Annotated in this window: 50 protein-coding genes and 1 pseudogene (2 of these 51 running past the window's edge); 24 read left to right on the forward strand and 27 right to left on the reverse strand. The window is 68.2% G+C overall.

Annotation, left to right across the window (positions count from 1 at the left end):
• Positions 1-787 carry the 3' portion of a D-2-hydroxyacid dehydrogenase gene (locus tag JCR33_RS12120; protein ID WP_198882349.1) on the forward strand. 224 nt of this gene lie to the left of the window's left edge, so 787 of the gene's 1,011 nt are visible here — the last part of the coding sequence; its start codon lies off the left edge, out of view; it ends in the stop codon at positions 785-787.
• 2 nt (positions 788-789) lie between these two features.
• Here the strand turns inward: JCR33_RS12120 and glnT are convergent, their stop codons facing one another.
• The 4 genes from glnT to JCR33_RS12140 all read right to left on the reverse strand — a co-directional run bounded on the left by glnT (position 790) and on the right by JCR33_RS12140 (position 5,113).
• A complete protein-coding gene (glnT, locus tag JCR33_RS12125) occupies positions 790-2,205 on the reverse strand; it encodes a type III glutamate--ammonia ligase (protein WP_198882350.1) in 1,416 nt (471 codons plus the stop codon).
• A 143-nt stretch (positions 2,206-2,348) separates the two neighbouring features.
• Positions 2,349-2,951, reverse strand: a complete 603-nt coding sequence (locus JCR33_RS12130; RefSeq protein WP_198882351.1) for a TetR/AcrR family transcriptional regulator — start codon at positions 2,949-2,951, stop codon at positions 2,349-2,351.
• 248 nt (positions 2,952-3,199) lie between these two features.
• Positions 3,200-3,985, reverse strand: a complete 786-nt coding sequence (locus JCR33_RS12135) for a 3-deoxy-manno-octulosonate cytidylyltransferase (protein ID WP_198882352.1) — start codon at positions 3,983-3,985, stop codon at positions 3,200-3,202.
• Between the two features lie 129 nt (positions 3,986-4,114).
• Complete coding sequence (locus JCR33_RS12140) at positions 4,115-5,113, reverse strand: KpsF/GutQ family sugar-phosphate isomerase (protein WP_198882353.1); 999 nt, start codon at positions 5,111-5,113, stop codon at positions 4,115-4,117.
• Positions 5,114-5,733: 620 nt separating this feature from the next.
• On the opposite strand from JCR33_RS12140, the gene kdsA reads away from it, so the two are divergent.
• Positions 5,734-6,573, forward strand: a complete 840-nt coding sequence (gene kdsA, locus JCR33_RS12145; protein ID WP_198882354.1) for a 3-deoxy-8-phosphooctulonate synthase — start codon at positions 5,734-5,736, stop codon at positions 6,571-6,573.
• 24 nt (positions 6,574-6,597) lie between these two features.
• Here kdsA and JCR33_RS12150 read toward each other — a convergent pair whose 3' ends face one another.
• The 4 genes from JCR33_RS12150 to JCR33_RS12165 all read right to left on the reverse strand — a co-directional run bounded on the left by JCR33_RS12150 (position 6,598) and on the right by JCR33_RS12165 (position 10,376).
• Entirely contained in the window at positions 6,598-7,428 is an 831-nt protein-coding gene (locus JCR33_RS12150; protein WP_198882355.1) for a sulfotransferase family protein, read from the reverse strand.
• A gap of 26 nt (positions 7,429-7,454) precedes the next feature.
• Entirely contained in the window at positions 7,455-8,756 is a 1,302-nt protein-coding gene (locus JCR33_RS12155) for a TRAP transporter large permease (protein ID WP_408628755.1), read from the reverse strand.
• Between the two features lie 82 nt (positions 8,757-8,838).
• Positions 8,839-9,342 (reverse strand): TRAP transporter small permease, encoded by a 504-nt coding sequence (locus tag JCR33_RS12160; RefSeq protein WP_198882356.1) that lies wholly within the window; start codon positions 9,340-9,342, stop codon positions 8,839-8,841.
• Positions 9,343-9,362: 20 nt separating this feature from the next.
• Entirely contained in the window at positions 9,363-10,376 is a 1,014-nt protein-coding gene (locus JCR33_RS12165; protein WP_198882357.1) for a TRAP transporter substrate-binding protein, read from the reverse strand.
• Positions 10,377-10,548: 172 nt separating this feature from the next.
• Here JCR33_RS12165 and hemH point away from each other — a divergent pair, with 172 nt between their 5' ends.
• Both hemH and JCR33_RS12175 read left to right on the forward strand, forming a co-directional pair.
• Positions 10,549-11,652, forward strand: coding sequence for a ferrochelatase (hemH, locus tag JCR33_RS12170; RefSeq protein ID WP_198882358.1), 1,104 nt, complete (start codon positions 10,549-10,551; stop codon positions 11,650-11,652).
• Positions 11,653-11,735: 83 nt separating this feature from the next.
• On the forward strand, positions 11,736-12,116 hold the full coding sequence (locus JCR33_RS12175) for a RidA family protein (RefSeq protein WP_332461179.1): 381 nt from the start codon (positions 11,736-11,738) through the stop codon (positions 12,114-12,116).
• A gap of 29 nt (positions 12,117-12,145) precedes the next feature.
• Here JCR33_RS12175 and JCR33_RS12180 read toward each other — a convergent pair whose 3' ends face one another.
• Entirely contained in the window at positions 12,146-13,093 is a 948-nt protein-coding gene (locus tag JCR33_RS12180) for an aminotransferase class IV (protein ID WP_198882359.1), read from the reverse strand.
• A 212-nt stretch (positions 13,094-13,305) separates the two neighbouring features.
• Here JCR33_RS12180 and JCR33_RS12185 point away from each other — a divergent pair, with 212 nt between their 5' ends.
• Positions 13,306-14,697: an aminotransferase gene (locus JCR33_RS12185; RefSeq protein ID WP_232372536.1), complete on the forward strand. Its 1,392-nt coding sequence runs from the start codon at positions 13,306-13,308 to the stop codon at positions 14,695-14,697.
• Between the two features lie 65 nt (positions 14,698-14,762).
• Here the strand turns inward: JCR33_RS12185 and JCR33_RS12190 are convergent, their stop codons facing one another.
• From JCR33_RS12190 to JCR33_RS12200, 3 genes are all read right to left on the reverse strand, one after another.
• Entirely contained in the window at positions 14,763-15,764 is a 1,002-nt protein-coding gene (locus JCR33_RS12190) for a D-2-hydroxyacid dehydrogenase family protein (RefSeq protein ID WP_198882361.1), read from the reverse strand.
• Positions 15,764-16,849 (reverse strand): AbrB family transcriptional regulator, encoded by a 1,086-nt coding sequence (locus tag JCR33_RS12195; RefSeq protein ID WP_198882362.1) that lies wholly within the window; start codon positions 16,847-16,849, stop codon positions 15,764-15,766. The genes JCR33_RS12190 and JCR33_RS12195 overlap by 1 nt, the downstream gene beginning before the upstream one ends.
• Positions 16,850-17,568: 719 nt before the next feature.
• Positions 17,569-18,486 carry a LysR substrate-binding domain-containing protein gene (locus JCR33_RS12200; RefSeq protein ID WP_198882363.1) on the reverse strand — a complete coding sequence of 306 codons (918 nt, stop codon included), beginning with the start codon at positions 18,484-18,486 and terminating at the stop codon, positions 17,569-17,571.
• Positions 18,487-18,597: 111 nt separating this feature from the next.
• On the opposite strand from JCR33_RS12200, the gene JCR33_RS12205 reads away from it, so the two are divergent.
• The 5 genes from JCR33_RS12205 (at position 18,598) to JCR33_RS12225 (ending at position 24,486) form a co-directional block, all read left to right on the forward strand.
• Positions 18,598-19,764 carry an acyl-CoA dehydrogenase family protein gene (locus JCR33_RS12205; protein WP_198882364.1) on the forward strand — a complete coding sequence of 389 codons (1,167 nt, stop codon included), beginning with the start codon at positions 18,598-18,600 and terminating at the stop codon, positions 19,762-19,764.
• Complete coding sequence (locus JCR33_RS12210; protein ID WP_198882365.1) at positions 19,761-21,845, forward strand: acetate--CoA ligase family protein; 2,085 nt, start codon at positions 19,761-19,763, stop codon at positions 21,843-21,845. The genes JCR33_RS12205 and JCR33_RS12210 overlap by 4 nt, the downstream gene beginning before the upstream one ends.
• Before the next feature lie 83 nt (positions 21,846-21,928).
• Positions 21,929-22,864 (forward strand): glycosyltransferase family 2 protein, encoded by a 936-nt coding sequence (locus JCR33_RS12215; RefSeq protein ID WP_198882366.1) that lies wholly within the window; start codon positions 21,929-21,931, stop codon positions 22,862-22,864.
• A 57-nt stretch (positions 22,865-22,921) separates the two neighbouring features.
• Positions 22,922-23,650, forward strand: coding sequence for a VWA domain-containing protein (locus tag JCR33_RS12220; protein ID WP_198882367.1), 729 nt, complete (start codon positions 22,922-22,924; stop codon positions 23,648-23,650).
• Complete coding sequence (locus JCR33_RS12225; protein ID WP_332461173.1) at positions 23,647-24,486, forward strand: DnaJ domain-containing protein; 840 nt, start codon at positions 23,647-23,649, stop codon at positions 24,484-24,486. Before JCR33_RS12220 ends, JCR33_RS12225 begins: the two co-directional genes overlap by 4 nt.
• 70 nt (positions 24,487-24,556) lie before the next feature.
• On the opposite strand, the gene JCR33_RS12230 is transcribed toward JCR33_RS12225, so the two are convergent.
• Positions 24,557-26,137 carry a D-alanyl-D-alanine carboxypeptidase gene (locus JCR33_RS12230; RefSeq protein ID WP_198882368.1) on the reverse strand — a complete coding sequence of 527 codons (1,581 nt, stop codon included), beginning with the start codon at positions 26,135-26,137 and terminating at the stop codon, positions 24,557-24,559.
• Positions 26,138-27,052: 915 nt separating this feature from the next.
• On the opposite strand from JCR33_RS12230, the pseudogene clpS reads away from it, so the two are divergent.
• The 3 genes and pseudogenes from clpS to JCR33_RS12245 all read left to right on the forward strand — a co-directional run.
• Positions 27,053-27,349: pseudogene (clpS, locus tag JCR33_RS24985) on the forward strand (ATP-dependent Clp protease adapter ClpS); the annotation flags it as partial.
• Positions 27,350-27,358: 9 nt separating this feature from the next.
• Entirely contained in the window at positions 27,359-29,761 is a 2,403-nt protein-coding gene (gene clpA, locus JCR33_RS12240) for an ATP-dependent Clp protease ATP-binding subunit ClpA (protein ID WP_198882369.1), read from the forward strand.
• A 155-nt stretch (positions 29,762-29,916) separates the two neighbouring features.
• Positions 29,917-30,669 carry a calcium-binding protein gene (locus JCR33_RS12245; RefSeq protein ID WP_198882370.1) on the forward strand — a complete coding sequence of 251 codons (753 nt, stop codon included), beginning with the start codon at positions 29,917-29,919 and terminating at the stop codon, positions 30,667-30,669.
• Positions 30,670-30,738: 69 nt separating this feature from the next.
• On the opposite strand, the gene JCR33_RS12250 is transcribed toward JCR33_RS12245, so the two are convergent.
• The 7 genes from JCR33_RS12250 to JCR33_RS12280 form a co-directional block, all read right to left on the reverse strand.
• Positions 30,739-31,545 carry an amino acid ABC transporter ATP-binding protein gene (locus JCR33_RS12250; protein WP_269751183.1) on the reverse strand — a complete coding sequence of 269 codons (807 nt, stop codon included), beginning with the start codon at positions 31,543-31,545 and terminating at the stop codon, positions 30,739-30,741.
• Positions 31,542-32,204, reverse strand: a complete 663-nt coding sequence (locus tag JCR33_RS12255; RefSeq protein WP_198882371.1) for an amino acid ABC transporter permease — start codon at positions 32,202-32,204, stop codon at positions 31,542-31,544. Before JCR33_RS12255 ends, JCR33_RS12250 begins: the two co-directional genes overlap by 4 nt.
• A 42-nt stretch (positions 32,205-32,246) precedes the next feature.
• Positions 32,247-33,050, reverse strand: a complete 804-nt coding sequence (locus JCR33_RS12260) for a substrate-binding periplasmic protein (RefSeq protein ID WP_198882372.1) — start codon at positions 33,048-33,050, stop codon at positions 32,247-32,249.
• A 68-nt stretch (positions 33,051-33,118) separates the two neighbouring features.
• Complete coding sequence (locus JCR33_RS12265) at positions 33,119-34,123, reverse strand: D-2-hydroxyacid dehydrogenase (RefSeq protein WP_198882373.1); 1,005 nt, start codon at positions 34,121-34,123, stop codon at positions 33,119-33,121.
• Positions 34,120-35,295: an aromatic ring-hydroxylating oxygenase subunit alpha gene (locus JCR33_RS12270; protein ID WP_198882374.1), complete on the reverse strand. Its 1,176-nt coding sequence runs from the start codon at positions 35,293-35,295 to the stop codon at positions 34,120-34,122. Before JCR33_RS12270 ends, JCR33_RS12265 begins: the two co-directional genes overlap by 4 nt.
• 103 nt (positions 35,296-35,398) lie before the next feature.
• A complete protein-coding gene (locus tag JCR33_RS12275; protein ID WP_198882375.1) occupies positions 35,399-36,436 on the reverse strand; it encodes a 2Fe-2S iron-sulfur cluster-binding protein in 1,038 nt (345 codons plus the stop codon).
• A gap of 111 nt (positions 36,437-36,547) precedes the next feature.
• Positions 36,548-37,339, reverse strand: a complete 792-nt coding sequence (locus tag JCR33_RS12280) for a GntR family transcriptional regulator (RefSeq protein WP_198882376.1) — start codon at positions 37,337-37,339, stop codon at positions 36,548-36,550.
• Positions 37,340-37,673: 334 nt separating this feature from the next.
• Here JCR33_RS12280 and JCR33_RS12285 point away from each other — a divergent pair, with 334 nt between their 5' ends.
• Entirely contained in the window at positions 37,674-38,594 is a 921-nt protein-coding gene (locus tag JCR33_RS12285) for a hypothetical protein (RefSeq protein ID WP_198882377.1), read from the forward strand.
• A gap of 70 nt (positions 38,595-38,664) precedes the next feature.
• Here JCR33_RS12285 and JCR33_RS12290 read toward each other — a convergent pair whose 3' ends face one another.
• The 6 genes from JCR33_RS12290 to JCR33_RS12315 form a co-directional block, all read right to left on the reverse strand.
• Complete coding sequence (locus JCR33_RS12290; protein ID WP_198882378.1) at positions 38,665-40,503, reverse strand: ABC transporter ATP-binding protein; 1,839 nt, start codon at positions 40,501-40,503, stop codon at positions 38,665-38,667.
• On the reverse strand, positions 40,500-41,321 hold the full coding sequence (locus JCR33_RS12295) for an ABC transporter permease (protein WP_198882379.1): 822 nt from the start codon (positions 41,319-41,321) through the stop codon (positions 40,500-40,502). The genes JCR33_RS12290 and JCR33_RS12295 overlap by 4 nt, the downstream gene beginning before the upstream one ends.
• Positions 41,322-41,344: 23 nt before the next feature.
• Positions 41,345-42,286 (reverse strand): ABC transporter permease, encoded by a 942-nt coding sequence (locus JCR33_RS12300; RefSeq protein ID WP_198882380.1) that lies wholly within the window; start codon positions 42,284-42,286, stop codon positions 41,345-41,347.
• Between the two features lie 32 nt (positions 42,287-42,318).
• Complete coding sequence (locus tag JCR33_RS12305; RefSeq protein ID WP_198882381.1) at positions 42,319-43,899, reverse strand: ABC transporter substrate-binding protein; 1,581 nt, start codon at positions 43,897-43,899, stop codon at positions 42,319-42,321.
• A gap of 480 nt (positions 43,900-44,379) precedes the next feature.
• Complete coding sequence (locus JCR33_RS12310; protein ID WP_198882382.1) at positions 44,380-45,531, reverse strand: M20 aminoacylase family protein; 1,152 nt, start codon at positions 45,529-45,531, stop codon at positions 44,380-44,382.
• A 156-nt stretch (positions 45,532-45,687) separates the two neighbouring features.
• A complete protein-coding gene (locus JCR33_RS12315; RefSeq protein ID WP_198882383.1) occupies positions 45,688-46,629 on the reverse strand; it encodes a LysR family transcriptional regulator in 942 nt (313 codons plus the stop codon).
• A gap of 432 nt (positions 46,630-47,061) precedes the next feature.
• Between JCR33_RS12315 and JCR33_RS12320 the strand changes: the two genes are divergently transcribed.
• The 7 genes from JCR33_RS12320 (at position 47,062) to JCR33_RS12350 (ending at position 54,899) form a co-directional block, all read left to right on the forward strand.
• Positions 47,062-48,663, forward strand: coding sequence for a GMC family oxidoreductase (locus tag JCR33_RS12320; protein WP_198882384.1), 1,602 nt, complete (start codon positions 47,062-47,064; stop codon positions 48,661-48,663).
• 62 nt (positions 48,664-48,725) lie between these two features.
• Complete coding sequence (locus JCR33_RS12325; protein ID WP_211110256.1) at positions 48,726-49,718, forward strand: ABC transporter ATP-binding protein; 993 nt, start codon at positions 48,726-48,728, stop codon at positions 49,716-49,718.
• Entirely contained in the window at positions 49,711-50,691 is a 981-nt protein-coding gene (locus tag JCR33_RS12330) for an ABC transporter ATP-binding protein (protein ID WP_198882385.1), read from the forward strand. Before JCR33_RS12325 ends, JCR33_RS12330 begins: the two co-directional genes overlap by 8 nt.
• Positions 50,692-50,707: 16 nt before the next feature.
• The gene (locus tag JCR33_RS12335; RefSeq protein WP_198882386.1) at positions 50,708-51,475 is read left to right on the forward strand and encodes a DUF1028 domain-containing protein; all 768 of its coding nucleotides are present in this window, start codon (positions 50,708-50,710) and stop codon (positions 51,473-51,475) included.
• Positions 51,476-51,506: 31 nt separating this feature from the next.
• On the forward strand, positions 51,507-53,060 hold the full coding sequence (locus JCR33_RS12340) for an ABC transporter substrate-binding protein (protein ID WP_198882387.1): 1,554 nt from the start codon (positions 51,507-51,509) through the stop codon (positions 53,058-53,060).
• A 7-nt stretch (positions 53,061-53,067) separates the two neighbouring features.
• Positions 53,068-54,048, forward strand: a complete 981-nt coding sequence (locus JCR33_RS12345) for an ABC transporter permease (RefSeq protein WP_198882388.1) — start codon at positions 53,068-53,070, stop codon at positions 54,046-54,048.
• On the forward strand, positions 54,045-54,899 hold the full coding sequence (locus tag JCR33_RS12350) for an ABC transporter permease (RefSeq protein WP_198882389.1): 855 nt from the start codon (positions 54,045-54,047) through the stop codon (positions 54,897-54,899). Before JCR33_RS12345 ends, JCR33_RS12350 begins: the two co-directional genes overlap by 4 nt.
• A gap of 149 nt (positions 54,900-55,048) precedes the next feature.
• Here JCR33_RS12350 and JCR33_RS12355 read toward each other — a convergent pair whose 3' ends face one another.
• Complete coding sequence (locus JCR33_RS12355; RefSeq protein ID WP_198882390.1) at positions 55,049-55,474, reverse strand: outer membrane protein assembly factor BamE; 426 nt, start codon at positions 55,472-55,474, stop codon at positions 55,049-55,051.
• Positions 55,475-55,526: 52 nt separating this feature from the next.
• On the opposite strand from JCR33_RS12355, the gene JCR33_RS12360 reads away from it, so the two are divergent.
• The 3 genes from JCR33_RS12360 to plsX form a co-directional block, all read left to right on the forward strand.
• On the forward strand, positions 55,527-56,111 hold the full coding sequence (locus tag JCR33_RS12360) for a ubiquinol-cytochrome C chaperone family protein (RefSeq protein WP_198882391.1): 585 nt from the start codon (positions 55,527-55,529) through the stop codon (positions 56,109-56,111).
• Positions 56,108-56,617: a YceD family protein gene (locus JCR33_RS12365; RefSeq protein ID WP_198882392.1), complete on the forward strand. Its 510-nt coding sequence runs from the start codon at positions 56,108-56,110 to the stop codon at positions 56,615-56,617. The genes JCR33_RS12360 and JCR33_RS12365 overlap by 4 nt, the downstream gene beginning before the upstream one ends.
• Positions 56,618-56,708: 91 nt before the next feature.
• Positions 56,709-57,671: the 5' portion of a phosphate acyltransferase PlsX gene (gene plsX / locus JCR33_RS12370; RefSeq protein WP_198882393.1), read on the forward strand. The gene runs 87 nt beyond the window's last position; 963 of the gene's 1,050 nt are visible here — the first part of the coding sequence; its start codon is at positions 56,709-56,711; its stop codon lies off the right edge, out of view.

Raw genomic sequence — 57,671 nt, forward strand, 5'->3', positions numbered from 1 at the left:
CGAGAATATGGCAAGCCGCGCCCCGCGCCTGAAGTTCGTCCACGTGCACGGCGCCGGGGTGAGCCATTTGCGGCCGTTCGACTGGCTGCCCGCCGGGGTGAGCCTCATCAACAGCCGCGGCGTCCACGGCAGCCGCGCCGCCGAGTACGCCATGATGGCCGTGCTGATGATCAACAATCGCGTGCCCGAGATGGTGACGAACCAACGGGCCGGCCGCTGGCAGCAGCTCTTCAACACCGCCATCGAGGGCAAGACCCTGCTGATCATCGGCGTCGGATCGGTAGGGGGGTCGGTGGCGGGCCTCGCGAAGGCGTTCGGCATGCACGTGATCGGCGTGCGGCGCACGGGCGCCCCGCGTGAGCATATCGACGAGATGCACACGCCCGACGCGATCCCCGCCCTGGTGCCGCGGGCCGACGTGATCCTGATGACGGCGCCGCACACCGAGGCCTCGCACCATCTCCTCGGCGCCGCCGAGCTCGATCTCATGAAGGAGGGCGCGGGTCTCGTGAACTACAGCCGCGCCGGGCTGGTGGACTATGCCGCGCTCGAGGCGAAGCTGCGCCGCGGCGAGGCGAGCGCCGTCCTCGACGTGTTCGACCCGGAGCCGCTGCCGGCCTCCTCGAGCCTGTGGACGGCGCCGAACCTCATCATCACGCCGCATTCCTCCTCCGACGACGCCGACGCCTACACCCCCCGCACCCTCGACCTGTTGATGCGCAACCTCGCCAACGTCGCCGCAGGGCGGGCGCTGGAGAACGAGGTGGACCTCGCCCTCCAATACTGACCTCAGAACTTCGTCAGATAGGTCTCGACCTCCCAGGCCGAGACCTGGTTGTGATAGTCCCACCATTCCTTCTTCTTGAGCTCGACGTAGGAGGCGAAGAGGGCGTCGCCCATCACGGCGCGCCCGAGCGGATCGCGCTCGAAAGCCTCGATGGATTCAAGAAGGGTGCGCGGCAGCAGCGTCACGCCGAGCGTATCGAGTGCGGCGTCGTCGAGCTCGTACATGTTGACCGGGATCGGATCGCCGGGGTCGAGATCCTGCTCGATGCCGTCGAGACCCGCGGCGAGCATCATGGCGGCGGCGAGGTAGGGGTTCAGCGAGGTGTCGACCGCGCGGCACTCCCAGCGCGCGCCCGAGGTGGACTTCGAGGCCTGCGACAGCATCGGCACGCGCAACATGTGGGTGCGGTTGTTGCCGCCGTAGGAAACGAAGATCGGCGCCCAGGTGTAGCCCGTCATCGAGCCCGTCTTGATGAGGCGCTTGTAGGAATTCACCGTGGGGCAGGTGGTGGCGACGATCGCCGGCGCGTGCCGCTTCACCCCGGCGATGAACTGGTAGGCACGCTTGGAGAGGCCGCAGCCGCGCGGATCGGCGGCGTCGCCCGACACGTTGCGGCCGCTCTCGATGTCGGCGAGGGACATGTTGAAGTGCGCCCCGCTGCCGGTCCGATCGGCGTAGGGCTTCGGCATCATGGTCGCCTCCCAGCCATATTTGCGGGCGATCTCCTTCATCATCAGCCGCCAGATCACGAAGCGGTCCGCCATGGTCACGGCGTCGGCGTAAGCGAAGTCGAACTCGAACTGGCCGTTGGCGTCCTCGTGGTCGAACGAGTAGACGTCCCAGCCCATCGCGTTCATGTGGCCGACCACCTCGTCGAGGAACTCGTAGTTGAGGAGGGTCGAGGACAGGTCGTAGGCGGCACGGGCCATATCGTCGGCAGCGTGGTTGGGGGCGATGCCGTTGAGCGCGGCCGGGTCGCGCCGTACGATGTAAACCTCGCACTCGATCCCGAGATTGAACACGAGCCCCATGTCGGCGGCCCGCTTCATCTGCTGCTGCAAGATGGTGCGCGAGCACATCGGCCACGGCTCGCCGTGATAGCGCAGCTCGCCCGGGATCAGCGCCACTTCCGGGCGCCAGGGCAGCTGCACCACGTGGGACGGGTCGGGGTGAAGGGCGAGCTCGTCGTCCTGCGGGCCCTGGCCGAGGCCGTCGAGGGCGGCGCCGGTGAAGAGCTCCGAGCCCGACATCATGCGCCCGAAGTGGGAGAGCGGCACCGACTTGGTCTTCGGCACGCCGTGCACGTCGACATAGAACGGCAGGCAATATTTCACGCCAGCCTTCGCCAGCGCCGACTTGGTGTCGGCCACCTGATGGGGCAGGGAGGGGTCGGCGGTGGTGACGTCGAGTGCGCTCATGAACGGCTCCGCGTTTGGCTCGCAAGGATGGGCAAGATCGGGCGCGAGACGCCGCGATCATCCGAGCGAGCGAAGCGTGGGCCATATTAATTAATTAGTCAATTAGTGCTCGCGACGGCGGCCATTCTCTCCGTCGTCTCCTGCTATTGGGTGGCGTCGCGCTCCTCCGGGGTGTGTCCCAGAAGCTGCCAGATCACGTTGCGGAAGCCGCCGATCCCGGCCTTGAGATCGTAGCCCGGAAGGATGACGGCCCGCACCATGATGCCGTCGAGGTGGGTGGAGATGTGGTCGGCGAGCTCGTTGGGATCGACCTCGCGGAAGAGGCCGGCCGCGATCCCGTCGCGGACCGCGTCGGCGAGGAGCTGGCGCTCCTTGTCGTAGAAGGACTCGATCGACGCGTCGATCACGGGATCGGTCTCCGCCGCGCCTTTGTAGTCGAGGCAGATCTTGACGAACTTCTGAACCCGCTCGAAGTAGTCGAGGTGAATGGTCAGCCACTCGTCGATGACGATCGGTGGGTTCGTCGCATTCGCCTCGAGGGTTTCGAAGTCCTTGAAGATTTGGTCGATGGCGCTCTCGAGCGTGGCGCGGAAGAGGCCTTCCTTGTTGCTGAAGTAGTAGTAGATCAGCGCGGTGTTGACGCCGGCGGCGTTGGCGATGTCCTTGATCGTCACCGAGGCGAAGTTGCGCTGGGCGAACAGATCGAAGGCGACGTTCATGAGCATTTCGGCCCGCTTGGCGCTCATCGCCTCGCCGCCGCGTGCCGCGCGCGACCGGGTGCGTTTCTCGGATGAGGGAATTGCGCTCACTCGCCTACTCATGTCCGCGCCGCGAAAAAGGGTGCCCGGACGCTTCGCCGGGGGCAGGGGGCGAGCCGGATGGTCCGCCCCGCTTGCCGCACTCATTTGGACCAGCACCCCTTGCAAAGGCAAGTTGCGCCGCCGGCGCGCACAAAGGGGCGGCGTGCCGCCCCGCAACGGGTCTTCGACGCGGCCTACTCGATGCCGCGCTTGGCGAGCGCCTGCTCGACGCGCTCCACGTCGATCGGGTTGTTGACCTCCCAGAAGAGCTGGTTGTCGTCCTTCACCTCGACGCAGCGCACGGGAATGCCGTTTTCGAGGAAACGCAGCTGCTCCAGGCCCTCGTGGGTCTCCAGCGTGCCGACGTCGAAGCTGGTGTAGCGGCCGATCGCGGCCGCCGTGTAGGCGTAGAGGCCGACGTGGTGGTAGATCGGCGGCAGATCGGCGGCCGCCTTGTCGGAATAGGGGATCACTTCCTTGGAGAAGTAGAGCGCGCGCATGTCGTTCGCCATCACCGCGGTGGTGCCGCCGACAGTGCCGTTGGCGCGATCCTCGCGGAAGCGCCCGATGGTCTCCTCGTCGCACCGCAGCACCGGGGTCGCCACCGCCATGTCGCCGATCTCGTCGATCAGCGCCGTCACGAAATGGGGCGGGGTGAGGGGCGCGTCGCCCTGGAGGTTCACGAGGAGGTCGGGCGCGGCGGGGAGCTTCGCAAGCACCTCCGCGCAGCGCTCGGTGCCGTTGCGGCACTCGCGCGACGTCATCACCACCTTGCCGCCGAAGGCGCGGGCGTGGTCGGCGATGCGCTCGTCGTCGGTGGCGACGATCACGTCGTCGACGCCGCCGACCTGCACGCCGACGTCGTAGGTGCGCTGCAGCAGCGTCCGCGCCTTGCCGGAGGCGCCTTTCAACTCCACGAGCGGCTTGCCGGGAAAGCGGCGGGACTCGTAGCGGGCCGGGATGACGATGATAACGCCCACGGGAACCTTGTCTGTGTGCGCCGCCGCCCGAGGGCGGCCGGCTGGCGGGAAGGATGGCCCCCGCATGATGCGGATGCCGGGAGGAAGGGGCGCCGAAGCGACGTCCCGAGCGTCAAACGATGCCGGCCGTCACACGATGCCGAGCGACAGAAGGTCCTGCAGATGGACGAGGCCGACGACCTCTTCCGGCCTGTCGACGCCCATGACGAAGAGGGCGGCGACCTTGTGGCGCTCGCACATCGACAGGGCGTCGACGGCGAGATGGTCGGCACCGATGCGCAGCGGGTTGCCGCCCATGATCTCCGTCGCCGTCTTGTGGAAGATGTCGCCTTGGAGGAGCGCCCGGCGCAGGTCGCCGTCGGTGACGACGCCGACGAGGCGGCCATCGGCGTTCACCGCCGTCACCCCGCGCCGTCCCTCGGTGATGGTGGCGATGACCTCGCTCAGCGGCGCGTCGTGGTTGACGTGCGGCACGCTGCGCAGGTGCGGGCGCATGTCGAGCAGGTCCGTCATCCGCAGGAGCTGCGCGCCGAGCTTGCCGGCAGGGTGGAACTTGGCGAAGTCGGTGCGCTTGAAGCCGCGGGCCCTGATGAGGGCGGCGGCGAGGGCGTCGCCATAGACCAGGGAGAGCGTGGTCGACGTCATCGGCGCCAGCGAGAGCGGACACGCTTCGGGCGCGCGGGGCAGCTCCAGGATGATGTCGGCGTAGCGGCCGAGCGAGGAGTCGGGCCGCGCCGTCATGGCGATCAGCGTTACTCCGAAGCGGCGGCAATATTGTAGGAAAGGCTGGAATTCGATGCTCTCGCCGGAGTTCGAGATGGCGAGGACGATGTCGTCGTCGGTTACCATGCCGAGGTCGCCGTGCGCCGCTTCAGTGGCGTGGACGAAGAGGGCGGGGGTGCCGGTGGAGGCGAGCGTCGCGGCGATCTTGCGCCCGATGTGCCCCGACTTGCCGATCCCGGTGACGACGACCCGTCCCTTGCGCGCGAGGATGGCGTCGATGGCTTCCGTGAAGCTCGGTCCGACCGAAGCCTGCAGAGCCTTGAGACCGTTGATCTCGATCTCGATCGCGTTGCACGCTTCCTGAACGTAGTCGTCGGACCTGCCGATTGCGACCGCCTGGTCCATCACACTCTCCATTCTGCGGCGCCCCGGAGTGCCGCAGTGCAGCAACCTGGGGCGAACGGGCCGCATCTGCGAGCGAAACCCACACTTGGAATCGCCCGCGAGGCTGCTCTTACACCAATATGATACGGTTGAAATTGATGAATTTTTGACATTGTCGGCTTCGAATGATCTGGCCGCTCGCTGCGGCTCGGTCCCGTCGTCGGCGTCTGCAAGGTTCGGCGCCGTTCGCGACTGCAACACGAGATGTCGCCTTCGAGTTCCTCCTCCACACCGTCGGCACATCCGGTCGGCATCGCAGCGCGGATTGTCGGGGCGGCGTTTTTCCCATACCTGACATTTGGTGGCAACATGCTGCAATGCGCCGGGGCTGCGCGGACCCGTGCAAATCGGTTATCCGGCGTCGAGGCTCGACCGTCGGCGGCAGATTTGCTCTGAAGCCTCGCTTGGTGCAGGGAGCCGTCCGGGACGAGGCGGGGCCGCATGCTCGACAGAGACGACGGCGTCCCGACGGTGCCACCGCTTGCCGCGCCCCATGGGGCGCACGATCTCTGGGGTCGCGTCACAGCGGCGCCCAATCGACCCGCCTGCGGCCCAGCCGCCTTTTGCGACCGAGGAACACGATGAGCGTGCCCCATTCCACCGTCAGCGCCAACGGCGTTGCCTTCTCCAATCACGGCCCGCTGACGCTGATCGCCGGTCCCTGCCAGATGGAGACCCGCCAGCACGCCTTCGACATGGCGGGCGCGTTGAAGGACATCACCTCCCGGCTCGGCATCGGCTTCGTCTACAAGTCGAGCTTCGACAAGGCGAACCGGACGTCGCTGTCGGGCAAGCGCGGGATGGGTCTCGACGCGGCCCTGCCGGTGTTCGCCGACATCAAGAAAGAGTTCGGCGTGCCGGTGCTCACCGACATCCACAATGAAGAGCAGTGCCCGATCGTGGCGGAGGTCTGCGACATCCTCCAGATCCCGGCCTTCCTCTGCCGCCAGACCGACCTTCTGGTCGCCGCCGCCAAGACCGGTGCGATCATCAACGTCAAGAAGGGCCAGTTCCTCGCCCCCTGGGACATGAAGAACGTGGTCAACAAGATCACCGAGAGCGGCAATCTCGACGTGCTCGTGACCGAGCGCGGCGCCTCCTTCGGCTACAACACGCTGGTGTCCGACATGCGCTCGTTGCCGGTGCTTGCCGAGACCGGCGCGCCGGTGATCTTCGACGCCACCCACTCGGTGCAGCAGCCGGGTGGTCTCGGCGGCGCCTCGGGCGGTCAGCGCCAGTTCGTGCCGACGCTGGCACGGGCGGCCGTGGCGGTGGGCGTCGCCGGGGTGTTCGTGGAGACCCATCAGGACCCCGACAACGCCCCCTCCGACGGCCCCAACATGCTGCCCCTCGACGCCATGGAGGCGTTTCTCGGGACGCTCATGGAGATCGACGCGATCGCCAAGAAGGCCGCGGCCTGAGGCTGTCGCGCGGCCCGGTCGGGGCTAGGTCCCGACCGGCTCGTAGCCGTAGCGCTCCATGCCCGCGCGGCAGAGGAACTCGATCTCGGCGACGGCGTCGGGTTCGAGCGACGTCTTCCAGCTGTCGATCTCGCCCTTGCGGAAGAAGTTGGGGCGAACGTCGAAGCTCGGGCTCGCTGGATCGGCGGACTTCTGGCGAGAGGCGAGCTGCTTGGCGCTTGCCGACGATGACTTGCGGCGTGGCGAGGTGATGCCGAGCCAGGCGTGGATGCCGGCGAGCACGGCGTCCTTGTCGGCGTGGAGATCCTCGTAGCGCACGACGCGGAGGGCGGGTCCGATGGTCGTTTCGAGGTGGTGGGTGCGCAAGAGGTTCAGCATCCACTCGCGGGCGATCTCGGGGATCGGGCGATCGGCCCAGCTGCCCCAGTCCTCCTGCGCGGCGGCGAGCATGGAGGCGCAGACCGCCCGCGGATCGCGCACGATCACGAGGAAGTGGGCCTCGGGAAAGAGCCGCAGGATCGTCGACGCCATCCGCAGGTTGGCGGGCGTCTTCTCCAGGACGACCTCGCACTTCGGCTTGGTGGCGGCGATGCGGTCGAGCACCACGTGGGCGAGGGGGCGCAGGACCTCCGCATCCAAGGTGTCGGCGTCGATGTAGGCCTTGAGCCCGTCGGGGCCCGACGTCACGCTCTCTTCACCGAGATAGCGCCGCTCGATCTCGCCGACGTAGCGGTCGAACACGTGGCTTTCGCGCAAGGTTGCGACCTTCGGATGGGCGCCGAGCAGGATCTGCAGCCACGTCGTTCCGCTGCGGGTCGAGCCCCCGAGGAAGGCGTAGCGCTTGACGTTGGTCATCTGTCGGCTCCGTTGATCGGATGAGGTCAGCCCATCAGGCTCGGCAGCCACAGGGCGAGGCCGGGGATCGCGAGGATCAGGGCGACGCGCACCACGTCGGCGAGAATGAAGGGGATCACGCCCTTGAAGATGGTGCCGACCGAGACGTCGGGAAGGACGGTCTTGAGGACGAACACGTTGAGCCCGACCGGCGGGGTGATGAGGCTGATTTCCGTCATCACCACCACGAGAATGCCGAACCACACGAGATCGTAGCCGAGGCCCTCGACCATCGGGGCGAAGATCGGCACCGTCAGAAGCACCATCGACAGGCTCTCGAGCACCATGCCGAGCACCAGATAGACGCCGAGGATGGCGACGAGGACGCCGAAGGGGGGCCAGTCCGCGGCGTCGGCGAGGCCGGTGAGGGCGGCCGGCAGGCCGGCGACGTTCACGTAGCTCGCGAACACCAGCGCGCCCGTCAGCACCGCGAACATCATGGTGGTGGTGGCGGCCGTCTCGGCGAGCGCCTCGGCGAAGCTGCGCAGCGTGAGGCGCCCCATCACGAGGGCGATGAGGAAGGCACCGAACGCGCCGACGCCGGCCGCCTCGGTGGCGGTGAACACGCCGGCATAGATCCCGCCGATCACCAGGACGAAGAGGGCGAGCACGCCGCCGACGCCGCGCGTCGCGACGAGCTTCTGCCGCAGCGTGGTCTGCGGTCCGCGGGGGCCGGCGTCGGGGTCGATCATGCAGGTCACGCGCACCGCGGCCATGTAGCCGAGGACGCCGATGAGGCCGGGGATCACGCCGGCGATGAAGAGGGCGCCGATGTCCTGGCTGGTGGTGACGCCATACATCACGAGGATCACCGACGGCGGGATCAGGATGCCGAGCGTGCCGCCCGCCGCGATGACGCCGGCGGCGAGGCTGTCGGAGGTGCCGTAGCGGCGCATCGACGGCAGGGCGACCTTGCCCATCGTCGCCGCCGTCGCGAGCGAGGAGCCGCAGACGGCGGAGAAGCCGCCGCAGGCGACCGCCGTCGCCATGGCGAGCCCGCCCCGCCGCGCCCCGAGCCAGGCGTGGCAGGCGCCGTAGAGCTTGTCGGAAAGGCCGGCGCGGGTCACGAGATTGCCCATCAGGATGAAGAGGGGCACCACCGAGAGGGTGTAGGAAAGGCCGGTGTCGAACAGCGTCTGGCCGACAATCGACATCGCCCCGCGCGGGCCGAGGAGGAGCACCAGCCCGACGGTGCCCACGAGCCCCATCCCGAACGCGATCGGCAGCCCCAACAGGATGAGGACGACGAGCGCGACGAGCCCCGGCACCCACGGCTCAAGACCCATCATCGGCGACCCTTTCGCGCGGGGTGGCGAGAGCGTGCGTCGGTCGCGCCGGCGCGACGTCGCGTGGCGTAAGCGAGGAAAGCCGTCATATGTCGTCGTGCGGGATCTCGGGGGTCGGGGAGAGGGCGCCCCGACATCCCTGCACCAGACGCGCCACCGCGACGATCGAGGAGACGGCCGAGAGCGCGGCGAGGGCGAAGGCGACCGGCGCCAGCGGAATGCCGAGGAGCACGGTGGCATCACCGTAGCGGGAGAGAGCCGCGCCGCGCTGATAGAGGAGCCAAGCCGCCCCGGCGAGGAGGAGGGTGACGAGCACCTCCGCCGCGCGCTCCAGGACGAAGCGCATCCCGCCCGGCATCCCGTCGAGGGCGAGGCGCACCTGGACGTGCTCGCCCCGCCCGGTGACGAGCGGCAGTCCGGCGAACACCACCAGAGCCAGCATGATCTCCGTCGCCTCGAATGCCCCCGGCACCGGCGCGGAGAACACGTAGCGGCCGATCACGTCGACGACGGTGAGGAGCATCATCGCCATGAGGAGCGCCCCCGCGATGGCGGTCAACAGCGCGGAGGCGAGGGTGGCGGGTCGCATGGCGGCGGGACGACGTCGGCTCAGTTGCCGGCTTCGTCGTGCAGCATCTTCAGCGCGGCGACGCCGTCGACGCCCTTCGCCGCCGCGGCGTCGATGAACACCGCCTCGATCCCGGCGAGCGCGCCGTGGAGCTCCTCCACCATCGCCTCGTCGGCCGCGGTGACCGTCATGCCGGCCTCGGCCATCGTCTTGCGGCCGGCCGCGTCGGCGGCGTCCCACGCCTTGCCCGCCCGCTCGGCGAGGGCGACGCCGGACACGCCGTCGATCGCCTTCTTGTCCTCGTCGGAGAGGCCATTCCAGGTGTCCTCGTTCATGATCATGAAGAACGAGGTGTTATAGAGCCCGCCCGGCACCTCGGTGCCGTACTTCAGCACCGTGTCGATCTTGAAGAAGGGCACCGACTCGGGCGGAAACAGGATGCCGTCGGCGACGCCGTTCGACAGGATCTCGTAGACCTGCGGCGAGGGCGCCGACACCGGCACGATGCCGAGCTTGTCCGCCACCATGTTGGCGAGGCCGCCGCCGACGCGCATCTTCTTGCCGGAGAGGTCGGCGACGTCCTTGACGGGGTCCTTCACGGTGTAGATCTCGCCGGGCCCGTGGGTCCACACGGCGAGCAGCTTCACCCCCTCGTGCTCGTTCGCCTTGGCGAGATACTTGTCGTAGACCTTCTGGTAGGCGACCGAGAGGGTCTCGGAGCTGTCCGACAGGAAGGGCAGCTCGGCGATGGTCGTGAGGGCGAAGCGGTTCGGCGTGTAGCCGTGCACGCCGTAGCCGATGTCGGCGGCACCGTCGCGGATGAGGTCGTATTGCGCCGGCGGCTTGCCGATCGGGGCGGCCATCACCTCCACCGTCACGCGCCCGTCCGTCGCCTCCTTCACGGCCTCCCCCCAGGGGATCACGATATCCTTCACGATCGGATGGCTCGGCGGCAGCCAGTTGGACACCGTCAACGTCGTCTGGCCGAGCGCCGGCGCGCTGAAGCCGGCGAGGGCGGTGATGGCCACGAGGGAAAGCGCGCGGAGTGACGTCATGGGAATCATCCTCTTATGGGCCGGGTGGCCGGCATCATTCTCGGCAGATTAGGCGTCAAGCCGAGGCCCTGTCGACGGGTGGCATATTTTGCGCCAACCGCCCCGGCGCGGATGGCCGCATCGGGCTTTATCGCCCCTCGAATCTCGCGGGCGCATTGCTATCTTGCCTCTTATGGACACGATCAGCACCACCGGTACCGCCGACATCGGCACGACTTCTCCGCTCGACGACCGGCGACCCTTCGCGGGGCGTCCGGGGGCCCTCCCGGCCGATCATCCGCCGGTCGCCTTCGGGCGCATCGGCGTGCTGCTCGTCAATCTCGGCACGCCGGAGGGCACCGACTATTGGTCGATGCGCCGCTATCTCAAGGAGTTCCTGTCCGACCGGCGCGTCATCGAGGTGCCGCGCGCCATCTGGTGGCCGCTCCTCAACCTGGTGATCCTGTCGCGGCGGCCGCAAGCCTCGGGCAAGGCGTACGCGGCGATCTGGAACCATGAGCTCGACGAGGCGCCGCTGCGCACGATCACCCGCAGCCAGGCCGAGAAGCTCGCCGCGAGCCTCGCCGCCGAGCCGCGCATCGAGGTGGACTGGGCGATGCGCTACGGCATGCCCGCGATCGGCGACCGCCTCAAGCGGCTGCAGCAGAAGGGGTGCGAGCGCATTCTCGTGGTGCCGCTCTATCCGCAATACGCGGCCGCCACCACGGCCACGGTGAACGACGTCGCCTTCGATGCCCTCAAGGCGATGCGCTGGCAGCCCGCCGTGCGCACGCTGCCGCAATATTGCGACGACCCCGTCTATATCGACGCCCTCGCCAACTCGTTGGAGGCGCATCTCGCCGGTCTCGACTTCGAGCCGGAGATGGTGCTCGCGTCCTTCCACGGCGTGCCGCTCGAGTATCTTCAGAAGGGCGATCCCTATCACTGCCAGTGCCACAAGACGGCGCGGCTCCTGCGCGATCGCCTCGGCTGGCCGCAAGAGCGGCTGAAGGTGACCTTCCAGTCCCGCTTCGGCCGCGCCGAATGGCTGAAGCCCTACACCGACGAGACGGTGAAGGCGCTCGCCCGCTCCGGGGTCAAGCGTCTGGCGGTGATGACGCCCGGCTTCGTCGCCGACTGCCTGGAGACGATCGAGGAGATCGGCGTGGAGAATGCCGGCTACTTCATGGCGGAGGGGGGCGAGCACTTCTCCGCCGTTCCGTGCCTCAACGACAGCGCGGAGGGGATGCGCGTGATCGAGCACGTCGTCCGCCGCGAGCTGATGGGCTGGGTCTGAGGCTTGCGGCGGCCGGTGGGGACGACGCATCCTCCCCGCCCGACCGAGGAGCTCCGCAGGAGTATGAAGCGACCATGTTGAGCATCGAGCATCTGATGATCGGCGGTGCGCCGCGCCCCGTCGCCCCGTTCAGCCACGCCGTGCGGGCGGGGGACTTTCTATTCGTCACCGGCCAGATGCCGACCGACCCGGTCACCCACGAGGTGGTGGGCGAGGACGTGGAGACGCAGACGCGGCAGGTGATGGCGAACCTTTCCACCGTGCTCGCCGGTGCCGGCACCACGCTGAGCCGCACGGTGTTCGCGCGGGTCTATCTGACCGAGTTCCAGCGCGACTATGCGGCGATGAACGCGCTGTGGGAGACCTATTTCGAGGTCGGCAAGCGGCCGGCGCGCACCTGCGTCGGCGTGACCGGCCTCGCTGTCGGCGCGCTGGTGGAAATCGACCTGGTAGTGGCCCTCTAGGCGGGGAGGGGAGATCCTCCCCCCGGGCGCTAGCGGGCGGCGAGGCCGCGGACCGGCTCCGACCACGCCGGGTCGCCGTGCTTGTCCCAATAAAGGGCCGCGAGGCGGGCGGTGTGGGGGCCGGGGCGGCCGTCGCCGACCGGGCGGCCGTCGATGCTCACCACCGGGATGATGCCGCCGGCGGTGGAGGTGATCATGACCTCTTCGGCGCCGAGAAGGTCGTCCTCGCTCATCGCCCCGGCGGCGACCGCCACGTTCAGCTCGGCGCAGAGGTCGATCACCGTACCGCGGGTGATGCCTTCGAGCACGTTGTCGGCCGGCGTCGACCAGACACCGTCGCGGTAGGCGAAGACGTTGAAGCCCGGCCCCTCGGCGATGTTCCCCTCGGGGTCCTTCAGCACCACGGTATCGGCGCCGCCGTCGAGCGCCTCCATCAGCGCCATGTCGAGGTCGAGCCAGTGATAATTCTTGGCGCGCTGGTCGAGCGCGCGGCGTGAGATGCGCTCGGTGTTGCGGGCGATCGCCATGGCGAGCCCGGCCGCGCGCTTGTCCGCGTCGGCGAGCCACACATAGGGGATCGCGTAGGCGTAGAGCGTGTTGGTCGAGGCGCGCGGATCACGCCGCGCCGCCGGGTTGGGGCGCCCCCGCGTGCAGGTCATCGACACGTAGGCGTCCGAAAGCCCGGTGCGCGCCACGAGTTCGTGGAGGACGACCGCCAGCGCCTCCCGCTCGAGGGGCGGTGTCAGGCGCAGCCGGGCGCAGCTCGCGTAGAAGCGGTCGAGGTGCTTGTCGAGGCGGAAGAAGCGGCCTTGCCAGACGCCGACGACGTCATAGGTGCAGTCGGAACGGGTGACGCCGTAGTCGAGCACGGAGATCTTGGCCTCGGCGATCGGGCAAAACGCACCGTCGACATACGCGGCGCCGTCTGCCATCACCGGGTCCGGCGACGTGTAGACCAGGGGGTCGGCGAGATCCATCGACAGTCTCCGTTGTCCAAACCATCCGCAGAGGGTCCTAGTGACGCCATTCTATGCGGCAATGGCAACTATTTGCGCGGCCGACGGGTCGCACTTTGGGGCCGAAGCGTCCAACCTGGAGGGCAACGCCGCTCGTTGGTTGGGGCAGCCCGCCCCTCGTCGCCGTCGCCGCCCCGGCTCCAAGGCGCGACCCGCTCGATAAGGAGAGGCCATTGAACGCCAACTCACCCGCCGCACGCGATGTGCGCCATGTTCTGCACGGCTACGTGGAACTGAAGGCCCAGCGCGAGAGCCTGCCCACCGTCATCACCGCCGGTGAGGGCATCTACGTGAAGGACGAGAACGGGACGCCCTACATCGAGGCGGCGAGCGGCATGTGGTGCACCTCGCTGGGCTTTGGCGAGGAGGAGCTGGTCGAGGCTGCCGCCGAGCAGATGCGCAAGCTCCCCTACTACCACACGGTGGGCTACAAGTCGGTCAACCCCGCCATCGATCTCGCCGAGAAGCTGGCCGAGATGGCGCCCATCAAGGATGCCCGCGTCTATTTCGCCCTCTCCGGGTCGGAGGCGAACGACGCGCTGGTGAAGTTCATCCGCTACTACAACAACGCCGTGGGGCGGCCGCAGAAGAAGAAGTTCATCGCCCGCCACAACGGCTATCACGGCGCGACGGTCGCGACGACGAGCCTGACGGGCATCCCGATCAACCACGTGGCGTTCGATCTGCCGCTGCCGGGCTTCCTCCACACCACCGATCCCCACTATCTCCACCACGCCCACGCCGGCGAAACGCGCGAGGCGTTTGCCGAGCGTCTCGCCCGCGAGCTCGACGAGATGATCGAGAAGGAGGGGCCGGACACCGTCGCCGCCTTCATGGCCGAGCCGATCACCGGTGCGGGCGGCGTCATCATTCCGCCCGAGCCCTACTACGAGAAGGTGCAGGAGGTGCTGAAGAAGCACGACGTGCTCTTCCTCGACGACGAGGTGGTGAACGGCATCTGGCGCACCGGCAAACTGTGGGGCGCCGAAACGATGGGGATCGCCCCCGACACGATGACGGTGGCGAAGGGTCTCACCTCCGCCTATCAGCCGCTGTCGGCGCTGATCCTGTCCGACGAGATCTATCGCGGCATGGAGAAGGGCTCGCTCGGCGTGGGCTTCTTCGCCCACGGGCAGACCTACTCGGGCCACCCGGTCTCCTGCGCTGTGGCGCTCAAGGTGCTCGAGATCATCGAGACGCGCGACATCGGCGGCCATGTGGGGCGCGTGTCGCCCACCTTCGCGCGCCGTCTCCAGAAGCTCGGCGAGCACCCGCTCGTCGGCGACGTGCGCTGCAAGGGCCTCATCGGCGCCGTCGAGTTCGTCGCCGACAAGAAGACCGGGCGCCTGTTCGATCCGAGCGGCGTCGTCGCACGCCGCATCAAGGAGCGCGCGGAGTCGGCCTACAAGCTGATCACGCGCAACGTGCCGAGCGGCGATTCGATCGCCTTCTCGCCGCCGCTCATCATCACCGAGAGCGAGATCGACGAGGTGTTTGACCGCTTCGAGAAGGCGGTGAACGACGTGATGGGCGAGCTCGCCCGCGAAGGCGCTATCGCCGCCTGACAGAGCTGCACAGGGCGAGGCGGCGCCTCGCCCTGACGCCTTCGCAGGCCCGGGAGCGACGGTCGTCAGTCGGGGTGGACGAGGCGGATCGGGGCGCCGTCGAGCCAGGCGACGAGGTTTTCCACCGTCTCGCGATAAAAGCCCGTGAGCGTCTCCTCCACCGTGTAGCCGAGGTGGGGGGTGAGGAGGGTGTTGGGCAGGGTGCGCAGCGGGTGGTCGGCTGGAAGCGGCTCCTCGTCGTAGACGTCGAGGCCGGCGCCGGCGATGCGCCGCGCACGCATCGTCTCGATGAGCGCAGCCTGGTCGACGAGCGGGCCGCGCGAGGTGTTCACGAGGATCGCCGAGGGCATCATGCGGCCGAGATCCTCGGCACCCACGATGCCGCGCGTCGTCTCGCCGAGCACCAGATGCAGCGACACCACGTCGGAGGTCGCAAACAGCGTCGCCTTGTCGACATATCGGGCGCCCGCCGCCGCGGCCCGTTCCTCGGTGAGGTTGGGGCTCCAGGCGACCACCTCCATGCCGAAGGCGTTGGCGATGGGCACCATGCGGGCGCCGAGCCGGCCGATCCCGAGGAGACCCAGTCGGCGGTTGAGCACGGTGTTGCCGAGCCGGGTCTGCCAGTGACCCGTGCGCATGGCGTTGGCCTCCTGCGGGATGTGGCGCAGGAGGCCGAGGATGAGGCCCCAAGCGAGTTCCACCGTCGCATATTCGCCGTTGCCGCTGCCCGTCGTCGCCGATACGGCGACGCCGTTGTCGGCGGCGGCCTGAAGGTCGAGCGTGCGGTTGCGCCGCCCGGTCATGGCGATGAGGGAGAGCTTGGGCAGTCCCTCGATGTAGGCGCGCGGCAGCGGCGTGCGCTCGCGGATCACGCAGATCGCGTCGTAGTCCTGGAGCGCGGCCACCTGCTCCTCGGTGCTGCCGAGGTGACGGTCGAACACGGTGACGTCGGCGCGTGCTTCCACCGCCGACCAGTCGGCGAGGCTGAGGGCGATGCCGAGATAGTCGTCGAGGACGGCGATCTTGGCGCGGCGGTCGGTGGGGGCGGGCTTCAGGGGAACGGCCATCACGTACCTTTTTCGGGGTGTGCCTTGTGGATCCGCGCGATCACCCAGGGGATGTTGGGCATGATGAGAAAGATGCGGATGAGATGGAAGGCGGTGATGAGTGCGACGTCCTGACCGAGCACGCTCGCCGTCAGCGCCATCTCGGTGACGCCGCCGGGGGCGGAGCCGAGCACGAGGCTTTCCCACGGCATGTCCACCACGAGGGCGAGGCTCGCTGCGCCGATGGTGCAGACGGCGATGAACAAGATGGTGGTGAGGAAGAGCACGAGGACGAGCTGGCCGGCCCGCTCCAGCAGCTCGCGGCGGAAGGTGGCACCGAGCCAGGTGCCGAGGAGCACCTGGGCTCCCCACAGCATCGGCACCGGGTAGTGGGCGAGCGGCACGTCGAACGCCGTGAGCGCGGCGGAGAAAGCGAGGGGGCCGAGGAAGTAGGGGTTGGAGAGGCGCACCAGCTTGCCGACGCGCGCGGCGAAGTAGCCGACACAGGCGACGAGGACGAGGGCGAGCGGGCGGAAGGGTGCGGGCTCGAAGCTCGTCGGCCGCTCGAACTGGCCGTGGATCATGTAGATGACGATGGGCACGAACACCACGATGGCGGTGATGCGCAGCGTCTGGGCGAAGGCGATGGGGCCCGGATCGCGGCCGTAGTGGTGGGCGAGGTTCGCCATCTCGACCGGCCCGTTGGGCACGCTGGCGAGGAAGGCGGAGATCCGGTCGAGCCCGGTGAAGCGGGCGAGGAGCACCGAGGTGGCGTAGCCGAGAATGGCCGTCATCACCGCCGACCCCAGCAGGATGGGCAGGCTGTCGAGCGCGGCCTCGACGGCGTGGGGGGTGAAGAAGAAGCCGACGCTCGTCGCGATGACGATCTGGCCGAAGGGGCGAGTCTTCACCGGGATGCGCAGCGTAATGCCGCTCATGGACATGGCGGCGGCGGCGACGAGGGGGCCGATCATCCAGGGAAGCGGCGCGCCGACGCGCCAGAAGACGTAGCCGGTCAGCGCGGTGACGCAGTAGATGCCGAGGAGCCTGGCGCCTTCGGCGAGGAGGGCGAGGCGCAGGCCGGGGGTCGGGAGGGTCAATCGCACCGGGTCGACATCCCTCCATCGACGGCCGTGTCGATATTTCCGGCGAAATTCCCTTCGCCGACGTGAGGCCGGGGCATGCCCGCCATTGTGGGTTCTTGGTGGGTGGGGCGCCGACGACGCTCGGCGGGCGAGCGTTCTGCGCCGCGTTCGCGCGGGGCGGTGAGGCGAGCCTCGGCCATGGGAGTGTGCATTGGATCGAAAAGGATGGTGTTCACGCAGGTGTTGTAGGGCGCCGGGCCGGTCGTGGTCACCCTCGCTCGTCGAATTGCACCCACTGCGATCGCATGGGTGCATTGCGCAGCGCCGGGCGGGTGGGCGGCGGAGGGCTTGGCAGGGCCGATGCGTTGACCCACCATTGTGTCGATAGTTTGCTCGCGGAGGTCGGCGTGGGCGCGCCCGGCCGCGGCGGCGGTCGTGTCTCGTGGACGGCCCGACATGAGACGGCCTGGCATGGAGCGCTTCCTCGCGACGGGCGCGGGCCTGCGGTTTGTGCCGGAACGGACGCCGCAGGTCGTTGGTTGGACCACGACCCTTCGCGCTCAAGGTCCGGATGTCAAGACCTTTGCCATAACCGCTGATGGGGGCGGCGACGGGTGCGTCGACCTGCGACCGCATGGTGCGGCGGCCTCGCATCCACGGTGCGACAGCTCCTCACGCCGAGTTGAACGATGCCGGTGGCGAGCGAAGAATAACCAGAAATTTGTCATTCATACCGTGGGTTAGGCTCGGGCCGGATAGAACTCCGGTGCCTCGCCGACGGACTCGAGCACCCAGTCGATGAAGTGGCGTGTCTTGGTGCTGACCGAGGTGAGGGTCGGCCACACCACGTAGAAGGCCGCGCCGGTGGCGTGGGGGCGGTCGAAGGGGCGCACCAGCTCGCCGGACGCGAGCTCGTTGCCGAGGAGGTCGATCTGACCGATCGCCACCCCGAGCCCCTGCGTGCAGGCCGAGTAGGTCAACAGCGACGTCTCGAACTCGATCCCCTCGCGCCAGTTGAGATCGATGCCCATCGCCGCCGCCCAAGTCTCCCAGTCGCGCCGGCGATAGCGGGAGTGGAGAAGGTCGGCGACGGCGAGGTCCTCGGGCCGCTCGAGCGGGCCGGCAGCGGCGAGGTAGCGCGGGCTCGCCACCACGTCGAGCACCTCGTCGAACAGCTTGCGGCAGCGCGCGTCGCTCCAGTCGGCGCGGCCGAGCTGGATCGCCACGTCGAGATGGGTGCCGCGGAAGTCGAGCGGCTCCACCGTGGTGTCGAAGCGGACGCGATAGTCCGGATGGCGCGCCATGAACTCCGGCAGCCGCGGCAAGAGGAAGTGATGGGCGACGGTCGGGTAGATGCGCAGGTGGATCGTGTTGCGCGTCTCGTTGGAGAGGATGCGCTCGGTGGCGCGCTCCAGATCGTCGAACAGCCCGGCGATCTCGTGGCCGAAGGCGCGTCCGACGTCGGTCAGCTTCACCGAGCGCGAGCCGCGCTCGAAGAGACGCACCGACAGATAGCGCTCCAAAATGGCGATCTGCCGGCTGATCGCCACCTGGCTGATGCCCATGTGCTTGGCCGCCGCGGTGAAGGTCTTGTGGCGCGAGGCGACGGCGAAGGCGCGCAATGGGTTGAGCGGCAGATTGCGATAGCCTCGATCCATAACCTTAGCTTCTCCATGCCCAACAATATGCCGGTTTTGCGAAGCTGAGGTTAGTCTAAGATCGGCCGGCCGGCGAGAGTCGGCGTCACTGCCACGTCCAGAGGGACTGCCATGGATTTCGAGCTGACGGAAGATCAGCGCATCTTTCGCGACACCGTACGTCGCTTCGCCGAGAACGAATTGGCCGACGGAGCTGCGGAGCGCGCCGCGGCGGACCATTTCCCCCGCGAGATCGCCGAGCGCTTCGCCGAGATGGGCCTCCTCGGCATCACCATTCCGGAGGCCGACGGCGGCTCCGGCGGCGGGCTGATCGAGGCGATCCTGGCGATCCAGGCGGTGGCCGAGGTGTGCCCGCGGTCGGGCGACGTGGTGCAGGCGGGCAATTTCGGACCGATCCGCACCTTCGCCGAGTACGCGACGGCGGAGCAGAAGGCCCGCTTCCTGCCCGATCTTCTCGCCGGACGCACGCTGATCTCGCTCGGCATGACGGAGCCTGACGCGGGGTCGGCCGTCACCGAGCTCAAGACCTCGGCTCGCGAGGAGGGCGACGAGGTGGTGATCAACGGCGCCAAGATCTTCGGCACCCACAGCGCCGAGGCGAGCGTCTTCCTCGTCTATGTCCGCTTCGGGCCGGGGGTCGGCGGCATCGGCTCCGTGCTCGTGGAGCGCGACGCGCCGGGCTTCACGGTGGGCAAGCCGTCGGCCTTCATGAACGGGGAGGAGTGGGCGCCGCTGTTCTTCGACGAGTGCCGCATTCCGAAGAAGAACGTGCTGCTCGGCGCCGGGGGCTTCAAGAAGCAGATCTCGGGCTTCAACGTGGAGCGGCTCGGCAACGCCTCGCGCGCCGTGGCGGTGGGGCGGCACGCCTTCGAGGTCGCCCGCCAGCACGCGGCGACGCGCAAGCAGTTCGGCCGCCCGCTCTGCGAGTTCCAGGGCCTGCAGTGGAAGTTCGCCGAGATGGCGGTGAAGCTCGAGAGCGCCCAGCTTCTCCTGATGCGCGCCGCCGTCGTCGCCGCCGAGGGACTGCCCGACGCCCATCAGACGGCGATGGCCAAGCTCGCCTGCAACGAAGCCGGCTTCTTCGCCGCCAACGAGGCCCTGCAGGTGATGGGCGGGCTCGGCTTTTCCGAGGAGAGCACGGTGCAATATTGCCTGCGGCGCACGCGCGGCTGGATGATCGCCGGCGGCTCGATCGAGATCCTCAAGAACCGCATCGCGGAAGGGATCTTCGAGCGCCGCTTCTCGCAGCGCCCGCCCAAGCCGGAGGCGGCGGCGTGACGACTGATCCCGAGCTTCTCTCCGCTCTCACCGCGCCGGGCACGGTGGCGCTGGTCGGAGCCTCCGACAATCCCAAGAAGCTGACCTCGCGGCCGCAGCGCTTTCTCACCGCCAATGGCTTTGCCGGTCGCATCGTGCCGGTCAATCCGGGCCGCGACACGGTGCTGGGGCTGCCGGCCGCCGCGAGCGTCGACGCGATCGAGGGTCCCGTCGACCACGCCTACGTGATGACGGCGGCCGATGCCGCGATCGCCGCGGTGGAGGCGTGCGCGGCGAAGGGCGTCAAGGTGGTCTCGGTGCTCGCCGACGGCTTCGCCGAGGCGGGGCCGGAGGGGTGGGCGCGGCAGGAGCGCATCACCGCCGTCGCCCGCGAGGCGGGCATGCTCCTCATCGGCCCCAACTCCATGGGCGTCGTCAACACGCTGAACGGCTTCGTCTGCACCACCAACGCCGCCTTCCGCGCCGACCGCATTCTCAAGGGCCGGTTCGCGGCGCTGTCCCAGTCGGGGTCGATCATCGGCACGCTGCTGTCCCGGGGGGCGGCGCGCGGGCTCGGCTTCTCCACCCTCGTCTCCCTCGGCAACGAGGCGGTGGCGGGGGTGGGCACCCTCGGCCGGCTGCTCGTCGACGATCCGCAGATCGACGGCTTCCTCTTGTTCCTCGAGACGATCCGCGATCCTGAGGAGATCGCGGCGTTCGGCCGGGCGGCGGCCGCCGCCGGCAAGCCGGTGGTCGCCTACATGATCGGCCGCTCCGACGAAGGTCAGGCGCTGTCGGTCTCCCACACCGGCGCGCTGACGGGCTCGGCCGAGGCGGTGGCGAGCTTCCTCGCCGGCTGCGGCATCCTCCAGGTGGACCTTTTCGACACCCTCCTCGATGCGCCCGCCGCGCTCGCCGGCACCCGTCTCGATCCTGTCCGGCCGCGCACCGTCACGGTGGTTTCCACCACCGGCGGGGGCGGCGCGATGGTGGTGGACCAGATGGCGATGCGCGGCGTGACCATCGCCGGTGCGAGCCCGGCCGCGCGCCGTACGCTGGAGGCGCAGAAGATCCCCCTCGGCCACGGCAAGCTCGTGGACGTGACGCTCGCCGGCGCCCAGTACGACACCATGAAGGCCGTGGTGGGCACGCTCGCGGCCGATCCCGCGACCGGCGTCCTCGTCGTCGCCATCGGATCGTCGGCCCAGTTCGACCCCGAGCTCGCGGTGAAGCCGATCGTCGACGCCGTGGCGGAGGCGCCGGAGGGGGCCGCGCCCGTGCTCGGCTTTCCGCTGCCGCACGCCCCGGACAGCCTGCGCCTTCTGGAGGAGGGCGGCGTGCCGGCCTTCCGCGGCGTCGAGAGTTGCGCCGAGACGGTCGCGCTGTTGATGCGCCCGCCGGCGCCGCCGCCCGTCCCGCATGCGCCGCTGCCCGCCGCGGCGGCCGATCTCCTCACCCGCAGCGGTGTTCTCGACGAGGTCGCGGCGGGCGAGGTGTTCGCCGCGCTCGGCGTCGACCGGCCGGCGCAGACGATGGTGAGCGAAGCCTCCGAGGCGACGGGGCTCGCCTTCCCGGTGGTCGCCAAGCTCGTCTCGCCCGACCTTCCGCACAAGACGGAGGCGGGGGCGATCCGTCTCGGGATCGGCGATGCCGACGCGCTCGCCGAGGCCGTCGAGGGGATGATCGCCTCGGCCGAGGCCCATGCTCCCGGCTTCCACCGGCGCGGCATCCTCGTTCAAGAGATGGTGAAGGGACTCGGAGAGGCGCTGGTGGGCCTCACTCGCGATCCGCTCGTCGGCCCGATGGTGACGGTGGGCGCGGGCGGCGTGCTCGCCGAGATCTACCGCGACGCGGCGGTGCGTCCCGCGCCCGTCGACCGCGCAACGGCGCGCGCCATGGTGGCCGAGGTCAAGGGCTTCGCCCTCCTCGCCGGCTATCGCGGCGCGCCGCGGGGCGACCTCGAGGCGCTCGCCGCCGTGGTGGAGGCGGTGTCGCGGCTCGCGATCGCCCCGAACGTCGCCGAAGCGGAGATCAACCCGGTGCTCGTCCTGCCGGAAGGGCAGGGGGCCTTGATGCTCGACGCCCTGATCCGCCTGACGTAGACGCCGGTGTCTCGCCGATCGCAGTTGCCGAACGGCGCGCGATCGGCTCAGGATGGGGAAGCTTCGTTCGAGGAGACCACCCATTGACCCCGCCTCCGGAAGTCTCCGACGCCGAGCCCGCCCCGTCCCGCCCGCGGTCCGCCAATCGCCGCGAGCGCCCGCCCATCCGGCGGCGGGACGGGCTTCCCACCGTCACCCTCGTCGCCATCCTCAAGAACGAGGCGCCCTACGTCGACGAGTGGATCGAGGCGCACCGCCTGATCGGCTTCGACGCCATGATCCTCTACGACAACGCGAGCACCGACGGGACGGGCGAGCGCCTCGCCGCCCACGCCGGCCGCGGGGTGCGGGTGATCGACTGGCCCGACCGGCCGGAGCGGCGGGCGCCGCCGCAGATCGCGGCCTACCGGCATGCGACGGCGCGTCTGCGCACCGAGTGGGCCGCCTTCTTCGACGGCGACGAGTTCCTCAACCTCCACAAGCACGACAGCGTCGGGGCGATGCTGGCCGAGATCCCGCCCGAAGCGGAGGCGGTGGGGGTGAGCTGGCGCGTGTTCGGCTCGTCCGGCGCCATCGCGGCGTCGGCGGAGCCGGTGACGGAGCGCTTCGTGCGCGCGGCGCCTGCCGCGATGCCCGCCAACACCATGATCAAGACCATCGCACGCACCGATCGCCTGGTACGGATGGCCATCCACAAGGGCGTCTTCCTGTCGCATCAGCACGACGGCGACCCGGTGGGGCGCTACGTCACGCCGTCGGGTCGGCCGATGGTGTTCGGCGACAACGGTCGCCCCACGGAGCCGGAGTGGGAGACGGCGCAGCTCAACCACTATGTGGTGAAGTCGCGCGAGGAGTTCGCCGCCAAGATGCGGCGCGGCAGAGCCGCGAAGCGCTCCGGCGGGGCGGACAAGTTCTATTCCGACGAAGAGGCGAGCCGCCACTTTCGCGTCCACGACCGCAACGACGAGGAGGATCGCTCGCTGCTCGATCTGCTCGCCCGTCTGCGCGGCGCCCGATGAGGCGGAGCGTTGCCGCATCCCTTTGGCGTCGCGCCGCGCTGCCTTATCTTAGAGCGCGTGAAAGATAAGCAACCTCTCACCAACGGCCCCTCCTCGACGTCGCCCGACACGGCGTCGGCTCGCGGCGAGATCGACGCCTTTCTGCAGCGGGCGCGCACCATGGCCCCGCCCCGGCAGGGCGCGCGCGGTCGGCTGATGTTCGCCCTCGACGCGACCATGAGCCGGCAGCCGACCTGGGATCGGGCCATCGCCATCCAGTCGGAGATGTTCGCCGAGGCTGCGGCGGTGGGCGGGCTCGACATCCAGCTCGTCTACTTCCGCGGCTTCGGCGAGTGCCGTGCCTCCAAGTGGGTGTCGGACGGCGGCCGGCTCGGCGCGATGATGACCCGCATCGACTGCCGCGGCGGCCTCACCCAGATCGGCAAGGTGCTCTCGCGCGCCGTCGAGGAGACGCGCAGGACGCCGATCCAGGCGCTCGTCTATGTCGGCGATTCGATGGAGGAGGACGTCGACCGGCTCTGCGCGCGGGCGGGCGAGCTCGGTCTCCTGAAGGTGCCGGTGTTCGTCTTCCAGGAACGGCGCGATCCGGTCGCCTCGCGGGCCTTCAAGGAGATCGCGCGGCTGTCGGGGGGCGCCCATCTCACCTTCGACGACAGCGCGGGTGCGGAGCTCGCCCGGCTGTTGAAGGCGGTCGCCGTCTATGCGGCGGGCGGGCGCAAGGCGCTCGAGGACCGCAGCCGGGCCGGCGACGGCGGCGCCCGTCTCTTGCTGGAGAAGCTTTCGTGATCTTGCTCTTGCTGCCCCTCCTTCTCGGGGTGGCGCTGCTCGTCGCCGTGATCGCCACGGGGCGGTGGTTTGCCCAGGCCGACCCGGCGCGGATCGCAGCGATGGCCCGCTCCAGCGGCGGCCTGGCGCTGATGGCGGTGGGGGCGCTGCTCCTCGCCCGCGGCCAGGGGATGCTGGGGGCGAGCCTGGTGATGGCGGGGCTCGCCCGATTCGGCCTCGGCTCGGGTGGCGGCTTCGGCGGTGGCCCGAGCGGCCGGGCAGGGCCCTTCGGCATGGGTGGGAGCGGCACGGGCGGGACCGGATGGGGCGGAAGGGGCGGAAGGGGCTGGGGTGGGGGAATGGGTCGGCGGCGGGCGAACCCGCGGCCCGGCCAGACGTCCACCGTGCGCACCGCGAAGATCGCGGCCGAGCTCGATCACGACACGGGAGAGATGGACGGGGAAGTGCTCTCAGGCCCGCAGGCCGGGCGGCATTTCGCGGACATGGGCGAGGGGGAACTCCTCGCCGTCTGGCGCTGGTGCGCCGACGACGAGGAGAGTCGCCTACTCGTGGAAGCTTATCTCGACCGCCGGTTTCCCAGCTGGCGTGAGGACTTCCAGCGTAACGACAACGCCGGGGCGAGCGGCTCTGGCGGCGCGGGCCGCGAGCGCCGGTCGGGCGCTCTGACCGAACAGGACGCGTACGAGGTTCTGGGCCTTGAGCCTGGCGCTGGTGAGGCGGAGATCCGCGCAGCGCATCGCCGCCTGATGAAGCAGATGCACCCCGATCGTGGAGGATCTGCGTTCCTTGCCGCCCAACTCAACGAAGCTAAGGACATCCTTCTGCGTCGACGGTGACACAACGCTCATCGAACAACTCATAGGGTGGCGCACATGGGCGCCACCGATCATCGATGGCGCGGGTGCGTTACATGGACACCGCCCAGCATGGCCGGTCATGGTTAGCGAACCGTTTGCACGCCGCCCAAGCTTCGTCCTTCGACGCAAAACCGGCGAAACGGGCTCGGTAGAGCGTGCCTTTGTCGGTCGCCACCTTGATGGTTAGCTTCTTTCGCTGACCCATGGCTGGCTCGTCGGCGACGGCCTCGGCGAGGAGGCGCTCGGCGAGCGCGGCGCTCGGGACGGCGCCGATCTGGATCTGCCAGGGGCCGGCGACCGCCGCGTGCGCGGTGGGGGCGGGGGCCTTCTGGCGGTGCGCGGAGCCCATCACGATGGTCTGGGTGCCGGGCACGGACCGAGAGCGGGCGATGGCGGCCGCGAGGGTGTCGGCGTCGAGCGAGGCCGGCGTGACCTCGAAGGCGGCGAAGGCGGTCTCGAAGCGCGCGGCACCGTGCGCCGGCCTGCCTTCCTCCACCACCGCGACCACGGCCATGTCGCGATCGGCGACGGCCGGAGCGGGCAGCGGCGTCGGACGTGATTCGGCCTGGTCGATGACCGCCCGCAGCGCGCCGGTGGCAAGGTCGGGCGTGGTGATCGCCGGCTCGGCCGTCGCGGCGCGGGCCTCGCTGGCAAAGGCGAGCACGGTCTCGGCGATCGGATCCTCGCCGTGGGTCTTGGCCTTGAGGCGCGAGGCGAAGAGGGTGCGCAGGTTGGGCTTGCGGCCGGGCACCGGGGGCGGGCCCTCGTCCCGCCACTCCGCGAACACCATCGCCTGCCCCGTGGTCGCCTTCGGCAGATAGGCCTCGATGAGCTTGCGCATCTGGGCATCGCGCGAGGCGCCGGTGCGACCGCCGAACACGGCGGCGACGATGTGGCGCCCGTCGCGCCGCACCGACGTCACGAGGTTGAAGCCGGAGGCGCGGATATAGCCGGTCTTGATGCCGTCGACGCCTTCGACGCGGCCGAGCAGGTGGTTGTGATTGCCGTAGCGGCGCTTGTTGTACTCGAAGACGCGGGTCTCGAAGACGCCATAGTAGGATGGAAAGTCGCGCTGGATCGCCACGCCGAGGCGCACCATATCGCGCGCAGTGGTCTTCTGGTTCGGATCGGGCAGCCCCGAGGCGTTGCGGAAGGTGGTGGACTTCATGCCGAGCCGATGGGCCGTCTTGGTCATCCGCTTGGCGAAGGCCGCTTCGGAACCGGCGATGTTCTCGCCGAGGGCGGTCGCCACGTCGTTGGCGGACTTCGTCACGAGCGCCTTGATGGCGTCGCGCACGGCGATCACGCCGCCGGGCTTGAAGCCGATCTTGGAGGGCGGCCGGCTCGCGGCATAGGCCGACACGGTCAGCTTGTCGCCGAGCGACAGGCGGCCGGCCTTCAGCTCTTCGAAGGTGATGTAGAGCGTCATGATCTTGGTGAGCGAGGCGGGATAGCGCGCCTCGTCGGCATCGCTCGAGTAGAGCGTCTTCTCACCGATCACGTCGTAGACGAGGCCGGAGTATTCGGGGTTGGCCGCGGCCGGCCCGACGAGACAGGCGAGCACCGCGACCGCGGCGAGGAGATTGATGGAGCAGCGCGTCCAAGCGTTGCGACGAAGGGGGACGTGCATACGGTCCTTTGGCGCTTCGGCTGTGGTCTCTAGCCACGACATGCCGACGGTTGGGGGACAAACACTGCCCAGACGAGACACCCGGAGGCGTTACGCCGGGATCAACCGCTCTGGTTGAAAACCAGTTTATGCATTCGATCTGACTCGTAGCTTGTATCGACGCGAATCGCAAAGACCCGCCGCGAGCCTGAGGCAAACCGGCGATTCGAGGTTAACAGCTCGAAAGGTCGATGCTGGCGGGTCGAGGAAAATTTCCACAAGTGCCGCGCTGGCGGACCGGGAAGTGCCGCGCCGGCGGGCCGGGCGAGGGCGCCTCGATCGGGCCCGGTACGGGCGTCCAGCACCGGAGCGGGATCCGACGCGCGGCATTCGCGCGCATCGCCTCGGCGCTCTGCCGCGGGTGCGAAATGGGCGATTGCGAGGCGGCTCTTTTTGTCGATATGTTGACGATAGTGGCGTGAGGCTCTCGGGCGTTGGTGCACGGCTGCCGGCTGTCGATCGTGCCGGCAAGCCTCGCTCCAGCGGGGCCAAGTCTCATAGCTGTCTTGAAGACGCTGGAGGACCGCATCATTTGATGAGGTGGCGATAGTGCGGACAGTCGGGCTCGCTCAGGCCCGGTGCCGGGGATGCCGTCTTCGAACCGCCGGACGCCGTCACCTCTTTTCCCCATCGACATGAGGGCATCCTTGGAGATTTGCCCGCTTGCGTGTTGATGATTGACGATTCAGGATGGCGACCATGACGAGCCTTCCGGACCCATCGGTACCGAGCCCGGTCGCGACCGCCGCGTCCTGGCACACCTTTGCATCACTCGATCGGGCAACACTCGACTGGGCCGCCCTCGACCGGCGCGTTCGCGCCGGTCCCGGTGACGACGGGACCGACAACGGCGGCGACGATCGGACGGGCAACAACGACCCCGGCACCCTCGTCATCACGCGTCCGAAACCCAAGACCAAGCGCCCGAACATGTATCGGGTGCTGCTTCTCAATGACGACTACACACCCATGGAGTTCGTCGTTCACGTTCTGGAGCGTTTTTTCCAGAAATCGCGGGAAGAGGCGACCCGCGTCATGCTTCACGTCCATCACCACGGCGTCGGCGAGTGCGGCGTTTATACCTACGAGGTGGCGGAGACGAAGGTGACGCAGGTGATGGACTTTGCCCGCAAGCATCAGCATCCTCTCCAGTGTGTGATGGAGAAGAAGTAAGGAGCGAGAATGCCCTCATTCTCTCGTAGCCTCGAAAAGGCCCTGCACCAGGCGCTCGCCTCCGCCAACGAGCGTCGCCAGGAATATGCGACGCTCGAGCATCTCCTCCTCGCGCTGGTGGACGATCAGGACGCCGCGGCGGTCATGAAGGCCTGCAGCGTCGATCTCGACCGCCTCCGCCGCGACCTCTCGGAATATATCGATGCCGAGCTCGACAACCTGGTGGTCGACGGCGACGACGATTCCAAACCGACCGCCTCCTTCCAGCGCGTGATCCAAAGAGCGGTCATCCATGTGCAGTCCTCCGGCCGGGAGGAGGTCACGGGTGCCAACGTGCTCGTCGCCATCTTCGCCGAGCGGGAAAGCCACGCGGCATACTTCCTGCAGGAGCAGGAAATGACGCGGTACGACGCCGTCAACTACATCTCTCACGGAATTGCCAAGCGCGCCGGCATGGGAGAGCGCGCCCGCGAGGAGGGGGACGAAGACGCCCCCGCCGAGGAGGGTGGTGCCACGACCAAGCGCAAGACGGACGCCCTTGAGGCCTACTGCATCAACCTCAACGAGAAGGCGAAGAAAGGGAAGGTCGACCCCCTGATCGGCCGCGACAACGAGGTGCGGCGCACCATCCAGGTGCTGTGCCGCCGCCAGAAGAACAACCCGCTCTTCGTCGGTGACCCCGGCGTCGGCAAGACCGCCATCGCCGAAGGCCTCGCCAAGCGCATCGTCGACGGCGAGGTTCCCGAGGTCCTCGAGGACTCCACCATCTTCGCCCTCGACATGGGCGCCCTCCTCGCCGGCACCCGCTATCGCGGTGACTTCGAGGAGCGGCTGAAGCAGGTGGTGAAGGAGATCGAGGAATATCCGGGCGCCATCATGTTCATCGACGAGATCCACACCGTCATCGGTGCGGGCGCGACGTCGGGCGGCGCGATGGACGCTTCGAACCTCCTGAAGCCCGCCCTGTCGTCGGGCGCGATCAAGTGCATCGGCTCCACGACCTACAAGGAGTATCGGCAGTTCTTCGAGAAGGACCGGGCCCTCGTCCGGCGCTTCCAGAAGATCGACGTGGCCGAGCCGACGGTCGACGACGCGATCGAGATCCTCAAGGGCCTCAAGCCCCACTACGAGGCCTATCACTCGATCAAGTTCACCAACGAGGCGATCAAGTCGGCGGTCGAGCTGTCGCACCGCTACATCAACGACCGCAAGCTCCCCGACAAGGCGATCGACGTGATCGACGAGACGGGCGCCTCGCAGATGCTGCTGCCGGTGAACAAGCGTCGCAAGCAGGTGGGGGTGAAGGAGATCGAGGCGACCATTGCCACGATGGCCCGCATTCCGCCCAAAACCGTGTCGAAGGACGATGCGGAGGTGCTGCAGACCATCGAGACCAACCTCAAGCGGGTGGTCTATGGGCAGGAAGGCGCGATCGAGGTGCTCTCCTCGGCGATCAAGCTCGCCCGGGCGGGTCTGCGCGAGCCCAACAAGCCGATCGGCTCCTACCTCTTCTCCGGCCCCACGGGCGTCGGCAAGACGGAGGTGGCGCGCCAGCTCGCCGAGCTCCTCGGCGTGGAGCTCCTGCGCTTCGACATGTCGGAGTATATGGAGCGCCACACGGTGAGCCGCCTGATCGGTGCGCCTCCGGGCTATGTGGGCTTCGACCAGGGCGGCCTTCTGACCGACGGTGTCGATCAGCACCCGCACTGCGTCCTGCTCTTGGATGAAATCGAAAAGGCCCACCCGGACCTCTTCAACATCCTTTTGCAAGTGATGGACCACGGCAAGCTGACGGACCACAACGGCAAGCAGGTGGATTTCCGCAACGTCATCCTGATCATGACGACGAACGCGGGCGCCGCCGATCTCGCCAAGGCCCCCATCGGCTTCAACCGCTCGCGCCGCGAGGGGGAGGATGCCGAGGCGATCAACAAGCTGTTCACGCCGGAGTTCCGCAACCGTCTCGACGCGATCGTGCCGTTCTCGCCGCTGCCGGCCGACGTCGTCCACCGCGTGGTGGAGAAGTTCGTCATGCAGCTGGAAGCCCAGCTCGCCGACCGCAACGTCACCTTCGAGCTCTCGGACGAGGCGGTGCAGTGGCTCGCCGAGGAAGGCTACGACGAGAAGATGGGCGCCCGCCCGCTCGGCCGGGTCATCCAGGAGTACATCAAGCGGCCGCTCGCCGATCAGGTGCTCTTCGGTGATCTCAAGAAGGGCGGCACGGTCAAGGTGACCGTGACCGAGGACGAGGACGGCAAGAAGTCGCTCGCTCTGGAGGCGATCGCCGATCCGACCGGACCCTCCCGGATGGCCTCGGACGACGACGAGCCCGATCACGACGACGGCGACGGGCCGGAGGAGACCACCGGTTCTGGCTCCTCCCGCATCCCGCAGGTGCCGCTCTCGAACTAGATCGGCCACATTCTCGAACCAGCGGCGCCCTCCGGGCGCCGCTTTTCTTTTTGACCCGACCTCTCATTTGAGCGATCTTTGAATATGCGCCCGCTCGCGTGGGCGCGGCTGAGGTGTGCGGCGTAGGGTGCCGGCAATCCGGAGGAGGGCCAGCCATGGACGACGAATCTGAAACCGATGACTTCATCGATCCGACCGCCGGACCAACGCGGTATGTCGGAACATCCGGTGCAGACTACGTGCTTCTCGGCGCCTACGACGACACCATCAGCGGCAAGGCCGGCGACGACACGCTGAGGGGCGAGGGCGGCGACGACATCATCTCCGGCAACGACGACGACGATTGGCTGCTCGGCGGCACGGGCGACGACTCGCTCTCCGGCGACTCCGGGGCCGATACGGTCGACGGCGGCGCAGGCGCCGACCTCATCCGCGGCGGCGCGGGCGACGACCGCCTCATCGGCGGCACCCAGAGCGACGTCATCAACGCCGGCGACGGCGACGACAGCGTGTTCGGCGGCCAGGGAGCGGACCGGATCGCCGGCGGCGACGGCGACGATCTCCTCAAGGGCGACAACGGGGCGGACCACATCACCGGCGGCGCCGGCGACGATTCGGTGCGCGGCGGCGAGGGCCACGACACGCTGAACGGCGGCGAAGGCGACGACATTCTCGTCGGCGATCGGGGCAACGACTTCTTCGTGTTCGAAGGCGACTTCGGCAACGACAAGATCAGCGACTTCTCGTCCGGCGACGTCATCGACCTGCGCAGCCAGGCGATCGAGGCGTTCGAGGATCTCGTGATCACCCAGAACCGCTTCGGCGTAGAGATCACGATCGGCGAGAATTCGATCTTCCTCGCCGGCGCCACCTCCGATCAGGTCACCGAACACACGGTTTTGATCTAGGCTGAAGGCCGCTTCGGACACGGCCCGCCGGCAGCGCCGCGGGCCACCGTCGCACCTCCTGCGCGCCTCTCACAGGACCTTGCGCAGGAACTCCGCCGTGCGGGGGTGCGTCGGGCTGGCGAAGATCTCCTGCGCCGAGCCCACCTCGATGATCCGCCCGTGATCCATCACGATGAGGCGGTCGGCGACCTCGCGAGCGAAGCCCATCTCGTGCGTAACGACGACCATCGTCATCCCCTCCGCCGCGAGCGTCTTCATCACGTCGAGCACTTCGCCCACGAGCTCGGGATCGAGGGCGGAGGTCGGCTCGTCGAACAGCATGGCGCGGGGGCGCATCGCGAGAGCGCGGGCGATGGCGGCGCGCTGCTGCTGGCCGCCGGAGATGTTGGCGGGGTAGACGTGCGCCTTGTCGCCGATGCCCACCTTGTCGAGCAGCGCCTGGCCGAGGGCGATCGCCTCCTTGCGCCGCTGCCGGCGGACGATGCGCGGCCCCTCGATCACGTTCTGCAGCACCGTCTTGTGCGGGAAGAGATTAAAGCTCTGGAACACCATTCCCATTTCGGACCGGAGCTCGCTCATCGCCCGGTGCGACATCGGCCGCTTGCGGCCCTTGTCGTCGAGCCGGTAGCCGACGAGCACGCCGTCGAAGTGCACCTCTCCCTCGTCGTAGGGCTCCAGAAAGTTCAGGCAGTTGAGGAGGGTGCTCTTGCCCGAGCCGCTGGGACCGATGATGACGACGACCTCGCCGCGATGGACGTCGAGGTCGATGCCGTGCAGCACCTTGAGAGCGCCGAAGCGCTTGCAGAGGCCCGCGACGCGCAACAGCGGCTGGGGGCCCTCGGCGGGCGCGGCGCCGTCGGCGGGTGTCGGGCTCAACGGTCCTTCCTCCAGAGCTTTTCGAGGATGCTCGCGGCGTAGATCATCGGGAACACGATGAGCGCGAAGCAGAGAGCGACGGTGCTGTAGATCTCCATCGGCCGATAGGTCGAGGCGATCAGGTTGTTCGCCTCGTGCAGGATCTCCGGCACGGCGAGGACCGAGGCGAGCGAGGTGAGCTTCACGAGCGTCGCGAACTCGTTGACGAAGGGCGGCACCATGCGCCGCACCGCCTGGGGCAGAATGATGCGGCGCATCGCCTGATAGGGCGTCATCCCGATGGCGAGCGCCGCCCGCATCTGGCCCTTCTCGATGGAGTTGACGCCGGCGCGGAAGATCTCGGCCATGTAGGCGGCGGTGTGGCCGCCGAGGCCGAGAAGCACGGCGTTGTAGGCGCTGAGCTGGATCCCGGTGAGGATGGGCAGCGCATAGTAGATCCACACGAGCTGAACGATGGTCGGCGTGCTGCGGAAGGTTTCCACGAAGAAGGCGGCGGGCCAGCTCAGCGCCCGCCGCTTGGAGAGGCGGGCGAGACCGATGACGAGCCCGCACGTCAGTCCAATGATCAGCGCGCCGACGCTGATCTCGGCCGTCACCGCGGCACCGCGCAAGAAGACCGCGCGATAGTCCCACGGCACGTCGAAATGCCAAGTGTACATGCACCTCGTCCTTGCTGTTGTCGCGGATCGGCCGAGCCTGTTCTATTCGACGGCGTGGTAGGTGGGGCTGAGCACGTAGCGGCCGCTCGCCGGATACTGCTTGACGAACTCTTCGATCTTGCCGTTGATCCGCATCCACTCCAGCGCCGTGTTGAGGAACTCGCGCAGATCGCGATCCTCGTAGCGGGTCGCCCAGGCGATCGGCTGCAGGTTGTAGGGGGTGTTGGAGAAGAGGCTGACGAGCTCGGGGTGGGTCTGGATGTAGCGGCGCGTCGCCCAGGCGTCCTCCACCGCGACGTCGGCCCGCCCGGACTGCACGGCGATCAGGCTCGACGACAGATCGTTGGTGCTGAGCGCGACGATGTTGGCCTTGGAGAAGGTGCGCTTGACGAACTCGTGGCCGCCGGTGCCCTGCACCACGGCGACGGTCACGCCCTCCTGGTCGATGTCGTCGAGGCTCTTGAAGCGGTCGTCACCGGCGCGCACCGTCGCGTCGTAGCCGAGGTAGAAGATGGGCGAGGTGAAGGCTACCGAGGCGGCGCGCGGAATGCTGGCGAAGGTGCCGGCCGCGACGATGTCGAACTGCTTCGCCTGGAGACCGGCGACGAAGGTCGACCACTGCGTCTCGATGAACTCGGGCTCGACGTTCACCTGCTTCAGGACGAAGCTGATGATGTCGATGTAGTAGCCCTTGAGCTCCTGCGTGATCGGATCCTTCTGCGATCCGGGCGGCGACATGATCCAGCCGATGCGCAGCGTCTTCTCGCTCAGCATCCGCTCGAACGCGTCTTCGGCGACCGCCTGGGTGCTGACGAGGCCCACCGCCGCGATCACGGCGGCGGCCACGCCACGCCTTACCGAGTGCCATGCTCTCATAGTCCGTCTCTTTCCAGGTTGCACTGTGTTGAGGGGGATCAGTATTGACGGTCCGGATCGACACGGTTGATCAGCGGCTGACCGTCGAGGACCCGCTGAAAATTCTTGAAGAACAGGTCGAGCGTGTCGGGCATGTAGCGCGCGACATCGTCGGCCGCGACGTGCGGGGTCAGGATGGCGTTGGGCCAGTCCCACTCCGGCGCATCGGGCGGCAGCGGCTCGGTCTCGAACACGTCGAGCACGGCGCCGCCGAGGTGGCCGCTGCGCAGCGCCGCGCCGAGGGCGGGCTGGTCGACGCTCGCCGCGCGGCCGATATTGACGAGGCCGGCGCCGGGCTTCATCAGCGCCAGCTCCGCCGCGCCGATGAGACCGCGGGTCTTCGTGGTGAGCGGAACGGCGAGGACGAGGACGTCGGCCCGTGGCAGTAGCGCGGGAAGGGCGTTCGGCCGGTGCATCTCGTCGACGCCCTCGATGGGCGCCCCGCTCTCGCGCACGCCGATCACGTGCATCCCGAGCCCCTTGCAGCGCAGCGCTCCGGAACGGCCGAGATTGCCCATGCCGACGATCAGCGCCGTCTTGCCCTCCACCCCGGAGACGAACTCGCGCTGCCAGACCCGCTGCGCCTTGTTGGAGGCGAAGAGCGGGATGCGGGTGTTGAGGGCGAGGACCGCCATCGCCACATACTCGCCCGCCTTGGTGGCGACGCCGCGGTTGGTGGTGATCGCGACGTCGGCCGGCAGCCAGTCGAGGGGGAGGGCGTGCTCGATGCCCGCTCCGATGAGGTGCATCCATCGCAGCCGCGGCGCATCCTGGGCGATGGTCGCGAACGGCAGCTTCCAGCCGATCAGGAAGTCCGCCTCCGCGGCGGCCGCCCGATAGTCCTCGAGGTCCCAGCCGATCGTCGCATCGAGCCGCGGCGCGAGCTCGGGATGGCGCGCCTCGGCCGCGGCGTAGCGCTCGGGCGTGATGTGGAAGATCGGATGTTGGGTCCGGATGTTCTCGATGTGGAGGCGGTAGCGCTCGGCCATCGGCGTCGGGCTCAAGAGGCCTTGGCGAGGACGGCTTCGCTCGCCGTCGGCTCGTCGAGCACGTGGTCGAGCACCCAGTTGGCGATGTCGTGGACGAGCGGCTCGAGGTAGGAGAGGCGGCCGGGCACGGCGAGCGGCGAGCGGATGCCGATCTGCTGGATCTCGGAGATGTCGTTGTCCTCGCCCACCGAGATCTGCCAGCGCTTGTAGTAGCGCTGCGCCACCTCCTCGAAGTCGGGGCGGGTGGTGATGTCCTCGGGGAAGCAGCCCCCTACGATGAGGCGCATCTTCTCCGGCCCGAGCGGGTGCACCTCGAACCACCACATGCAGTCGATGGTGCAGCCGAACATCGTGCTCGGATAGGTGAGGGTGTAGTAGGTGCCTTGGCCGGCGAGGCCGTCGAGGGTCGGGATCGGCGGGAAGCCGGTGTCGCCCGCGAGCAGGGCGCGGCTGCCCGTGTGCTTGGTGTGGAGGCCGACCCAGTTGCCCTCCGAGGGCACCTTCGGCGGCATCTCGCGCTTCAGCTTCTGCAGCGTCTTCGCGTGCACCATGGGGACGTGGTAGGCCTCCATGGCGTTCTCGGCGTAGATCTTCCAGTTGCAGTCGAGGATGTACTCGCGCCGGAACGTCTGCTTCATCGTCTCGAAGTGGTAGGAGGCGAGCCGCTCCGGCAGATCGCCGAGATAGTCCATCAGACGTTCGGCGTCGGGATCGAAGTTGATGAACAGGAAGCCCGCCCAGGTTTCGAGGCGCACCGGCTTCAGCCCGTTGCAGGCGGTGTCGAAATCCTTGGTGAGGTCCATCTCGGGGGCCGCCACCAGCGATCCGTCGAGCCCGTATGCCCAGCCGTGATAGGGGCAGACGAAGGCACGCGCGTTGCCCTCGCCCTCGGCGACGCGGGCGCCGCGGTGGCGGCAGCTGTTGGAGAAGGCGCGCAGCTCACCCGCCCGATCACGCACGATGATGAGCGGCACCCCCACGAAGGTCAGTGTGAAGTAGTCGCCCGGGTTGGGGATGTGGTCGGCGCGGCCGATGAAGTTCCACACCTTCATGAACAGCCGCTCGACCTCGTACTGATAGAAGGCCTCCGACACGTAGCACCAGGCCGGCAGGGTCTCCGCCTCGTCCAGCGGCAGGCGGACCTTGGAGAAGTGGGCGGGATCGAGGACATCGGCGGGGGTGGGCATGGCGGTCTCTTCTATTGGAGCGTTCGGTGGACGAGGGCGCGGGTATCGATGCGGGGAAAGCGAACGGCGTGTCGGTGCCGTCCGGCGGTCTCGGGACGGCTCTTCATGCCGGACCCCCGGCCGTCTTCGCCCTGTCCGCTTCGGTCAGGAACGGGTCGATGTGGCAGCGGCTCTCGGCGAGGCCGTGCGCGCTGAGGACCTTGGCGACAAGGTCGACCATCACCGGCGGCCCGGCGACGTAGGCGCGCCAGTCGGCGATCGAGGCCTCGCCGGCGAGGTCGGCCTCGATCACGGCGTGGATGTGACCGCCGCGCGTCTCGGGACCCCCGCCCTCGGCGACGGCGCGGGTGACGGTGAGGTTGGGATGGGCGGCGGCGAGCGTGGCGAGCGTGTCCGTCGCGTAGAGGTCGCGAGGGCTGCGCACGCCGAAATAGAGGCGGATCGGCTGGCCGAAGCCCCGCCGCAGGGCGGTCTCGACCACTGAGAGGATCGGCGCGAGGCCCGATCCCCCGGCGACGGCGATGAGCGGCTTCACCTCGCCCTCGCGCAGATAGGCGACGCCGTAGGGTCCCGTCACGCCGACGCTCTCGCCCGGTTGCAAGGCATCGAACACGTACGCTGTGACCTGCCCGCCCGGCGTCCGGCGCACGAAGAATTCGAGACCCCCGTCGTCGGGGCAGTTCGCCATGGAGAAGTCGCGGCTCGGCAGATCCGCGAAGCGCAGCGTGGCGTACTGGCCGGGGAGAAAGGTGAAGCGCAGCCCCTCCGGAGGCGCCAGACGCAGGCGCACGATGTCGTGGGTGAGGGGCGCGATGGCGGTGACCGTCGCCGCGAACGTGACGACCCGCGGCAACAGCCCGTCGTCGATGGGGGTGATGACGCAGTCGGAGAGCGCCCGCGCGCTGCACGGCAGGGTCAGCCCGGCGTCGCGCTCTTCCTGGGTGATGGCGGGGCAGTAGTCGGCAAGTTCCACGCGGCCCGACGCGAGGCGCGACTTGCACATCCCGCACACCCCGCTGGTGCATCCGCAGGGATAGTCGACGCTCGCAGATTGGAGCGCTTCCAAAATCGTCTCGCTCTGGCTGGCGGAGACCGAAACGCCCAGTGCGGGCACGGAAATGCGGTGGAATGCGGCGCTCATGGCCGCATATGAGTACGGACCTTTTTATTTGTAAAGTTGATGATACAAATGAGATGGATCAAATTTCGAGCGTAGAATGCCCATCGATTCAGCGCCCTGGGGTGGGGAAGGTTAGAAGCGTTCCGGAGAAGGCCGGTTCGTGCCGTTGGGAGGCTGGCGGCGGCTGCCGGAGCCCGGCGCAGGTTTAGGCAGCTTGATACTGTAAAAATATCGGTCGGCCCGGAAGTTCGTCTTGAAGTAGGCGATGGCGCGGCCCGCGCCGTCGACGAACAGGCGCTTGACGCAGAGCACCGCCGCGCCGGGATCGATCTGGAGGTGCTGCGCCATCTCTGCGCTCGCTGTCAGCGCATCGATCTGCTGGTAGTCCTCCCGCACGTCGTTGCCGAGGAGCTCCTGCAGGATCGGGACGAAGAGGCTGCCCTCGCGCCGGTGTCCGGCGAGGAGGTGGCCGATGTCCTCCGGGAAGAAGGCTTCGAGGACGAGCAGGGGGCCGCCGCTCAGGAAGCGCACGCGGCGCACGCGGTAGATCTCGACGGCGGCCGCGAGGCCGAGGGCGGCGGCGACGTCCGCCGCGGCCGGCACGAAGCCGTGGTCGATCGCCTGCGTCCACGCCGGCAGCCCGAGCGCGGTCATGTCCTCGATCGGCCCGGTCAGGCGGTCGTCGAGCGGGGGAGGCGGCGGTTTCAGGAGGTAGGTGCCGAGCCGCGGCCGCCGGGCGATGACGCCTTCCTCGGCAAGGGTGTTGAGCACGTTGCGGATCGTGACGCGGCTCACCATGAACTCGGCGCTGAGGTCGGCCTCGGTCGGCAGCCGCGTTCCCTCCGCGAGCCCGGCGAACCGCCGCAGGAGGATATCGCGAATCTGCAGATATTTCGGGAACGGGTCGTAGAGGGGGGTCGGCATTGGCACTCCGCATGGACACGCCCCCACCTATAGTCGTGTTCGCCCCGAGAGGGGGAGCATTTGCCATCGCGGCATCACGTGCGCCCGCACACCTCCGGTGTCACGGCGTTGGTTCAGCCTGGAGCTCTGGAAGGCGGTGTGAAGAAACGTGGGTTCTCATCCGCGGATGTCGGCCAGCGCTGCGGGTTGACTGCCGTATCCGGTCAGCTCCGGCGGCTGATGGCGTCCCTGTCCGGACTCGCGCGGTTGGACTGGACGGGCTTAGTCGACGTCACTACGACTGAGTTGCGGAGGCGCACCGCGGTGCTCGTGTTTTGGGAATCAGAGACGGCGTATGAGCAAGAGGCTGGTTTGGCATGTCGGCGCCCACAAGTGTGCCACGACATCATTGCAGTTGGCGCTTGCTCGCGCGATCCCGCCCGGTGGCGACACCTTGTATATCGCGCCAAAAGACAAGCATCCGATTATCGAGGACCTTCGACGATATGTCTGGGGTGTCCAGCCGACGTTTGATATAGATGCAATTGTTGAGTTAGCCTCCAGTTTTCAGGGAAATAATATTATCCTCAGCGAGGAAAATCTGATCGGCAGAATGCCGGGACTATCATTCGAATTTTATCCGCATGCTCACCGGTTGCGTCAAATTATTGATCAATTGGCCGAAAAATACGAAACAATAGTTTTATTGCAGTCACGGGAGATGTCGCGTTTTCTGTCGTCATGCTACAAATTTCGAGTGGCGCATGGTCTTGCTTCCGACTATGCAGCCTTTCTTCAATCAATGCGTTTGGATACCTTCAAATGGTTGAATCTCGGGCGTGTGTTGTTCGATGGTGCTAAATTTGAGTATTCGATTTTACCGATCGAGGAGTTGAAGAACGAACAAGCTGTGTTTGAATTTTGTCATAAAGCCGTGCCGGGGATCAATATTTCCGTTCTCCCAAAGATCAATGAGTCTGCTCCCACTCTATTGCGCTCACTATCGTTGCTGTTCTCATACCTGGGGCGACCGATCACGCCCGTGCAGTTGAATATGATTCAAAAGCATATGGAGACGTCGGGGAAGAATCTCAGGCAGGCGGCGAGCTTGGTGGATATCGACGTTTCGACGGACATGGCGAAGCTGGCACGACGGATGTCGGCCACCCAAGCCGGAAGTTCTCTCGATACCCTCTTGGCCGAGTATTTTAGCGACGATTATGAACGATTTCTTGAGCGTTATTGCTCCCGTGCCGCGCTGGAGACGCTCGGCTAACCACCCTATCGCGACTGTCGCGCCGTGACGTAGCGGCTCGGCCACGCTGCCGTCTGCGAGGGCTGCCGCCCTATGCGGCGAGGACCCTGTGGCCGTCGCCGAGGTCGGTCCAGGCGGCTGTCGAGGGCTCGGCGGAGGGCGTGCCGAAAAGCTCCTCGATCCCGCTGAGCTTGTGACGCCGCGACGGGTCGGGCAGCGGGACCGCGCTCAGCAGGCGGCGCGTGTAGGCGTGGGCCGGCCGCTCGAACACCGCCGCGCGGGGGCCGATCTCGACGATCTGGCCCCGATACATCACCGCCACGCGGTGGCTGAGCCGTTCGACCACCGCCATGTCGTGCGAGATGAACAGCAGCGCCAGACCGCGGCGCGCCTGGAGCTGCATGAGGAGGTTGAGCACCTGCGCCTGCACCGAGACGTCGAGCGCGGAGACCGCCTCGTCGGCGACGATCACCTCTGGCTCGAGCGCCAGCGCGCGGGCGATGCAGATCCGCTGGCGCTGTCCGCCGGAGAACTGGTGGGGGAGGCGGTCGAGCATTTCCGCCGACAGGCCGACTTCCTCGATCAGCCGCACCGCCGTCGCGCGGGCCCCGCCAGAAGAGACGCCGTGGGCGGTGAGGGGCTCGGTCAGCGAGTCGACGATCCTGAGGCGGGGGTTGAGGCTCGCGAACGGGTCCTGGAAGACCATCTGGATCGCCTTGCGGGCGAGGCGCGCCTCGGCCGCCGTCATCGACGTCGCCACCCGGCCGGCGACTTCGATCGCCCCGCTGTCGACGGCCTGCAGCCCCATGATGCTGCGTGCGAGGGTGGACTTGCCGCAGCCCGATTCGCCGACGATCGCGAGGGTCTCGCCCGCCCGGAGATCGAAGCCGACGCCGCGCACGGCCCGCAGCGTCGTCCGCCGGAAGCGCGACGTCTCGTTGCGGACCCGGAACGAGACGGAAAGATCCGTGACGCGCAGGACGGGGCCCTTGGCGACCTCGAGAGGGGACGGCGCCAGAGCCGCTCCGTCGTCGCCGATGGAGGCGAACGGGGCGGGGCCGGGCTTGCCCCGCATATCGCCGATGCGCGGCACCGAGTTGAGGAGCTGGCGGGTGTAGGTCTCGGCGGGTCGATGGAAGATCTGCTGCGAGGGGCCGTGCTCGACGATGCGTCCCGACCGCATGACGAGCACGTCGTCCGACACTTCGGCGACCACGCCCATGTCGTGGGTGATGAACATGATCGCCGTGCCGTCGTCGGCCTGGATCTGCTTCAGAAGATCGATGATGCCGGCCTGGGTGGTGACGTCGAGCGCCGTCGTCGGCTCGTCGGCGATGAGGAGCTCGGGATTGCAGGCGAGCGCCATCGCGATCATGACGCGCTGACGCATGCCGCCGGAGAGCTGGTGGGGATATTCCGCCGTCCGCCGCGCCGCGTTCGGGATGCGCACCCGGTCGAGCAGCTCGACGGCGCGCCGCCGCGCCGCCTGTCCGCTCGCCACCTTGTGGCGGCGCAGCGATTCCTCGATCTGAAGCCCCACCGGGAGCACCGGATTGAGGGACGTCATCGGCTCCTGGAAGATCATGCCGATGCGGTCGCCGCGCACGTCCGCCATCTGGCGATCGCTGAGGGTCGTGAGGTTCCGCCCCTTGAGCATGACGCGGCCGGCGACCGTCGCGCTCCTGGGCAGGAGGCGCATGATCGACAGCGCCGTGACGCTCTTGCCCGAGCCCGACTCGCCGACGATCCCCAGGGTCTGACCGCGTCGGACCGAAAAGCCGATGTCCTCGATGAGCCGCTGCTCGCCTTGGCGCCGGTCTCCTTGGCCGGTTCGGATCGAGGTCGTCAGCCCGTCGATCGACAGGACCTCGTCCGCCGGATCCGCCGGCGTGGTCTCGGCGGGGCCGTGGGCTGTGCGCAGGGTCGTCATAGGTGCCTGTCCCCGCGCTGGTCGAGCCTGTCCCTCAGCCCGTCGCCGAAGATGTTGATGGCGAAGACGGTGAGCGACAGGAAGAGGGCCGGATAGAGGATGATGAAGAACTTGATCTGCCAGAGCTGACGGCCCTCGGCGATGATGTTGCCCCACGAGGGCGTGGTGGGCGGGATGCCGGCGCCGATGAAGGAGAGGATCGCCTCGAGCACCATCGCGGAGGCGAACACGTAGGTGGCCTGCACGGCGAGCGGGGCGAAGGTGCTCGGCAGGATGTGGCGCACGATGATGCGGCTGCGGCTCACGCCGGAGATCAGGGCGGCCTCGACATATTGGCGCTCGCGCAGCGACAGCACGATGCCGCGGATGAGGCGCACGACGCGAGGGGACTCGGCGACCGCGATCGCGATGACGACGTTGAGCACGGAGCCTCCCAAGAGGGCCGAGAGGGCGATCGCGAGAAGCACGGCCGGGATCGCCATCAGGCCGTCCATGATGCGCATGACGACACCGTCGAGCGAGCGGTAGTAGCCGGCGATCAGCCCGATCAGGAGGCCCACCCCGGTCGACAGCACGGCGACCGCGAAGCCCACGGTGAGCGACGTGCGCCCGCCATAGAGGACGCGGGAGTAGAGGTCGCGGCCATAGGCGTCGGTGCCGAACCAGAAGGCGCTCGAGGGGTCCTTCATGCGATTGAGCGGGTTCATCGACAACGGATCGATGGTCTGAAGGTACGGCGCGAAGAGGGCGAGCAGCACCATCAGCACGACGATCCCACCGCCAATCGCAATCGACGGGTTTCGCAACAACAACGGCATCTCCTGAATGGCGCGTCGACGGGTCAGTAGCGGATCCGCGGGTCGAACACGGTGTAGAGCAGGTCGATGATGAGGTTGACGACGATGTAGATCATCGCGAACAGCAGCATCACGCCCTGGATGATCGGGTAGTCGCGCCGCAGGATGGCGTCGACCGTGAGGCGTCCGATCCCCGGAATGTTGAAGACGCTCTCGATCACCACCGCGCCGCCGAGGAGCAGCGCCACGCCGACCCCCACCACGGTGACGATCGGGTTCGCCGCGTTGCGCAGCGCGTGGACGAACAGGATACGCCGCCCTAGGAGCCCCTTCGCCCGCGCGGTGCGGATATAGTCCTCCGACAGCACCTCCAGCATCGACGCGCGCGTGATGCGCGAGATGAGCGCGACGTAGATGAGCCCGAGCGAGACGGACGGGAGCACCAGGTGCGCGAGCCACTCTCCGACGCCCTCCTTCAGGAAGGCGTATCCCTGGACCGGCAGCAATCCGGTCTTGAACGCCACGTAGTAGGCGAGGACGTAGCCCGTGACGAAGACCGGGATCGAGAAGGAGGCGATCGACAACACGAGCACGATCCGGTCGACGACGCTGTTCGCCCGCCAGGCGGCGAGGACCCCGAGGGGCACGGCGATGACGATCGCGAAGAGCGTCGTCAACGCCATCAGCGAGAAGGTCGGCTCCATCCGCTGCATGATCAGCTCGGTGACCGATCGGCCGTTGAAGACCGATCGCCCGAAGTCGAAGTGGAGGACGTCCCAGAGCCAGTCGAAATAGCGCATCAGCGCCGGATCGTTGAGGCCGAGAGCTTCGCGGATCCGTTCGACGTCATCCTGCGTCGCCTGCGCGCCGGCGATCATCTGAGCGGGATCGCCGGGCGTCAGGTAGAGCAGCGAGAAGATCAGGACGGATACCACGAAGAGGATCGGCACCGTCGAGATCAGGCGATTCGCGATCGACTGGACCATCGTTCACCCCGTGGCCTCGACCGCGCATCGGCTCACCGATCGACCTCGAGGTTCCAGAAGAGGGGAATGGCCGACGGGATGATGTTCGAGATGTCGGACCGGTAGGCCGCCGGCTGCGCGAACTGCCCCCACATCACCGCCGGGACCGATTCGAACGCGGCCTCGGAGATCTGCGCGGCCGCGGCCTTGCGCCCGTCGTCGTCGGGAGCCTCCTTGAAGGCATCGAGGCCCGCCGTGATGCCCTCGTCGCAGAACCAACCGGGGAAGTCGACGCAGTTGCGGGCGATCCAGAAGTGCGACAGCGGGTTGCCGAGGTCGAGGCCGAGGGCGTGGACACCGTAGGCGTGCCACTCGTTCTCGTTCTTGCGGCGGCTGAGAAGGGTCGCCCAGTCCATCGCCTCGATCCGCACGTTGAAGCCGACCTGGCGCATCCACTCGTAGAGCACCGCCGAGGAGACGCGCAGCGCTTCGATGTCGGTTCCCTGGAAGACGACGATCTCCTCGCCGTCATAGTCGGTCTCGGCGAGCGCCTTGCGGCCCGCCTCGACGGAGATCTCGTCGGGGAACTGCGAGCCCGCGGTGGTCTCGTAGGGCGTGCCGCACATGAAGTAGGACTGGCAGCCCGGCACCATGTATTCCTCGGAGAGGCCGAGGGCGATCGGCACCGAGCTTTGGTCGACGAAGTTCCACAGGACGCGCCGGATCGCCGGATCGTCGAACGGCGGGTTGCGCCAGTTCAGCGGATAGTAGCCCTGGAACATGTTGAGCCCCTGGAAGCCCATCACCGTCACGTTGGGGTCCTGCTCCAGGATCGGCAGGAGGTCGAACGGGGCATACTGGATGTAGTCGATCTCGCCGGCGCTCAGCGCGGTGGTCGCCGTCATGCTGTCGGGAATCACCTCGATCTTCAGCTCGTCGATGTTGACCACCTTGCCGCCGGCGAGGAAATCGGCCGGCTCGTCGCGGGGCTTGTAGTCCTCGAAGCGGGTGAGCGTCATGCTGTCGCCCGGGAAGTGGCGAGAGGCGTCGAACACGAACGGGCCGGAGCCGATGATCTCCGGCAGCGGCTGGCCGACCGGCGTCTCGGTCAACCGGGCGGGCATGATGAAGGGCGCCGGCGAATTGGGATGGCCGAGCGACGTCAGCATCAGCGGGAACGGCTCGGCGAGCTGGATCTCGAAGGTCTTGTCGTCCTTCGCGACGACGTCCTTCGCGGCGGCCTTCAGGAGCCGGCCCATCGTCGACAGCGACCACCACCGCTTCAGCGAGGCGGCGACGTCGGTCGCGGTGACGGGCGTGCCGTCGTGGAAGGTCAGCCCGTCGCGCAGGGTGAAGGTCCAGGTGAGATCGTCGACCTGCTCCCAGCTGTCCACCATCTCCGGCTGGATCGCGCCGTTGGAGTCCATCGCGAAGAGCGTGTCGAACACCATGTAGCCGAACGTCCGCGTGATGTAAGCGCTGGTGCCGTGCGGATCGAGCGTGACGATCTCCGCCTCGAGAACCGCCGTCACCGACTTGGTCGCGGCGTGCGCGGGGAGGGTGGAGGCGACCCCGACGGACGCCGCGATGCACGCCGCCGCGGCAAGGTTCAGAACAGCTTTAAGGTCTCGCATATCTCACCGCTCTCGTCATGGCGTCTTCATCTCCTGGTCTTCGGGTGGACCCGCGGTCGTCTGGTGAACCCACGCGGCCCGAAGGGGCTCATCGGCCGCACGGCATACGGAGGCGCCATCGCCGCTTGTCGCCTGCGCGACCGACGGGCCGGGGCGAGGCCGCAGGCCCCGCGTGCGGGGAGGAGGGGGGCCTTCCCACCGAGCCGGATGTCACCTGCGCTCCGCCCGGTGTCCGTCTCCGGGATGTGCGAGCACAGTCTGAGGTCGCCGATCCTCCAAAGTCCATTTCAATGATCGCAACGTTCAGCAAGCGCATCTCAATAATCGAAAGGGCTTGTCGGCGGGCGCCGAGCCGGCCGCGCCGAGCCGGCCACGTCGGGGCGAATGGCAGGCGCGAACGGCGAAAGCCCCGCGGACGGGTGGCCGCGGGGCGATGGTCGAACCGTCGCGATGGGGAGAGCGCGTGGCCCGCGGGCCGCCTCAGGCGCCGCGTTCGGCAACCCGCGCGTAGAGGGCGGCGCCGAACGGAATCGCCTCGTCGTTGAACATATATTTCGGGTTGTGCAGCGCCGCGCTCTCGCCGTTCCCGACGAGCATGTAGGCGCCCGGCACCTTCTCCATCATGAAGGAAAAGTCCTCCGAACCCATGGAAGGCGGCTTGCCGCGCGTCACCATCTCGGGCGCCGCGAGGTCGTGCATCGCGGCGACGCCGAGGTCGGTCGCGTGCGGGTCGTTCACCGTGGGCGCGAAGATCAGCCGCCAATCGAGGCTCGCCTCGCAGCGCAGGCCGCTCGCCACCCCCTCGACCATCTGCCGCAGCGCCGCCTCGATCTCCTCGGCGACTTCGCGGCGGAAGAAGCGGGCCGTGCCGCCCATCTTGGCGGTGTCGGGGATCACGTTGTAGGCGTCGCCGCCGGTGATCTTGGTGATGCTGACCACCGCCGGATCGGCCGGATTGAGGTTGCGCGACACGATCGTCTGCACCGCCGTCGCGATCTGGCAGGCGGCGATCACCGGGTCGATGCCCGAATAGGGCCGGGCACCGTGCGTCCCGCGCCCGCGCACCGTCACGTCGAAGAACGCGCCGCCCGCCATCGCCGGCCCGTCGCAGACGGCGTATTCGCCGATCGCCATGCCGGGGCGGTTGTGCAGCCCGTAGACGGTGTCGCAGGGGAAGCGGTCGAACAGCCTGTCCTCTAGCATGGCGAGGGCGCCGCCGCAGCCTTCCTCCCCGGGCTGGAAGATGAAGTGGACGGTCCCGTCGAAGTCGCGCGTCTCGGCGAGGTAGCGGGCGGCGCCGAGAAGCATGGTGGTGTGGCCGTCGTGGCCGCACGCGTGCATCTTGCCGGGAGCGGTGCTGCGCCAGGCGGCCTCGCTCTCCTCGGTGATCGGCAGCGCGTCCATGTCGGCCCGCAGCCCGATCGCGCGGTTGCCGGGGCGGCCGCGCAGCACCCCGACGACGCCCGTCCCGCCGACCCCGCGGTGCGCTTCCACACCGAACGACTCCAACGTCTTCGCGACGATCTCGGAGGTGCGGTGCTCTTCCATCCCGAGCTCGGGGTTGGCGTGCAGGTCGCGCCGGATGGCCGTCAGCTCATCATGATAGGCGCGGATCTCGTCGACGATGGACATCAGCGGGGTGGCTCCTGGTGGCTTGGCCGACGCCGAGGCGATGCCGTCGCCGGCCCGCGGTCAACCCTCGATTTCTCGCGCAACGCCGTGATGCCGTCCATTCGAATGATGAAAGCAAGCGTTGAGGTTTCATCAATATTGGGCCGCGCCCGCCCCTCAGTGGACGGCGATCCAGTCAGGGCTGTGCGCGCGCATGTGGGGGCGGTTGTCGAAGCGCTCGAGCTGGGTGGTGAGGGCGGTGATCGCATCGAAGACCAGCGGCGAGCGCGCCTTGTCCTTCGGTGTCACGAGATAGTTGGTGCGCCAGGCGACGGGGTTCGCCAGCGGGATGAAGCGGAAGCGCTTCTCGTTGAAGTTCTCCGCGGTGAGAGCCGCGGTGATGGCGCTTCCGGCTCCCGATTCGATCAGCGCGGAGAGGCCGGCGAGCGACGAGGCCTCGTGCAAGGACTGGCTGATCATCCCGCCGATGTGGGGATCGCGCTCGACCCGCTCGCGGGTGCCGGCGCCGATGCCGAACGACACCATGGTCTGGCCGCGAAGGTCGCGCCAGGAGAGCGGCTCGTCGGCCTCCGCGAGGGCGCTGTAGGCGGAGGTGAGGACGCCGAGCCGATCGTCGATCAAGGGCGTGGAGTCGACCGAGCCGATACTGCTCCAAAGGGTCGTGATCCCGAAGTCGAGCTCGCCGCCGGCGATGCGGCTCACCATGTCGTGCGTCGTGCCCTCCCACAGTCTGATCGAGATATTCGGATGCTCGACCGTCAGCCCCTTGAGGACGTGCGGGATCACGAGGTTCATGAAGTGCTGCGACGCGCCGATGCGAACCGTCTGGCGCGGCATGTCGGGATAGCGGGCGACATCGTCGATGGCGCGCGCGAATTCGCCGAGGAGGCGGTCGGCGACGGGCAGGAAGGTCGCGCCCGCCTCGGTGAGCGTGACCGTCCGCGTGGTGCGCTCGAAGAGCTTCTGCCCGACCCGCCGCTCGAGTTCCTGCACGGTCAGCGACAGGGCCGATGTCGAAACGTTCAACATCTTCGCGGCCTTGGAGAAGTTCTCGGCCGATGCGACCGCGACGAATGCGCGGATCTGCTTGATGGACACGTTCTTTGTCGTGCTGCTCAACGCTGTGCTGTACACGGCCACCCCCATTTTCGCAGCGCCAAAAACGAAAGCCCGTTTCTCCGCAACGGATAGGCTAGGGTCGCCTATGCAAAGCGCAGGCCTAATGCTCTGATATTCATGCGTGACACGATTGCGCAGTGAGCGCGGCGGGGCCTCGCGCGGCACCGTCGCACGCGCGGTTCGATCCGACGATGCGGCCGCTGTGCGAAAAACCTCAATGATTGTCCCAATCTATCTGATGGACGGGTGACCGGCCCCAACGCACACTTTCCCCCGTGATCGGCGCATGCGGCGGAATGCACGCTGCAAAAGGCCGCACATTCTTGAACCGTCCGCCTGCGATCGTCTCCGCCGCGTGCCGGGTAGCGATCGGGGCCGCCGACGGCCGATGACCGCGAGACACAAGAATCTATGACCGAGAACTATGATGTGATCGTCGTCGGGGCCGGATCTGCGGGGGCCGCGCTCGCCGCGCGGCTGTCGGAGGATCCGACCCGCCGTGTTCTCCTCCTGGAGGCAGGGCGGGACTGGCGCTCGGCGGAGGCACCGTATGCGGCGCGCTCGGCCAACATCATGGGGTTCATGCATGACCCGGCTCACCAGGCCGAGTGGCAGTGGCCGCGCCTCCTCACGCGCCGCACCCGCGCGCAGGAGCCGCGCTTCTACTGGCGCGGCCGCGCCCTCGGGGGCTGCTCCCTCGTCAACGCGCAGATCGCGGTGTGGGGCGTCGCCGCCGCGTTCGACGGGTGGGCCGCCGCCGGATGCGAGGGCTGGTCCGCGAAGGACGTGCTGCCCCTCTTCGCCAAGATGGAAGACGATCCCGAGATGGCCGACGCCCCCTATCATGGGCAGGGCGGGCCGGTCCCGATCTACCGGGCGCCGCAGGAGACCTGGGGGCCGGTCGACATCGGCCTCCGCGACGCCGCGCTTGCCTGCGGCTATCCGTGGAACCCGGACACCAATGCCCCGACCGGTGAGGGCGTCGCCTGCTATCCGATCAACTCCCGCGGTCTTGAGCGGGTCACCACCAACGACGGCTATCTGGAGCCGGCGCGCGGGCGGGCGAACCTCACGATCCGCGGCGACGCGCTCGTCGAGCGCCTCGCCATCGAGGACGGTCGCGCCACGGGCGTCATCGTGCGGGCCGGCGGCGAGCGGTTGACGATCGGCGGGGGCGAGGTGGTTCTGTGCGCCGGGGCGATCCACTCGCCGGCGATCATGATGCGCTCCGGTCTCGGGCCCGCGGCGCAGCTCAAGTCGTTCGGCATCGAGGTGGTGCGCGACATGCCCGACGTCGGCGCCCACTTCATGGATCACCCGGTGGTCCGCGCCACGATCCATCTGAAGCCCGAGTTCGCCTGCACCGATCCCGACCAGCGCCACACCAACTCCTGCGTGACCTACACCTCGGGTCTCGGCGGCGGCGGGGTGCGCGACATGATCCTCATCGGCTTCAATCATCGCGACCTTGCGACCGGCGACGTCCCGAACCCTCATGGGGCGGTGGCGGCCGGCCTCTACAACGCCTTCTCCCGCGGCTCCGTCACGCTCGCGTCCGCCGACCCCGACGTCGATCCGGAGACGGACGAGAACATGCTTTCCGATCCGCGCGATTTGCTGCGCATGCGCGACGCGGTGGCGCGCCTTGCCGAGCTCGCCGCCCAGCCGGCGCTGCGCTCGATCGCCGAGCGCATCACCCTCGGCGCCACGGGCCTCTCGATGGAGGAGGGGGCGAGCCTGCCGGAGGCCGAGCTCGACGCCGTGATGTTGGAGCAGGCGGCCGACATACAGCATGCGGCGGGAACCTGTCGGATGACCGGCTACGGCGAGAGTGGCGGCGTCGTCGACCCCGACCTGCGGGTCAAGGGCATCGCCGGGCTGCGCGTGGCGGATGCGGCGATCATGCCCGCCGACTGCCGTTCCAACACCCACATGACCTGCGTGATGATCGGTGAATGGCTTGCCCGGCGCATGGCGCACGAGCGGGCGCACACGGCGGCGGAGGTGGTCTGAGCGGCGGTGAACGTCGCAGGTCCGGCGCGTCCTGTCCCCTCAGCGAACCGTGAGCGATCCATTTGAGCACACCTTCGAACGCTGGCCTCTCGATCCGCGACCTCACCATCTCGTTCCCGGGACCGTCCGGCCGTCTCGCGGTCGTGAACCGCATCTCTCTCGCGGTGGAGCCGCGCGAGATCCTCGGCCTGGTCGGCGAGTCCGGGAGCGGGAAGTCGCTGACGGCGACGGCGGTGCTGCGGCTGATCGATCCGCCCGGCGCGATCGAAGACGGCGCCATCATGCTCGACGGCCGCGACATCGTGGGGCTCGACGAACGGGCGATCCGCGCACTGCGCGGCGGCGAGGTCGCGATGATCTGGCAGGACCCGATGGCCTCGCTGAACCCGGTGCGCCGGATCGGCGATCAGATCGGCGAGGCGGTCCGCCTCCATTGGCGACGGATCGGGCAGGGGCGTTGCACCAAGGCGAAGGTCCGCGCGATGGTGCTGAAGTCGCTCGAAACGGTGAACATCCCCGAGGCGTCGTCGCGCATCGACGCCTACCCGCACCAGCTCTCCGGCGGCCTGCAGCAGCGCGTGATGATCGCGATGGCACTCGTGTGCCGGCCGACCCTCCTCATCGCCGACGAGCCGACGACGGCGCTCGACGTGACGATCCAGGCGCAGATCCTCGAGCTCGTGAGGAGCCTGCGCGACGAGAGCGGGATGAGCGTACTCCTCATCACCCACGATCTCGGCACCGTCGCGGAGACGGCCGATCGGGCCGCGGTGATGTATGCCGGCGAGATCGTCGAGGTTGCTCCCTCGGCGGAGCTCTTCAAGAACCCCGCCCACCCCTATACGTTCGGGCTGATCGCATCGACGCCGCGCCGCTCGACCGCGCGCGGCACGCTTCGGCCGATCTTCGGCAGCGTGCCGGAGCCGGGGGTGGTGCCGCAGGGCTGCCGCTTCAACACGCGCTGCCCCAAGGTCATGGACGTCTGCCGCACGGTGTCGCCGCACGTGAGCGCGGTGGCGCCCGGCCACACGGTTCGTTGCCACCTCCATGGCTGAGCCGGACCTTCTCACCGTCGACGGGCTGACCAAGCACTTTCCGCTCCGGCGCAGTGCGAGCGACATCGTGGCGCGTCGTCCGGCGCGGGTGTTGCGGGCGGTCGACGGCATCAGCTTCTCGGCCAAGCGCGGCGAGACGATCGGAATCGTCGGCGAATCCGGTTGCGGCAAGTCGACCGCCGGGCTCGCCCTTCTCCAGCTCCTGCCGGACGTCGACGGCAGCGTGATCTTCCAGGGCCGCAACATCGTCGGCCTCCCGGCGCGCGAGATCCGCGAGCTGCGCCGCAACATGCAGCTGGTGCTGCAGAACCCCTATTCCTCGCTCGATCCGCGGATGCGCATCGAGGCGATCGTCGCCGAACCGCTGCACAACTTCGCCATCGGCACCCGGGCGGAGCGGCGCGAGAGGGTGCGTGAGCTGCTCGCCCGCGTCGGGCTGTCGACCGGCCATGCGACGCGCCACCCGCACGAGTTCTCCGGCGGCCAGCGCCAGCGCATCTCGATCGCCCGCGCGCTGGCGCTGAACCCGGCCCTCATCGTCGCCGACGAGGCGGTGTCGGCGCTCGACGTGTCGGTCCAGGCGCAGATCCTCAACCTGATGCTGGAGCTGAAGGAAGAGTTCGGGCTCACCTACATCTTCATCAGCCATGATCTGTCGGTGGTCCGCTACATCGCCGACCGCATCGCGGTGATGTATCTGGGACAGATCATGGAGATCGGCGCCTCCGAGGAGGTGAGCGACCATCCGCGCCACCCCTATACAGAGGCGTTGATGTCGGCGGTGCCGGAGATCGACGACGCCGACCAGAAGCGGCGCATCGTCCTCTCGGGTGAATTGCCGAGCCCCGTCAATCCGCCGCCCGGCTGTCCGTTCCAGACCCGCTGTCCTCGCGTCGAGACCCGGTGCCGGGAGGAAAAGCCCGTGCTGCGCGACCTCGGCGGTGGCCACAGAGCGAGCTGTCATTTCGCATGAGCGGGGCGAGGGAGCGATGACCTGGTCGATCGTGGCACGCGACGACGCGACGGGCGCCTACGGCGTCGCCGTCACCAGCTGCTTCTTCGCCGTCGGTGCGCTGGTCCCCCATGTGCGCGCCGGGGTCGGGGCCGTCGCGACCCAGGCGCTCGTCAACGCCGCGCTCGGCCAGGCGGCGCTCGACAGCCTCGCCGCGGGCCGTTCCGCCGTCGACACCGTCGCGGCGCTGCTCGAGGGCGACGAGGGGCGCGACGTGCGCCAGCTTCACCTCGTGGGCGCGACCGGCAGCGCCGGCCATACCGGCGCGCGCTGTCCCGCTTGGGCGGGCCGCGCCGAGGCGGCGAGCGTCTCCGTCGCCGGCAACACGCTGGCGGGGAGCGGCGTCGTCCAGGCAACCCTTGCGGCATATTGGGCGTCGCCGGCGCCCTTCGCCGAGCGGCTTGTCGCCGCGCTGAGCGCGGGCGAGATCGCCGGCGGCGACGTGCGCGGGCGCCAGTCTGCGGCGCTCGTGGTGCGCGGCGTTCCCGGCGCGCCCGACGTCGACATCCGGGTCGACGACCATGCCGAGCCGATCGTCGAGCTCGCCCGCCTCCTCGCCGTCCACCACGGCGATTTCGTCCCGATCGCACGCCTGCTGCCGGGCTTTGCCGGGACGAGCGGCGTGTTCGATCCCCAGAGCGTCGCCGCCGCGCGCGACGAACGGCAGACCAACCGCGATGCCGGACGGACGCCGAGCCTCGGCACGCTGCGGCCCGCACCGGTTCCCGAGAGGCCCGATCGATAGACCCACCACCCGCTCGTCAGGAGACACGACCATGCGCCAGAAGCTGAACTTCCTCACCACGCGCCGCGATGTTCTTCGCTACGGTGCCGCCGCCTCGAGCCTTGCCGCGACGGGGCTCGGTCCCGCCAGCGTACTCGCCCAGGAAGGGGGCGAATTCGACGAGTTCAAGATCGGCATCTGGAGTGGCGTGCCGAACCTCGATCCGGAGCAGAACTCGATCCGCACGTGCATCGTCTGCCAGAACTGGATCTTCGACCCCTTGCTCTTCCGCGACAAGGACACGAACGAGCTGAAGCCCTACCTCGCGACGGAATATTCCTACGTCGGCGACAACCGCTGGCGCTTCAAGATCCACGAGGGCGTAATGTTCCACAACGGCGAGCCGCTCGATGCCGCCGCCGTGAAGTTCTCGCTGGAACGGCGGAAGTCCGACAAGGTGGGCTCGCCCTTCCAGACGACCTTCGCCGACGTTCTCGACTGCGAGATCATCGACGACACGACGTTCGAGTTCGTCTGCGCCAATCCGTTTCCGATGATGCCGGCCTATCTGCCGACCTTCTCCATCATGCCACCGAAATACTATTCCGAGCACGATCTCTCCTATCTGGCGCTCAATCCCGTCGGGTCGGGTCCCTTCAAGCTCGTCGAGTTCCGGCCGGACGACGTCGTGCGCGTCGAGCGCAACGAGGATTATTGGGGCGAGAAGCCGGTCATCAAGCGGGTGACCGCCACCATCGTCCAGGAGGATGCCACGCGCGTCGCCTCGCTCCTCGCCGGCGACTTCAACATCACCGGGCGGCCCGTCATGGAGGACTTCGACCGCATCGACGCGAACCCCGGCACGCGGGTGTCGGCGACGATCGGCAACCGCGTGGTGTTCGCCGGCTTCAACTTCGACATGCCGCCGTTCGACAACAAGCTCGTGCGCCAGGCCGCGAACTACGCGGTCGACGCGGCGATCATCAACGAAGTCTACCTGCGCTCGACCGGCGAGCTGATGGCGTCGGCGCTGCCCTCCACGGTGCCCGGCTACGATCCGGCCATCGAGCCCTACGCCTACGATCCGGACAAGGCGAAGGCGCTTCTCGCCGAAGCCGGCTTCCCCGACGGCTTCGAGACGACCATCGAGGTGCATCCGGGTTGGCTCATCGCCGGCATGGAGGTGACGCAGGCGATCGCCAACTTCCTCAAGGAGGTCGGCATCAAGGTCAACCTCGTCGTGAGCGACGCCGGCACCATGGCCGCCCACATCAACGACCGCACGGCCGGGCCGATCTACGTGCAGTCGTGGGGCGGCAACTCCACCTTCGACGCCGACAGCTACATCCAGGTCCTGTTCGACGAGGGTTCGTGGTCGTGCAACCACATGCCGGAGATCGGCGCGCTCGTGCAGGCCGGACGCGCCACCGCCGATCAGGCCGAGCGCATCAAGGTCTATCAGGAGGCGTGCCGGATCATCCACGAGGAGGCGCCGTGGATCTTCCTCTACCTCCAACCCAACACCTACGGCGTGACCACCGACACCGACTGGGAGGGGAGGCCCGACGAGATGATCCCGCTCTACTACCTGAAGAAGATCGCCTAGGTCGGCGATGCTCCTCTACATCGCCCGGCGGCTGGCGCATGCCATCATCGTCGTCTGGGGGGCGGCGACCCTCGTGTTCGCGATCCTCAATCTCGCCCCGGGCGATCCGGCGGTGAACCTCGTCGGGGAAAACGCCACCGAAGAGAAGTTCGAGATGGTGCGGCAGGCTCTGGGGCTCAACCTGCCGCTCCACGAGCGCTATCTCAACTATCTCGGCGACCTCCTGCGGGGTGATCTCGGCGTCTCCTGGTTCGTCGGGCAGCCGGTCTTCGACCTTCTGATGGACCGGCTGCCCAGCACCATCGAGCTCACCATCGTCGCGGCGCTGCTCTGCCTGCCGTTCGCGATCGTCCTCGGCGTCGTCTCCGCCCTCTTTCGGCGGACCTTCGTGGACTTCGCCGCCAACTTCGTCGCCCTCTTCGGGATATCGACGCCGAACTTCTGGCTCGGCGTGATGCTCATCCTCCTGTTCGCGGTGAACCTTCACTGGCTTCCCTCGATGGGCCGGGGACCGGGGCCGGGCGACGTTCTCGCCGGTCTCGCGGCCGGCGACGTCGCGGCGCTGCAGGCCTGGGCGAGCCACATCATCCTGCCGGCATTCACGCTCGGCACGTTCCTGATGGCGCTCGTCACCCGCCTCACGCGCACCGACATCCTCGAAAATCTCAACAAGCCCTACGTGAAGGTCGCGCGCGCCAAGGGCATGTCCCCGACCGGGGTGATCACCCGCCACGTCCTGCCAAACTCGATGATCTCGGTGGTGACCTTCATCGGCTTGGAGGTCGGCGCGCTCCTCGGCGGTGCGGTGGTGACGGAATCGATCTTCGCCTGGCCGGGCCTCGGGCGGCTGATGATCGATTCCATCATGCGCCGCGACTTTCCCGTCATTCAGGGCGGCGTTCTGCTCGTCTCGTTCATCTTCGTGTTCGTGAACCTCCTCGTCGACCTTCTCTACCTGTGGCTGGACCCGAGGATTCGATTGCGATGATCAAGAAAATCCTCGCCGAACTGAAGGCGAACCCGCTCGGCCAGCTGGCCGTCCTCGTCATCGCCCTGGTGGCGGTCGCGATCCTCTTCGGCCCCTCTATCACGCCGCACGATCCGGAGCACTTCTCGCTCGCCCAGCGCAACAAGCCACCGGCCTTCCTGGCTGGCGGCTCGTGGACCTATGTGCTCGGCACCGACACCCACGGCCGCGACGTCTTCAGCCGCATCATCATCGGTGCCCGCGTGTCGCTCGGGACGGCGGTGGCCGGGGTCGCGATCAGCGTCCTGATCGGCGCCACCCTCGGCCTCGTCGCCGGCTTTCTCGGCGGGCTGTGGGACACCGTCATCATGCGCCTCGTCGACGTCCTGCTGTCGATCCCGTTGATCCTGATGGCGCTGCTCGTCGTCGCCATCATGGGGCCGTCGACGCTCAACATCATCCTCGTCATGGGCGGGACGGGGTGGATCTGGCACGCCCGCATCGTGCGCGGCAACGCGCTGCGCATCCGCGAGGAGCAATATGTCCTCGCCGCGCGGGCCTCGGGCGGGCGGGCGGCCTCGATCATCTGGCGCCACGTTCTGCCCAACCTCCTCGCCCCGCTGATGGTCACGGCGAGCATGCAGGTGGGCTACTTCATCATCCTGGAGAGCGGCCTCAGCTTCTTCGGCGTGACGGGGTCGACGCTGTCGTGGGGCTGGGACATCGCCTTCGGCCGTCGCTATCTCGCGAGCGCCTGGTGGATCGCGACCTTCCCGGGGGTCGCGATCTTCCTCGCCGTCCTCGCCTTCAACCTCCTCGGAGACGTCCTGCGCGATGTGGCCGACCCGACGAACTCGGCGGGGCGCTCCTAGTCCCTGCGACCCAGGGCCGGAGGAGGGGCCGAAGGCGCCGGCGCGCGCGGCCGCGCAACGGCGTCGCACCCCGCCGCATCTGTGGATGCGCTGTGGAAAACCCCGCCGCTAGGCGCGGCGGGGTCGATCCGGGGCGTGGGAGGGACCCGTCAGAGCGTCGGGTTCATCAGGCCGCCGAGGAGCTGGGAGACGAAGGCGAGGTCGGCGCCCGACGTGCGCGTCTTGCGCGACAGGTAGTCGAACACCTTGCCGTCCTTCAGCCCGTACTCGGCGATGTCGCGCACCTTGTTGTCGTCGTCGAGGTAGACGGCGAGGATGCGGCGATCGCGGACCGACGGGCGCTGGAAGGCCACGGTGCGCGCACTCGTCTGCGAGATGTAGTAGAAGGCTTCACCGTCCGCGAGGCCGGTGCTCGTCGGCGTGCCGAGCGCGAGGAGAACCTGCTCGCGCGAGGACCCGATCGGGACCTGCTCGAGCTGGTCGGGCGTGATCTTCTGTCCACGCGTGAACGACTCGCCGGTGTTGCAACCGGCCACCGCAACTGCCACCAGGCCGACGATGGCCACGCGCGTCATCTCGCAACGGAGCCTTGCCAACCTATGTTTGAAGCGTGAGGGATTGGGTGCCATGCTTCGCTTCTTCTTCAGAAAACCAACTGACCCGGCCGTGACGCGGCACTACCAAGCGGCCGTCGCACAGGCGAGGCAACCAACCTTCTATCAAAAGTTCGGTGTTGCCGACACGGTCGAAGGCCGTTTCGAGATGGTGGTTTTTCACGTCTGTGCCCTTATCGATCGGTTAAGAGACGGCAACGGCGCGCTGACCGACCATGGCCAGGCCCTGTTCGACGCGTTCGTGGCAGATATGGAAGACAATCTCAGGACCATCGGAATCGGGGATATGTCCGTACCGAAAACCATGAAAAAGATCGGCTCCGCCTTCTACGGGCGCTTCGACGCCTACCGCGCCGCAGCCAGGCGCGGGGATCGCGCCGGGCTCGCGGCGGCGATCGCCCGGAATGTCTTCGGGGACGAGAGCGGGCGGGCCGGCAGCCGCGAATGCCTCGCCCTTGCCGACTACTATGTGGCGCTGACCGCCGCCGCGCCGGCGGCAATCGACGGCCCGGCGGCTCCGCTCCCCGACCCGGACGACTTCGCCCCACGCACCCCGGCGGACGCCTCCGAAGCCGCCTTCGCGGAGGTGGGCCGATGATCGCCCGCCTCGCGCGGCCGATCAGCATCCGCCGCCTGACCAAGGAGGAGCACGTCGCCATCGAGGCGAGCGAAGCCGAGCGAGCGGCCCTTGCCGAGGCGCTCGACCTTCTGTCGCTGACGAGCCTCACCGCCGATCTGTCGGTGAGCCCGTGGCGCAGCGAGGGGGTGCGGGTGAGGGGGACGGTCCGCGGGACTGTGTCGCAGGCCTGCGTCGTGACGCTGGAGCCCGTCGAGGGCGTGGTGGAGGAGGAGATCGACGTGCGCCTCCACCCCGACGCCGGTGAGGCGACGCAGGTGGAGGTGGATCCGGAGGCCGCCGACCCGCCGGAGGCGCTCGAAAGCGACGTCGTGGATGTGGGGGCGATCGCGCTCGAGCACTTCGTCCTCGGCCTCGATCCCTATCCACGTGTGCCGGGCGCCGCGTTCGAGGAGGAGGCGGAGGCGGAAGAAGAGGAGCCGTCGCCCTTCGCGGCACTCGCGGCCCTCAAGAAGGGCGCGAGCTGACGGTTTTGATTGCGAACAAGTTCGACTATGGTCCGCGCCGCTGCGCCCCTTTCGGGCGCCGCCAAGGGACCCGGGCAAAGACCGAGCAACGATGACGCGCGACACGATCCGGTTGGCGATTGATGCCATGGGCGGCGACGAAGGGCCGTCGATGGTTGTGCCTGGGTTGCAGGTGGCGCTGGTGCGCTGCCCGGACCTCGCGTTCGATCTCTTCGGCGACAAGGCGGCGATGGAGCGCGAGCTCGCCTCGCTCCCCGAGCTCGCCAAGGTGTGCACGCTGCATCACAGCGAGGTCTCGATCCCGATGGACGCCAAGCCCAGCCAGGCGCTGCGGATGGGGCGCCGGTCGAGCTCCATGTGGCAGGCGCTCGATCAGGTGCGCAGCGGTGGCGCCTCGGCGATGGTGTCGGCTGGCAACACCGGCGCGCTGATGGCGATGGCGAAGTTCTGCCTGCGCTCCATGGACGGGGTGGCGCGGCCGGCGCTCGCGGCGATCTGGCCCACCATCCGCGGTGAATCCATCGTGCTCGACGTCGGCGCCTCGATCGGGGTCGACACCAACAATCTCGTGACCCATGCGATCCTCGGCGCGGCGATGTCGCGCGCCGTGTTCGGCATCGAGACGCCCCGCGTCGCGCTCCTCAACATCGGCGAGGAGGAGGTGAAGGGGCTCGAGGAGGTGCGCGAGGCGGGCCAGATCCTGCGCGCCCGCAATTTCCCCGACATGCGCTATGAAGGCTTCGTCGAGGGTGACGACATCGGCCGCGGCAGCGCCGACGTGATCGTGACGGAAGGCTTTTCCGGCAACATCGCGCTGAAGACGGCGGAGGGCACCGCCCGCCAGCTTGCTGAATATTTGCGCATGTCCATCGGGCGGACACTGCGGGCGCGCCTCGGATATTTGCTCGCCAAGTCGGCCTTCACCCGATTGCGCGACAAGATGGACCCGCGCAAGATCAACGGCGCCGTGTTTCTGGGCCTCAACGGCCTCGTCATCAAAAGCCACGGTGGGACCGATGCGGAAGGCTTCGCGAGCGCGGTGGAGCTTGCCCAC

Source organism: Acuticoccus mangrovi, from assembly GCF_016411865.1.
GTDB lineage: Bacteria > Pseudomonadota > Alphaproteobacteria > Rhizobiales > Amorphaceae > Acuticoccus > Acuticoccus mangrovi.

Excerpts from the sequence above, each read along its gene's own strand:
- glnT (WP_198882350.1), bottom strand. The coding sequence starts at position 2,205 with ATGAGCGCACTCGACGTCACCACCGCCGACCCCTCCCTGCCCCATCAG.
- JCR33_RS12130 (WP_198882351.1), bottom strand. The coding sequence starts at position 2,951 with ATGAGCGCCAAGCGGGCCGAAATGCTCATGAACGTCGCCTTCGATCTG.
- JCR33_RS12140 (WP_198882353.1), bottom strand. The coding sequence starts at position 5,113 with ATGGACCAGGCGGTCGCAATCGGCAGGTCCGACGACTACGTTCAGGAA.
- kdsA (WP_198882354.1), top strand. The coding sequence starts at position 5,734 with ATGAGCGTGCCCCATTCCACCGTCAGCGCCAACGGCGTTGCCTTCTCC.
- JCR33_RS12150 (WP_198882355.1), bottom strand. The coding sequence starts at position 7,428 with ATGACCAACGTCAAGCGCTACGCCTTCCTCGGGGGCTCGACCCGCAGC.
- JCR33_RS12155 (WP_408628755.1), bottom strand. The coding sequence starts at position 8,756 with ATGATGGGTCTTGAGCCGTGGGTGCCGGGGCTCGTCGCGCTCGTCGTC.
- JCR33_RS12160 (WP_198882356.1), bottom strand. The coding sequence starts at position 9,342 with ATGCGACCCGCCACCCTCGCCTCCGCGCTGTTGACCGCCATCGCGGGG.
- JCR33_RS12165 (WP_198882357.1), bottom strand. The coding sequence starts at position 10,376 with ATGACGTCACTCCGCGCGCTTTCCCTCGTGGCCATCACCGCCCTCGCC.
- hemH (WP_198882358.1), top strand. The coding sequence starts at position 10,549 with ATGGACACGATCAGCACCACCGGTACCGCCGACATCGGCACGACTTCT.
- JCR33_RS12180 (WP_198882359.1), bottom strand. The coding sequence starts at position 13,093 with ATGGATCTCGCCGACCCCCTGGTCTACACGTCGCCGGACCCGGTGATG.
- JCR33_RS12190 (WP_198882361.1), bottom strand. The coding sequence starts at position 15,764 with ATGGCCGTTCCCCTGAAGCCCGCCCCCACCGACCGCCGCGCCAAGATC.
- JCR33_RS12200 (WP_198882363.1), bottom strand. The coding sequence starts at position 18,486 with ATGGATCGAGGCTATCGCAATCTGCCGCTCAACCCATTGCGCGCCTTC.
- JCR33_RS12205 (WP_198882364.1), top strand. The coding sequence starts at position 18,598 with ATGGATTTCGAGCTGACGGAAGATCAGCGCATCTTTCGCGACACCGTA.
- JCR33_RS12230 (WP_198882368.1), bottom strand. The coding sequence starts at position 26,137 with ATGCACGTCCCCCTTCGTCGCAACGCTTGGACGCGCTGCTCCATCAAT.
- clpA (WP_198882369.1), top strand. The coding sequence starts at position 27,359 with ATGCCCTCATTCTCTCGTAGCCTCGAAAAGGCCCTGCACCAGGCGCTC.
- JCR33_RS12245 (WP_198882370.1), top strand. The coding sequence starts at position 29,917 with ATGGACGACGAATCTGAAACCGATGACTTCATCGATCCGACCGCCGGA.
- JCR33_RS12255 (WP_198882371.1), bottom strand. The coding sequence starts at position 32,204 with ATGTACACTTGGCATTTCGACGTGCCGTGGGACTATCGCGCGGTCTTC.
- JCR33_RS12270 (WP_198882374.1), bottom strand. The coding sequence starts at position 35,295 with ATGCCCACCCCCGCCGATGTCCTCGATCCCGCCCACTTCTCCAAGGTC.
- JCR33_RS12275 (WP_198882375.1), bottom strand. The coding sequence starts at position 36,436 with ATGAGCGCCGCATTCCACCGCATTTCCGTGCCCGCACTGGGCGTTTCG.
- JCR33_RS12280 (WP_198882376.1), bottom strand. The coding sequence starts at position 37,339 with ATGCCGACCCCCCTCTACGACCCGTTCCCGAAATATCTGCAGATTCGC.
- JCR33_RS12285 (WP_198882377.1), top strand. The coding sequence starts at position 37,674 with ATGAGCAAGAGGCTGGTTTGGCATGTCGGCGCCCACAAGTGTGCCACG.
- JCR33_RS12290 (WP_198882378.1), bottom strand. The coding sequence starts at position 40,503 with ATGACGACCCTGCGCACAGCCCACGGCCCCGCCGAGACCACGCCGGCG.
- JCR33_RS12295 (WP_198882379.1), bottom strand. The coding sequence starts at position 41,321 with ATGCCGTTGTTGTTGCGAAACCCGTCGATTGCGATTGGCGGTGGGATC.
- JCR33_RS12300 (WP_198882380.1), bottom strand. The coding sequence starts at position 42,286 with ATGGTCCAGTCGATCGCGAATCGCCTGATCTCGACGGTGCCGATCCTC.
- JCR33_RS12305 (WP_198882381.1), bottom strand. The coding sequence starts at position 43,899 with ATGCGAGACCTTAAAGCTGTTCTGAACCTTGCCGCGGCGGCGTGCATC.
- JCR33_RS12310 (WP_198882382.1), bottom strand. The coding sequence starts at position 45,531 with ATGTCCATCGTCGACGAGATCCGCGCCTATCATGATGAGCTGACGGCC.
- JCR33_RS12320 (WP_198882384.1), top strand. The coding sequence starts at position 47,062 with ATGACCGAGAACTATGATGTGATCGTCGTCGGGGCCGGATCTGCGGGG.
- JCR33_RS12330 (WP_198882385.1), top strand. The coding sequence starts at position 49,711 with ATGGCTGAGCCGGACCTTCTCACCGTCGACGGGCTGACCAAGCACTTT.
- JCR33_RS12335 (WP_198882386.1), top strand. The coding sequence starts at position 50,708 with ATGACCTGGTCGATCGTGGCACGCGACGACGCGACGGGCGCCTACGGC.
- JCR33_RS12340 (WP_198882387.1), top strand. The coding sequence starts at position 51,507 with ATGCGCCAGAAGCTGAACTTCCTCACCACGCGCCGCGATGTTCTTCGC.
- JCR33_RS12345 (WP_198882388.1), top strand. The coding sequence starts at position 53,068 with ATGCTCCTCTACATCGCCCGGCGGCTGGCGCATGCCATCATCGTCGTC.
- JCR33_RS12350 (WP_198882389.1), top strand. The coding sequence starts at position 54,045 with ATGATCAAGAAAATCCTCGCCGAACTGAAGGCGAACCCGCTCGGCCAG.
- JCR33_RS12355 (WP_198882390.1), bottom strand. The coding sequence starts at position 55,474 with ATGACGCGCGTGGCCATCGTCGGCCTGGTGGCAGTTGCGGTGGCCGGT.
- JCR33_RS12360 (WP_198882391.1), top strand. The coding sequence starts at position 55,527 with ATGCTTCGCTTCTTCTTCAGAAAACCAACTGACCCGGCCGTGACGCGG.
- JCR33_RS12365 (WP_198882392.1), top strand. The coding sequence starts at position 56,108 with ATGATCGCCCGCCTCGCGCGGCCGATCAGCATCCGCCGCCTGACCAAG.